Origin of the sequence: Imperialibacter sp., from assembly GCF_048007035.1 — a bacterium.
Classification (GTDB): domain Bacteria; phylum Bacteroidota; class Bacteroidia; order Cytophagales; family Cyclobacteriaceae; genus Imperialibacter.
In genome coordinates this window covers 4229901-4286977 of record NZ_CP180355.1, presented here as the reverse complement: position 1 = coordinate 4286977, position 57077 = coordinate 4229901, and the positions used below count along the sequence as shown (strand labels likewise).

Annotated in this window: 56 protein-coding genes (2 of these 56 cut by a window edge); 23 read left to right on the top strand and 33 right to left on the bottom strand. The window is 45.8% G+C overall.

Features of this window, described 5'->3' with window-relative positions; genetic code table 11:
• The 3 genes in view from ACMVP2_RS18495 to ACMVP2_RS18485 are tightly spaced (at most 42 nt apart) and all read left to right on the top strand, a layout consistent with a single transcriptional unit that may run on beyond the window.
• On the top strand, nucleotides 1–517 hold the 3' portion of the coding sequence (locus tag ACMVP2_RS18495; RefSeq protein ID WP_416864564.1) for a hypothetical protein. It extends 173 nt beyond the left edge of the window; the window shows 517 of its 690 coding nt (coding positions 174–690); its start codon lies beyond the left edge, outside the window; the stop codon is at nucleotides 515–517.
• Nucleotides 468–1070: a response regulator gene (locus ACMVP2_RS18490; protein ID WP_416864563.1), complete on the top strand. Its 603-nt coding sequence runs from the start codon at nucleotides 468–470 to the stop codon at nucleotides 1068–1070. Before ACMVP2_RS18495 ends, ACMVP2_RS18490 begins: the two co-directional genes overlap by 50 nt.
• Nucleotides 1071–1112: 42 nt before the next feature.
• Nucleotides 1113–2021, top strand: coding sequence for a phosphatase (locus ACMVP2_RS18485; protein ID WP_416864562.1), 909 nt, complete (start codon nucleotides 1113–1115; stop codon nucleotides 2019–2021).
• A 10-nt stretch (nucleotides 2022–2031) separates the two neighbouring features.
• Here ACMVP2_RS18485 and ACMVP2_RS18480 read toward each other — a convergent pair whose 3' ends face one another.
• The 5 genes from ACMVP2_RS18480 to ACMVP2_RS18460 form a co-directional block, all read right to left on the bottom strand.
• Nucleotides 2032–2412 carry a transmembrane 220 family protein gene (locus ACMVP2_RS18480; protein ID WP_339792217.1) on the bottom strand — a complete coding sequence of 127 codons (381 nt, stop codon included), beginning with the start codon at nucleotides 2410–2412 and terminating at the stop codon, nucleotides 2032–2034.
• Nucleotides 2413–2414: 2 nt separating this feature from the next.
• Complete coding sequence (locus tag ACMVP2_RS18475; protein WP_416864561.1) at nucleotides 2415–4823, bottom strand: TonB-dependent receptor; 2409 nt, start codon at nucleotides 4821–4823, stop codon at nucleotides 2415–2417.
• A complete protein-coding gene (locus ACMVP2_RS18470; RefSeq protein WP_416864560.1) occupies nucleotides 4820–5719 on the bottom strand; it encodes a sugar phosphate isomerase/epimerase family protein in 900 nt (299 codons plus the stop codon). Before ACMVP2_RS18470 ends, ACMVP2_RS18475 begins: the two co-directional genes overlap by 4 nt.
• Nucleotides 5720–5871: 152 nt before the next feature.
• Nucleotides 5872–6927, bottom strand: a complete 1056-nt coding sequence (locus tag ACMVP2_RS18465; protein ID WP_339792223.1) for a sugar phosphate isomerase/epimerase — start codon at nucleotides 6925–6927, stop codon at nucleotides 5872–5874.
• A gap of 156 nt (nucleotides 6928–7083) precedes the next feature.
• On the bottom strand, nucleotides 7084–8415 hold the full coding sequence (locus ACMVP2_RS18460) for an amidohydrolase family protein (RefSeq protein WP_416864559.1): 1332 nt from the start codon (nucleotides 8413–8415) through the stop codon (nucleotides 7084–7086).
• A 163-nt stretch (nucleotides 8416–8578) separates the two neighbouring features.
• Here ACMVP2_RS18460 and ACMVP2_RS18455 point away from each other — a divergent pair, with 163 nt between their 5' ends.
• The 7 genes from ACMVP2_RS18455 to ACMVP2_RS18425 all read left to right on the top strand — a co-directional run bounded on the left by ACMVP2_RS18455 (nucleotide 8579) and on the right by ACMVP2_RS18425 (nucleotide 14819).
• Nucleotides 8579–8911 carry a PadR family transcriptional regulator gene (locus ACMVP2_RS18455; protein WP_152000450.1) on the top strand — a complete coding sequence of 111 codons (333 nt, stop codon included), beginning with the start codon at nucleotides 8579–8581 and terminating at the stop codon, nucleotides 8909–8911.
• Complete coding sequence (locus tag ACMVP2_RS18450; RefSeq protein ID WP_416864558.1) at nucleotides 8904–11492, top strand: ABC transporter permease; 2589 nt, start codon at nucleotides 8904–8906, stop codon at nucleotides 11490–11492. Before ACMVP2_RS18455 ends, ACMVP2_RS18450 begins: the two co-directional genes overlap by 8 nt.
• A 217-nt stretch (nucleotides 11493–11709) precedes the next feature.
• Nucleotides 11710–12162, top strand: a complete 453-nt coding sequence (locus ACMVP2_RS18445; RefSeq protein ID WP_152000448.1) for a cold-shock protein — start codon at nucleotides 11710–11712, stop codon at nucleotides 12160–12162.
• A 195-nt stretch (nucleotides 12163–12357) separates the two neighbouring features.
• Complete coding sequence (locus ACMVP2_RS18440) at nucleotides 12358–13158, top strand: RNA polymerase sigma factor (protein ID WP_416864557.1); 801 nt, start codon at nucleotides 12358–12360, stop codon at nucleotides 13156–13158.
• A 53-nt stretch (nucleotides 13159–13211) separates the two neighbouring features.
• Entirely contained in the window at nucleotides 13212–13742 is a 531-nt protein-coding gene (locus ACMVP2_RS18435) for an SRPBCC family protein (protein ID WP_416864556.1), read from the top strand.
• 6 nt (nucleotides 13743–13748) lie between these two features.
• Complete coding sequence (locus tag ACMVP2_RS18430; RefSeq protein ID WP_416864555.1) at nucleotides 13749–14156, top strand: DUF6855 family protein; 408 nt, start codon at nucleotides 13749–13751, stop codon at nucleotides 14154–14156.
• Nucleotides 14157–14249: 93 nt separating this feature from the next.
• Nucleotides 14250–14819 (top strand): YdeI/OmpD-associated family protein, encoded by a 570-nt coding sequence (locus ACMVP2_RS18425; protein WP_416864554.1) that lies wholly within the window; start codon nucleotides 14250–14252, stop codon nucleotides 14817–14819.
• 18 nt (nucleotides 14820–14837) lie between these two features.
• Here the strand turns inward: ACMVP2_RS18425 and ACMVP2_RS18420 are convergent, their stop codons facing one another.
• The 21 genes from ACMVP2_RS18420 to ACMVP2_RS18320 form a co-directional block, all read right to left on the bottom strand.
• Entirely contained in the window at nucleotides 14838–15539 is a 702-nt protein-coding gene (locus ACMVP2_RS18420) for a head GIN domain-containing protein (protein WP_416864553.1), read from the bottom strand.
• Between the two features lie 86 nt (nucleotides 15540–15625).
• Nucleotides 15626–16963: an argininosuccinate lyase gene (argH, locus tag ACMVP2_RS18415; RefSeq protein WP_416864552.1), complete on the bottom strand. Its 1338-nt coding sequence runs from the start codon at nucleotides 16961–16963 to the stop codon at nucleotides 15626–15628.
• Between the two features lie 21 nt (nucleotides 16964–16984).
• Nucleotides 16985–18064 carry a M20 family metallo-hydrolase gene (locus ACMVP2_RS18410; RefSeq protein ID WP_416864551.1) on the bottom strand — a complete coding sequence of 360 codons (1080 nt, stop codon included), beginning with the start codon at nucleotides 18062–18064 and terminating at the stop codon, nucleotides 16985–16987.
• 5 nt (nucleotides 18065–18069) lie between these two features.
• On the bottom strand, nucleotides 18070–18852 hold the full coding sequence (gene argB, locus ACMVP2_RS18405; protein WP_416864550.1) for an acetylglutamate kinase: 783 nt from the start codon (nucleotides 18850–18852) through the stop codon (nucleotides 18070–18072).
• 147 nt (nucleotides 18853–18999) lie between these two features.
• Nucleotides 19000–19362 (bottom strand): hypothetical protein, encoded by a 363-nt coding sequence (locus ACMVP2_RS18400; protein ID WP_416864549.1) that lies wholly within the window; start codon nucleotides 19360–19362, stop codon nucleotides 19000–19002.
• 44 nt (nucleotides 19363–19406) lie between these two features.
• The gene (locus tag ACMVP2_RS18395) at nucleotides 19407–20870 is read right to left on the bottom strand and encodes a SusD/RagB family nutrient-binding outer membrane lipoprotein (RefSeq protein WP_416864548.1); all 1464 of its coding nucleotides are present in this window, start codon (nucleotides 20868–20870) and stop codon (nucleotides 19407–19409) included.
• A gap of 11 nt (nucleotides 20871–20881) precedes the next feature.
• The gene (locus tag ACMVP2_RS18390) at nucleotides 20882–24034 is read right to left on the bottom strand and encodes a SusC/RagA family TonB-linked outer membrane protein (RefSeq protein ID WP_416864547.1); all 3153 of its coding nucleotides are present in this window, start codon (nucleotides 24032–24034) and stop codon (nucleotides 20882–20884) included.
• 449 nt (nucleotides 24035–24483) lie between these two features.
• Nucleotides 24484–25434 (bottom strand): N-acetylornithine carbamoyltransferase, encoded by a 951-nt coding sequence (locus ACMVP2_RS18385; protein WP_152000438.1) that lies wholly within the window; start codon nucleotides 25432–25434, stop codon nucleotides 24484–24486.
• 71 nt (nucleotides 25435–25505) lie between these two features.
• Nucleotides 25506–26492: an N-acetyl-gamma-glutamyl-phosphate reductase gene (gene argC, locus ACMVP2_RS18380; RefSeq protein ID WP_416864546.1), complete on the bottom strand. Its 987-nt coding sequence runs from the start codon at nucleotides 26490–26492 to the stop codon at nucleotides 25506–25508.
• Complete coding sequence (argG, locus tag ACMVP2_RS18375) at nucleotides 26479–27672, bottom strand: argininosuccinate synthase (protein ID WP_416864545.1); 1194 nt, start codon at nucleotides 27670–27672, stop codon at nucleotides 26479–26481. Before argG ends, argC begins: the two co-directional genes overlap by 14 nt.
• 35 nt (nucleotides 27673–27707) lie before the next feature.
• On the bottom strand, nucleotides 27708–28373 hold the full coding sequence (locus tag ACMVP2_RS18370; protein WP_416864544.1) for a GNAT family N-acetyltransferase: 666 nt from the start codon (nucleotides 28371–28373) through the stop codon (nucleotides 27708–27710).
• A 223-nt stretch (nucleotides 28374–28596) separates the two neighbouring features.
• On the bottom strand, nucleotides 28597–29181 hold the full coding sequence (locus tag ACMVP2_RS18365; RefSeq protein WP_317490334.1) for a DUF502 domain-containing protein: 585 nt from the start codon (nucleotides 29179–29181) through the stop codon (nucleotides 28597–28599).
• A gap of 76 nt (nucleotides 29182–29257) precedes the next feature.
• Entirely contained in the window at nucleotides 29258–29869 is a 612-nt protein-coding gene (nqrE, locus tag ACMVP2_RS18360; RefSeq protein WP_152000433.1) for an NADH:ubiquinone reductase (Na(+)-transporting) subunit E, read from the bottom strand.
• 4 nt (nucleotides 29870–29873) lie between these two features.
• On the bottom strand, nucleotides 29874–30536 hold the full coding sequence (locus tag ACMVP2_RS18355) for an NADH:ubiquinone reductase (Na(+)-transporting) subunit D (protein WP_339792251.1): 663 nt from the start codon (nucleotides 30534–30536) through the stop codon (nucleotides 29874–29876).
• A gap of 36 nt (nucleotides 30537–30572) precedes the next feature.
• Nucleotides 30573–31334, bottom strand: coding sequence for an NADH:ubiquinone reductase (Na(+)-transporting) subunit C (gene nqrC, locus ACMVP2_RS18350; RefSeq protein ID WP_416864543.1), 762 nt, complete (start codon nucleotides 31332–31334; stop codon nucleotides 30573–30575).
• Nucleotides 31321–32517 carry an NADH:ubiquinone reductase (Na(+)-transporting) subunit B gene (locus tag ACMVP2_RS18345; RefSeq protein WP_152000430.1) on the bottom strand — a complete coding sequence of 399 codons (1197 nt, stop codon included), beginning with the start codon at nucleotides 32515–32517 and terminating at the stop codon, nucleotides 31321–31323. The genes nqrC and ACMVP2_RS18345 overlap by 14 nt, the downstream gene beginning before the upstream one ends.
• An 8-nt stretch (nucleotides 32518–32525) precedes the next feature.
• Entirely contained in the window at nucleotides 32526–33884 is a 1359-nt protein-coding gene (locus ACMVP2_RS18340; protein ID WP_416864542.1) for a Na(+)-translocating NADH-quinone reductase subunit A, read from the bottom strand.
• A 136-nt stretch (nucleotides 33885–34020) separates the two neighbouring features.
• The gene (locus ACMVP2_RS18335) at nucleotides 34021–34920 is read right to left on the bottom strand and encodes a 4-hydroxy-3-methylbut-2-enyl diphosphate reductase (protein WP_416864541.1); all 900 of its coding nucleotides are present in this window, start codon (nucleotides 34918–34920) and stop codon (nucleotides 34021–34023) included.
• A gap of 59 nt (nucleotides 34921–34979) precedes the next feature.
• Nucleotides 34980–35681 carry a (d)CMP kinase gene (gene cmk, locus ACMVP2_RS18330; RefSeq protein ID WP_416864540.1) on the bottom strand — a complete coding sequence of 234 codons (702 nt, stop codon included), beginning with the start codon at nucleotides 35679–35681 and terminating at the stop codon, nucleotides 34980–34982.
• Between the two features lie 276 nt (nucleotides 35682–35957).
• Nucleotides 35958–36446, bottom strand: a complete 489-nt coding sequence (locus ACMVP2_RS18325; RefSeq protein WP_416864539.1) for a hypothetical protein — start codon at nucleotides 36444–36446, stop codon at nucleotides 35958–35960.
• Nucleotides 36447–36549: 103 nt separating this feature from the next.
• On the bottom strand, nucleotides 36550–36879 hold the full coding sequence (locus ACMVP2_RS18320; protein ID WP_416864538.1) for a hypothetical protein: 330 nt from the start codon (nucleotides 36877–36879) through the stop codon (nucleotides 36550–36552).
• Between the two features lie 319 nt (nucleotides 36880–37198).
• On the opposite strand from ACMVP2_RS18320, the gene ACMVP2_RS18315 reads away from it, so the two are divergent.
• Nucleotides 37199–37753, top strand: a complete 555-nt coding sequence (locus ACMVP2_RS18315; protein WP_416864537.1) for a DUF4287 domain-containing protein — start codon at nucleotides 37199–37201, stop codon at nucleotides 37751–37753.
• A 17-nt stretch (nucleotides 37754–37770) separates the two neighbouring features.
• Here ACMVP2_RS18315 and ACMVP2_RS18310 read toward each other — a convergent pair whose 3' ends face one another.
• The 3 genes from ACMVP2_RS18310 to ACMVP2_RS18300 are packed head-to-tail and all read right to left on the bottom strand — an operon-like array spanning nucleotide 37771 to nucleotide 40979.
• On the bottom strand, nucleotides 37771–38997 hold the full coding sequence (locus ACMVP2_RS18310; RefSeq protein WP_416864536.1) for an alanine dehydrogenase: 1227 nt from the start codon (nucleotides 38995–38997) through the stop codon (nucleotides 37771–37773).
• On the bottom strand, nucleotides 38990–39418 hold the full coding sequence (tsaE, locus tag ACMVP2_RS18305) for a tRNA (adenosine(37)-N6)-threonylcarbamoyltransferase complex ATPase subunit type 1 TsaE (RefSeq protein ID WP_416864535.1): 429 nt from the start codon (nucleotides 39416–39418) through the stop codon (nucleotides 38990–38992). The genes ACMVP2_RS18310 and tsaE overlap by 8 nt, the downstream gene beginning before the upstream one ends.
• A 1-nt stretch (nucleotide 39419) precedes the next feature.
• Nucleotides 39420–40979 (bottom strand): bifunctional response regulator/alkaline phosphatase family protein, encoded by a 1560-nt coding sequence (locus tag ACMVP2_RS18300; protein ID WP_151998714.1) that lies wholly within the window; start codon nucleotides 40977–40979, stop codon nucleotides 39420–39422.
• Between the two features lie 60 nt (nucleotides 40980–41039).
• Between ACMVP2_RS18300 and ACMVP2_RS18295 the strand changes: the two genes are divergently transcribed.
• The 6 genes from ACMVP2_RS18295 (at nucleotide 41040) to ACMVP2_RS18270 (ending at nucleotide 46741) form a co-directional block, all read left to right on the top strand.
• On the top strand, nucleotides 41040–42269 hold the full coding sequence (locus ACMVP2_RS18295; protein WP_416864534.1) for an HD domain-containing protein: 1230 nt from the start codon (nucleotides 41040–41042) through the stop codon (nucleotides 42267–42269).
• A gap of 25 nt (nucleotides 42270–42294) precedes the next feature.
• Nucleotides 42295–43353 carry a UDP-3-O-(3-hydroxymyristoyl)glucosamine N-acyltransferase gene (lpxD, locus tag ACMVP2_RS18290; protein WP_416864533.1) on the top strand — a complete coding sequence of 353 codons (1059 nt, stop codon included), beginning with the start codon at nucleotides 42295–42297 and terminating at the stop codon, nucleotides 43351–43353.
• On the top strand, nucleotides 43343–44737 hold the full coding sequence (locus tag ACMVP2_RS18285; protein WP_151998717.1) for a bifunctional UDP-3-O-[3-hydroxymyristoyl] N-acetylglucosamine deacetylase/3-hydroxyacyl-ACP dehydratase: 1395 nt from the start codon (nucleotides 43343–43345) through the stop codon (nucleotides 44735–44737). Before lpxD ends, ACMVP2_RS18285 begins: the two co-directional genes overlap by 11 nt.
• Complete coding sequence (lpxA, locus tag ACMVP2_RS18280) at nucleotides 44734–45513, top strand: acyl-ACP--UDP-N-acetylglucosamine O-acyltransferase (RefSeq protein ID WP_416864532.1); 780 nt, start codon at nucleotides 44734–44736, stop codon at nucleotides 45511–45513. The genes ACMVP2_RS18285 and lpxA overlap by 4 nt, the downstream gene beginning before the upstream one ends.
• Nucleotides 45503–46132 (top strand): ABC transporter ATP-binding protein, encoded by a 630-nt coding sequence (locus ACMVP2_RS18275; RefSeq protein ID WP_416864531.1) that lies wholly within the window; start codon nucleotides 45503–45505, stop codon nucleotides 46130–46132. Before lpxA ends, ACMVP2_RS18275 begins: the two co-directional genes overlap by 11 nt.
• A gap of 105 nt (nucleotides 46133–46237) precedes the next feature.
• Nucleotides 46238–46741 carry a hypothetical protein gene (locus ACMVP2_RS18270; RefSeq protein ID WP_416864530.1) on the top strand — a complete coding sequence of 168 codons (504 nt, stop codon included), beginning with the start codon at nucleotides 46238–46240 and terminating at the stop codon, nucleotides 46739–46741.
• Nucleotides 46742–46789: 48 nt separating this feature from the next.
• Here ACMVP2_RS18270 and ACMVP2_RS18265 read toward each other — a convergent pair whose 3' ends face one another.
• Together ACMVP2_RS18265 and ACMVP2_RS18260 are read right to left on the bottom strand one after the other, a co-directional pair.
• The gene (locus ACMVP2_RS18265) at nucleotides 46790–49186 is read right to left on the bottom strand and encodes an endonuclease MutS2 (RefSeq protein WP_416864529.1); all 2397 of its coding nucleotides are present in this window, start codon (nucleotides 49184–49186) and stop codon (nucleotides 46790–46792) included.
• The gene (locus ACMVP2_RS18260; protein ID WP_416864528.1) at nucleotides 49183–49560 is read right to left on the bottom strand and encodes a DUF4296 domain-containing protein; all 378 of its coding nucleotides are present in this window, start codon (nucleotides 49558–49560) and stop codon (nucleotides 49183–49185) included. The genes ACMVP2_RS18265 and ACMVP2_RS18260 overlap by 4 nt, the downstream gene beginning before the upstream one ends.
• A 51-nt stretch (nucleotides 49561–49611) precedes the next feature.
• On the opposite strand from ACMVP2_RS18260, the gene ACMVP2_RS18255 reads away from it, so the two are divergent.
• Genes ACMVP2_RS18255 through ACMVP2_RS18245 form a run of 3 tightly spaced genes read left to right on the top strand, consistent with a single transcriptional unit; the run spans nucleotide 49612 to nucleotide 52430 of the window.
• Nucleotides 49612–50490 carry a DUF58 domain-containing protein gene (locus ACMVP2_RS18255; RefSeq protein ID WP_339793950.1) on the top strand — a complete coding sequence of 293 codons (879 nt, stop codon included), beginning with the start codon at nucleotides 49612–49614 and terminating at the stop codon, nucleotides 50488–50490.
• A 16-nt stretch (nucleotides 50491–50506) separates the two neighbouring features.
• A complete protein-coding gene (locus ACMVP2_RS18250; RefSeq protein WP_416864527.1) occupies nucleotides 50507–51376 on the top strand; it encodes a hypothetical protein in 870 nt (289 codons plus the stop codon).
• Nucleotides 51369–52430, top strand: a complete 1062-nt coding sequence (locus ACMVP2_RS18245) for a vWA domain-containing protein (protein WP_226940465.1) — start codon at nucleotides 51369–51371, stop codon at nucleotides 52428–52430. The genes ACMVP2_RS18250 and ACMVP2_RS18245 overlap by 8 nt, the downstream gene beginning before the upstream one ends.
• 23 nt (nucleotides 52431–52453) lie before the next feature.
• Here the strand turns inward: ACMVP2_RS18245 and ACMVP2_RS18240 are convergent, their stop codons facing one another.
• Nucleotides 52454–53518 carry an LA_2272 family surface repeat-containing protein gene (locus tag ACMVP2_RS18240; protein ID WP_416864526.1) on the bottom strand — a complete coding sequence of 355 codons (1065 nt, stop codon included), beginning with the start codon at nucleotides 53516–53518 and terminating at the stop codon, nucleotides 52454–52456.
• A 155-nt stretch (nucleotides 53519–53673) separates the two neighbouring features.
• On the opposite strand from ACMVP2_RS18240, the gene ACMVP2_RS18235 reads away from it, so the two are divergent.
• Both ACMVP2_RS18235 and ACMVP2_RS18230 read left to right on the top strand, forming a co-directional pair.
• A complete protein-coding gene (locus ACMVP2_RS18235) occupies nucleotides 53674–54225 on the top strand; it encodes a sigma-70 family RNA polymerase sigma factor (protein ID WP_317490314.1) in 552 nt (183 codons plus the stop codon).
• A 12-nt stretch (nucleotides 54226–54237) separates the two neighbouring features.
• Nucleotides 54238–54615: a hypothetical protein gene (locus ACMVP2_RS18230; RefSeq protein WP_339793958.1), complete on the top strand. Its 378-nt coding sequence runs from the start codon at nucleotides 54238–54240 to the stop codon at nucleotides 54613–54615.
• A gap of 165 nt (nucleotides 54616–54780) precedes the next feature.
• Here the strand turns inward: ACMVP2_RS18230 and ACMVP2_RS18225 are convergent, their stop codons facing one another.
• Nucleotides 54781–56343 (bottom strand): GH3 family domain-containing protein, encoded by a 1563-nt coding sequence (locus ACMVP2_RS18225; protein WP_416864525.1) that lies wholly within the window; start codon nucleotides 56341–56343, stop codon nucleotides 54781–54783.
• Between the two features lie 97 nt (nucleotides 56344–56440).
• Here ACMVP2_RS18225 and ACMVP2_RS18220 point away from each other — a divergent pair, with 97 nt between their 5' ends.
• A protein-coding gene (locus ACMVP2_RS18220) for a YggS family pyridoxal phosphate-dependent enzyme (RefSeq protein WP_416864524.1) crosses the window boundary here: on the top strand, nucleotides 56441–57077 show its 5' portion. It continues 47 nt past the right edge of the window; 637 of the gene's 684 nt are visible here — the first part of the coding sequence; the start codon lies at nucleotides 56441–56443; its stop codon lies off the right edge, out of view.

The following is a 57077-nucleotide window of genomic DNA, read 5'->3' as shown; positions in this document are numbered from 1 at the left end:
TCAATTGACAACTCTTGAAAATAATCCTGAACTCCCCTCTCTTCCAACCCCAGCTATTACCCTTCCTCGTGTTGAAACAACTCTTAGCGAACTTATCACCAACAAATTCATCGACCACCTATCGCTGTATGTGGCTCAGTTCAATCTCAAGAATAATAAAAGTATAGAACTAACGATCATAAAAGGGCAATGCAATTTGTCGTTTAAAGACAGTCTTTTACTTCTAACGAGTATTCATTCGTTGGTGAGTAACAGCAGTCACAACGAGGCCGGGCAAACAAGTCTCTTCGTTCTGGCTACAACTCCCTTTCAACTCTCGATGACTACTTCGGGTAGGAGAGTGAATGAATCTTCCATTTATTCTTTGGTTGTTGAAGAAATACAGCAATCTTCATCACTTGAAATCATATCCCATGAAACAACCTGCTTCGGTGAAAGGTTAGTAATTGGTGTGACTGAGACGAAAGATGACGATAGTAATAGCCGACGACCACGAAATTTTCAGAGAAAGTATTAGCTCGCTTTTAACAGGAAAAGGAGGTTATGAGGTGCTGGCCACCTGCAGAAATGGGCTTGAAGTGTTGAAGGCTGTAGAAGAATTGCAGCCTGGGCTGGTGTTAATGGATGTGAAAATGCCCGCCATTGACGGCATAAAAGCAACTGAATCTATCAAAAAGGACTTCCCCTCAATTAAAGTCCTCGCCTTAAGCATGTCGGACGACCCGGCAGACATAGCTGGAATGATAGAGGCAGGGGCTGATGGCTATATTTTGAAAACTGCCGATGTAAAAGATTTCATGGAGGCTGTGACACTGATTGCCAACGGGAAAAAGTACTTTCCTGCACAAACCGTAAAGGCACCATCTGGTCACAGAGAGGGCATTTTACTAAGCAAACGAGAAATTGAAATCGTGCGCCTTATTGCCATGGAGTATAGTGCGGAAGAAATTGCCGCTCAGCTTTTTATTTCCCATCTAACGGTCGAAAAGCATAAAAACAACATCCGCCGCAAGCTGAACACCACCACCGTTGGGCTGGTGAAATTTGCAATTAGAGAAGGGATAATTTAGCCCGGCAACGCTTCCTAATGGGAAATATTCTAATTTCGCAGCGTGAAACTAGCTGCCGTAGACATTGGCTCCAATGCCATTAGAATGCAGGTCACGAACGTGATCGAATATGACAACGATGTGGTCTTCAAAAAACTTGAGTACATCCGCTTTCCGCTGCGCCTGGGTCACGATGTTTTTTCCCAAGGGCAAATAAGTGAGAAAACCAGCCTCAAGTTCATCAAACTCATGAAAGCTTTTAAGCTTTTTATTGACTTGTACGAGGTGGACGATTACATGGCCTGCGCCACATCGGCCATGAGAGAAGCAAGTAATGGTGAAGAGCTGAAGAAAAAAGTAAAGGAAGAAACAGGACTTGAAATTTCCATCATTGAAGGAGACACTGAGGCAGAGCTGGTCAACCGGGCAGTCAACACTCACATTACCGATGCTCCTTTTTTGCACATCGATGTGGGCGGTGGAAGCACAGAACTGAACGTCTATTTGCAGAGAGAAAAAGTAGCATCAAGGTCGTTCCGCCTGGGTGGGGTCAGGAGGCTCGATAAAAAAGACTCACCAGAAGTCTGGAAGGAAATGAAGGCCTGGATTGAGGAGAAGATTCCGATTCGTTCACAAAAAATCACCGCTCTTGGCACTGGTGGAAACATCTCCAAAATATTTGAACTGTCGGGCATTAAGAAAGGCAAGAAGCTAAGCTATGAAAAAGCTCAGGAAGTCGTTGAAAGACTATCTCAGCTTACACTTGAAGAGCGCATTTTCAAGCTTCAGCTAAATCACGACCGGGCCGATGTGATCATTCCCGCCTCTGAAATCTACCTGGGGGCGATGAAGGCAGCCCACGCCCGATACATCATAGTGCCGGATGTGGGGCTGAAAGACGGCGTTATGCACTACCTTTTTGAAAAGAATAAGCACCGCATAGCTCCCTACATTGTGAAATCAAGCTGGTAAGTTGGTGCAATCAGGCTTGCTCTTCCTTTTTAGGCCTTGAGCTCCACCAAAGATAGAACAAGGCGGCTGAGGCAATTAACAACCCACCCAGCTCCCGGGTTTGCTCTATATAGGGCTTATCGTCCATCATGTGCCCCAGCATTTCCGACTTATCGTCCGAGTCGAACCATTCCAGCATACCGGGGATAAGCGTGAGCGCCCATATCAGGCATAGCCCCATCAGCGCCACGGTCACATACGGCAATGGCTTCCAAAAGCCATGTAGCAGGCTCAATCCGGCTACCATGCCGTACAAGGTTACCCACCTCTCAGGGTCTGGATCGTTGAACTGCACATAGGTGAATAGCACAAACAGCGCTGCGAGAATTCCGTGAATTACTTTCTTTGTCATGATCAAAAATCTATTCGGTAAACTAATACTGGTATCATTCCAAGCTGGGTCTTGAGTACTTCTTTCCCAGCAACGGAATCAAAATAGTAGTAAGAAGGATTCTGCGTATTGAGTACATTTTGGATGTCTATTGCAAACATTCTCGTGTACTTCTCTTTGAATTTTGTCCACTGAATCCTAAGATCTAACCTTAGATAGTCCTTTAGCTTCACATCATACTCGCTCCAAAAGGTGTAAAGCGGCTGCTGACGAAACCCACCCTGATAGAAAATTCTTGAATTGACACCAAAGAGCTTTTCGACCTGCTCAGACTTTTTCTTATGAAATTCTTTCCCCAAAGTTGCATTGAAGTTATACCTACCGTCGAACTTAGAAGGGAGGTAATCTCCGTTTTGATCCTGATACTCCGATCTGTACAGGGTGCCACCAGCCCAGATGTAGAACCCGTTTACAATTGCCTGCTTAGCTTCCGCAGTCACTCCGTAGGTTCGGCCTTTTCCGCCTGAATACAAGACACCCAAATAGTCTTCACCGTCATAGTTCATGTAGTTGAAGTAGTAAGGTGAACCATTGCTTTCGTAGTAAGCATTTGGTATATCGTACAGGTATTGATAGAAACCTTCCAACGACAGTTTTAACGACTTGCCAATAGCCTGCTGCCAACCTATTTCACTCGACCATGATTTCACAAACCTCAACCCTGTATTTGTTAGATCAACTTCGGTAGGTGCCGGTGTATTCGGATTCCAAAACTCACCTGTGGTGTGATATGCGTAGGGCGACAATACCTGGCTATAAAGGCCGCTTCGTAAAGAAAGTAGAGAAGCGGCGCCAAGCTTTAAATCGAGGTTTGCTCTTGGCTCTAACAAAAATTCGTTCGTGTATCCAAACCACGATGAATTAAGGCCAAGGTCAAGTCCAACACGTTGTCCCAGCACAAAGTTACCATTTACAAAGGGCTGCAGTAGCAATCCATCAACATCAAAACTAAAATCCCGAGGCTGTTTGTCACTCCAATCAGGGTCAGTGGAATCAACCCAATCTTTATGCTTAATATTCCAAAAGTACGAAGTTCCTTTTAGTCCTGCAGTAGTGGTAAACGCATCTCCCCACCGGCTCGATACACTTGACGAGAAAGACAGCTTAGATACTGATTCGACATCATTATTAAATATTGTTGTGTTATTTGAATTAAGGATATCAGCGTTTGTTGCCTGATTTCTATCTGCAACAGTCGAAGAATACACCAAGACATTCCTCCAACTGCTTTTGCTTCCAAGTGCGGCCTCCTGCGTAATACCATATGCATAAATAGAGGACATATAATCAATATCGGAAAGATCCTTTTCTTCCTCCCACTCCGTCGGGTCATCAGGCCCCTTGAACTCATTACTGTTCCACCCATTCACTCCAAACAGAGTTACTTTGCCAATAGGTGTTTCCGGCAGCGACACATTGAACGAAAGGTCTTGAAACTTGATTGTTTCTCCTCCGAAGTCGACACCCATTAAAGCAAGGACGCCAGTGAATGAATAACGATAATTGACAAGATAGGACGCTGAGCCACCCTTTTTGAACGGCCCCTCTGCGGCAAAATCGAGCCCGATGAGGCTTGCCTGAGCCGTATACTCCCGCCGTTGGTTATTCCCTCTGCGCAGGTTCATGTCAAAAATGCCACCAATAGCATTGCCGTATCCTGCCGGCATATACCCCATCAGGAAAGAAGATTTGTCGAGCATTTGTGTACTCAGCACGTTCACACCCCCACCATTTTGGGTCGGGCGGTCGCTTATTGTGCCGGCATTGGCCAGGTGGTTGGGGTTGACAATTTCAACGCCCTCTAATCGCCAGGTATTGGCAATGGGTGAATTACCACGCACCGACACTGCATTATTTTGGTCGTTGGTGTTGGCTACTGAGGGGCTACTCATTACCACCCTGGCCGGATCGAGATAGTTAGCAGCAATGCGTTGAAATTGCTCGGCCGTTATGTCAACCTTGCCCATTTGTTCAAACTCCTGTATGTCCGAAGCGGCAGATACCTTCACCTCTTCCAATTCCATTGGGGACTGTTCCAATGCAACATGCACCACATTCTGCTTTCCCGACACCACCAGTAATTCTCTCACAACGTCGGACTTGTACCCTGTGTAGGTAATTTGAATGGACTGCCGACCAACAGGCACGTCTTTTATCTCAAACTCGCCAAACTCGTTTGTTGACGCGCCCACACCACTTGCCAACGGCAGAAGCGCTACCGAAGCACCTACCAGTGGCTCTTTTGTTGTGTCGTCTACAACCGTTCCTCTAACTGTTTGAGTCAGCTGCCTTGCGGAAACGGCCGTGCCGACACTCATTATTAGCAACACAATACCAAGCCAACCCTTCATCGTCTTGTTCAAAGTCTTCAAATCCCCCACTTCATTAAGTTCTTGTAGCTTATTGCTATACTTTCGACAGGTGGCCGCTGACACACATCCTGCTCTACAAAAAAGTACTTCATTCCTGACAACATGGACTTTTCGAAAATAGCTTTAAAGTCTATCACGCCGTTACCCACTTCGGTAAATTCTTTGTCATCAGAGTCAGCCATATCCTTTACGTGCCACAAGGCTGTTCTTTTTGGGTATCTTTTGAAAAAATGCATCGGGCTATGGCCGGCTCTTGTTGCCCAATAAAGATCCAACTCCGCAACCACCAGGTCGTCGTCCGTTCCATCCATAATAACATACATAGGAAGCTGGCCTTCCAGTTCCAGGAATTCAAAATCATGATTATGGTAGCCAAATTGGATGCCTGCATTTTTTGCGACTTTGGCTGAAACGTTCAACAGGTCCGTCAACTTCTTATAGTCATCAATTGACTGTCTTTCTTCGGGAAAAAGAAATGCGTTGACCATGTACTTAAGCCCCATTGTATTGGCGTCTTCCACTGCCTTTTCCCATCCTGCAGATAATGTTCCCTGCCAGGGAGCATTAATATTTCCTGTCAGGTAGTGGCCGCTCACCAGCTTCATCCCAAGGTCTTCCACCATCTTCCTCAACTCCGAAGGTGTTACCCCAAATACTTTGCCATCAGCATAACCAAAAATCTCAAGGTCTTTATAGCCAATTTTTGCCACCGCCTTAAGCGTACCCTCCAAATCTGCCGACAACTGTTCTCTCAGCGTATACAACTGCAGCCCGTATCTTCTACCGGGGCTGGAAGGCGAGCAGCTGGGAAGCAAGGCTAACCCCGCCAGGGCCAAACCTGATGTTTGAATAAATTTCCTTCTTCCACCTGAATGGACTTCTGTAAAATCTCTCATGGTTATTTATTCATCAGCTTAGTCAGATTAGTGTCACAGCCCCCAATAAATCTGTACGCTACTTTGTAAACAAAAAAATGCAAGGAATGTCTTAGCATCCCTTGCAAATGTTTTTAAAAACCGATGGAGGTTCCTCGTAGTAACGTCATGGACTACTTGATACCAAGTATCTTTTTATTAGTCTCGTGATCCATGCCTGATGACGCAAAATCATCAAACGCCTTTTCTGTTACCCGGATGATATGGCTCTGAATGAAAGGCGCCCCCTCTTCGGCTCCCTGCTCAGGGCTTTTGATACAGCACTCCCATTCCATCACAGCCCAACCGTCGAAGCCGTACTGCGAAAGCTTGGTGAAAATAGAGCTGAAGTCTACCTGGCCGTCGCCAAGAGAACGGAACCTACCAGCACGATTGATCCACGACTGGAATCCGCTGTATACCCCCTGCTTTCCTGTTGGGTTAAATTCAGCATCCTTCACATGGAACATCTTGATACGTTCGTGATAAAAATCGATGTATTGGATGTAGTCGAGGTGCTGCAGCACAAAGTGGCTGGGATCGTAAAGCAAATTGGCCCTTGAGTGATTGCCGGTGGCTTCCAGAAACATCTCATACGTTACTCCATCGTGAAGATCCTCTCCGGGGTGAATTTCGTAACAAACGTCTACTCCACACTCGTCAAAGTAGTTCAAAATAGGTTTCCATCTGTTAGCCAGTTCTTTGAAAGCTGCCTCTACCAGGCCAGCAGGACGCTGAGGCCATGGGTATAAATAAGGCCATGCAAGAGCGCCCGAAAATGTAGCGTGAACGTTGATTCCCAGGTTTTGCGATGCCTTGGCTGCCCACTTCACTTGCTGCACTGCCCATTCCTGTCTTGCCTTTGGGTTTCCATGGTATTCAGCCGGAGCAAACCCATCAAACATAATATCATAAGCTGGGTGAACAGCCACAAGCTGGCCCTGCAAATGCGTCGAAAGCTCAGTAATTTCAACTCCACAGGCTTTTACCTTCCCTTTTAACTCGTCGGCGTAAGTTTTGCTCTCTGCACATTTTTTAAGATCTATACAGCGAGGATCCCAGGTAGGAATCTGAACGCCCTTGTAGCCGAGCTTGGCTGCCCATTTGCAAATGCTTTCCAGGTTGTTGAAGGGTGCCGTATCGCCCATGAACTGCGCCAGAAAAATGGCAGGGCCTTTAATGGTATTCATGCTTTTTTTGGTTTTGTAGTTCAAGAAAAAACTTAAGATTCACTCGAATCAATCTGTGAATCGAAATATAGTGAATCTACAGTGCACGAAAAATTAAAAAGGGAAGGAGTGGCCGAGAAATGTCGACAATGAACAAAAGTGATTATATCATTCGTGCTACTTCACCCTTTGCCCTCTCTTCACCACCAAGTCAACGTCCTGTAGCAGGTTGATATACTTTAGCACATCGCCTTTTACAGCAATGATATCGGCGTACTTTCCTTCGCTCACTGTTCCCACCTGCTTGTCTACTCCCATAATGACCGACGGCCAGTAGGTAGCTCCTTTGATGGCCAGCAGTGGATCAACCCCCAACTCCCTCACCCATATATCGAGCTCGTTCCAGGTGCTTTGGCTATGAAATTTCATAGGTATACCACTATCAGTGCCTACCAGCATTACCACACCCGCTTCCTGCAATTGTCTGAACTTTTTCTCCAAAGTTGGCTTCCTAATCGGAGTCAACTGAAAGTAAGGAAGCCGACCGGGGTATTCTATCGATGCCTTGATGTCAGCAATAACCGTATCGGGAAGGCCAAGGTGCCAGGAGTCGTTGTCGAGCTTTTCAGGGTGGTCACGCAAGTACTCATAATTCCAGAGGCCTTCGATGGTCGGCGTCCAAAATAGTGGCCCGGTGCTCATATTGGCGGTTCGTTCCTTAAGCGCTACCATAATGTCGGCCGGATATTCGGGCGCTGAAGAGAGCCCGGTGTGTTCGAAGCAGTCAACGCCAGCTTTCAGGCCTATCCTTATTTCCTCCGGCCGGTGCGAATGCGCTACCACCGTTAAATTATGCTTGTGCGCCTCATCTACAATCGCCTTTACCTCAGCAAAGGTCATTTGATCCTGATCTATGAGTTTGATGCAGTCCACCCCTGCCCTGGCTAGCTTCTGCACCTTCTTCCTCGCATCCTTTTCACCGCTCACCCCCCAACGAAACTGCTCTGTGCCTGGATAAGGCGCATGCTGCAAAAATGGGCCTGACATATACATCGTCGGCCCTGCGATCTTTCCGCTATTGATAGCGTCTCTCACTGCCAAACTTTCCTCCAGTGGGCCTCCCAGATCCCTGGCGCTTGTTACTCCCGCCATTAGCAGTTGATGAGCAGAAGATGGCATGATTACATCTTTGAATAACGGAGGGTAGGTCTTGTCCCAATAGGCGTAATCCGAGTGGCCATTAATCATTAAATGCACATGCATGTCCCAAAGGCCGGGCAGCACACTCATCCCTTCAGTAGAAATGACTTCAGCATCGGATGGTATCTCCAGACTGCCCACCGTTCCAACCGCTTTGATCTTCTCGCCTTCTATGATAATCACACTGTTTTGAATGGGGGTGCCTCCAAAGCCGTCGATGAGTGTGCCGCCGACAAGGGCTTTGAGGGACTGGGCTTTTAATGAGAAAACCGAAATAAGGAGCAACAAACAAACGGAAAGCCTTTTCATAGCAATGAATTTTACACCTAGTATAGCGAAAGTTCTGTTAGGTATGAAAGCTATTTTTTCTAATCTTAAACATGGCAGAACAATGTGTCAATAAACTTTACTTTTATTTCATTGACATTTAAGAATCTAATCATTTTATTTGATTTACATTTACGATTGAAATATGAAAGGAACATACCTGGGTGAGTTTGAGGAACTCGTGCTATTGACGGTGGCCATTTTAAATGGCGATGCTTACGGCATCACTGTGATGGATGAAATTGAAAAGAATATTGATCGCAAGGTGACAGTAAGCACCGTACACACCGCTCTTTACAGGTTGGAAGAAAAAGGCTTTGTCGAGTCGTACTTTGGCGGAGCCACACAAGAGCGTGGTGGGAGAAAAAAAAGACTGTACAAAGTAACCACGGCTGGTCAGCGAAGTTTAGCCGAAGTGAAAGAACAAAGAGAGAAGCTCTGGAGTCTGTTGCCCAACTTAAAACTCAACTATGAATAATACGCCGCCAAGGTGGGCAGTAAAGCTACTGCGCTTGTACTGCTCGGCTCGCTTCATCGACGAGCTGGAAGGGGACTTATGCGAGCTCTACGATAGAAACCTGGCTCAATATGGCAAACGAAAAGCGGCGCAGCTCTTCATTTTTGGTGTACTCGGGTCAGTCAGGCTCTACAGAATAAAGAAACTCAAAGGACTAAATACGAACATTATGCTCATCAATCACTTCAAAGTTGCCTTTCGTCACTCACTCCGGCACAGGGTATTCACTGCGGTAAACCTACTCAGCCTCTTCTTCGGCATCGCTTCCGTTTTCTACATTGGGTTGTACGTTAAGAATGAAACCAGTTACGATCAGTTTCATGAGAAAAAGGACGTAATCTACCGGGTATTAAGAACCGATCCCGTCGACCCTTCCACGGCCGCACTCTCCTCTCAATTTGGCAAGGTGCTTAGCAGTGAGTTTCCGGGAATCAAAATCTGCAGCATGGGAAGTGATCCTGTGAAAATTGGTGATATCGATCCAATACTTGTCGAGGATTTCTACTGGACAGACTCTACTTTCTTTGACCTCTTTTCGTTCAACCTGATCCACGGCGACCCAAAAACTGCTCTATCAGATCCCAGCGGACTTGTGCTTACTCAAAGCCTGAGTCAAAAGCTTTTCGGTGTCGAGAACCCATTGAATAAAGTCGTAACGGTGAAGATCTATGACAGCAATGAAAAGATGAACATGAAGGTGACGGGCGTGGTGGCTGATCCCCCACAGCACTCACACATTCAGTTTTCGGGCCTCGGCTCGATGGCCGTTGCTGATAAAATGTACGCCTCCCTGGCTTCGCATTGGGGGTTTAGCTGGGTGAGAACCTATGCCCTCATTCCTGATTTGGCACATTCGGGCATCAGGGAGCAGAAACCGGCTATCATAGAAAAATACCTTGGGAAAGACATGGTAGAGAGGCTAGGGATGGATTTTCAGCCGATGCAGGACGTCTATCTCTATAGCAAAAATATGGGTGGAAATGAGCTCGCAGGAGACATTGGCAATATCATCATTTTCTCCACCATAGGTTTCTTCATCTTACTGATCGCCGTGCTCAACTACGTGAATCTTTCCACGGCAAGGGCACTCTCCAGAGCCAAAGAGATTGGGTTAAGAAAAACCATCGGCGCCGGGCGTGCGGACTTGATTGCCCAGATCCTCGTTGAATCGGTTTTTTATACATTGGTGGCATCTACATTTGCCATTGCCCTGATCATAATAGCGCTTCCGTTTCTCAACAGCTGGATGAGTCTCCAACTATCCGCCTCTGTTTTTGGGTTCAGGGAAGTGATTTGGTCGGCAATTGGGATAGTAGCCATTGGAGCCCTTTCCGGGTTCTACCCTGCTTTTGTGCTCACAAGGTATTCGCCAGTGGTTGCTCTCAGCGGGCATAGCTCAGGCAAAACAAGCAGCCTGCCAAGAAAGGTCTTGATCACTATTCAATATTGCATCACTATTTTCCTTATAACGGGCAGTGTTGTTGTTTATCTTCAATTTCAATACATGAAGACGTTCGACCTGGGGTTTGATCAAAAGCAATTGATCAACGTGGCGGTGAATGACCGTGGGCTGCAGCAAAGAATCGATGTACTCAAGGAATCGTTCAAAAATATCCCGGGTGTTGACAAGGCGGCAACCTCCGGAGAGCCCCTGCCTGCAAGAATGCAAAACACGTGGGGATTTTACTGGCAGGGAGCCGAGCCTGATACAGAAAGGGGTATCGACATTGTGGGGGTCGATAAAGACTATTTCGACGTCGTAGGCCTTCACCTGACCGAAGGCGCTACCTTTACGTTGCCCTTCGAGGCCGATTCAGGTAGGTCGGTGGTCATCAATGAAAAAGCCAGGGATTTCATGGGTAAAATATCAGCTCTCAATGAAGTGGTTGAGATTGGCGGCAAAAACAGAAAAATAATCGGCGTGGTTGAAGATCATCATTACACATCGCTTCACAGTACCATTGCTCCAGTAGCCTACATGGTCTACGGACCGGGCTACAGGGTGAGCCCCGACAATGTGTTGATGAGAGTAACAACAGGAAATTTACCTGCGCTCTTGGAGCAACTGGAAACCACCTGGAGAGAGTTTTCTACCGATCCCTTCGAGATGGCCTTCGTTGACGATGCCTTCGCCAGAACCTACGCATCTGAGCAGCAATTCTTCCGGGTGGTGAGTGCCTTCACAGCCATTGCTATCATCATTGCCCTCTGTGGAGTATTTGGCCTGATTATCTTCCTGGCTGAAAGCAGGACCAAGGAAATAAGTATTCGAAAAGTGCTTGGTGCGTCTGTTTTTCAGCTAACCTATCTGCTGTCGTCAGACTTTGTCAAATTATTTGCCGTGGCAGTTCTCATCGCAGGACCGGCAGTATATTGGTTTACCGACAACTGGCTTTCTGACTATCCTTTACACATCGATCTGAGTATTGAGGTGGTGGCCATTTCCGCCGCTTGCTGCCTTATCATTTCAATCTTCATTGTGTTAACGCAGGTATTCCGGCTGACTGCCATCAACCCAGCCAGGACGCTCAAATCGGAATAGGCAACCAGCCCCTGCCTCAGCCTATAGATAAACCCTGCCAATTAGGCGGGGTTCATTTCTTTTATCACTACCTTTGCAAAAGCCACACATCTGTGGTTGCTGGATTGCTTTCCCGGGCTCTTCTTCTTTCGCTGCGATCTACATTCGAGTTGCAAAACGCCGAAAATCGCCGCTCGGGTTGTTTCAGGTAATTTCAACTAAAACCAAAATACTTATAATGGGTAAATCGCAAGAAACGTTTAACAAGAAAGAGAAAGAAAAGAAAAAGTTAAAGAAGAGGAAGGAAAAAGAAGAAAAGAAAGAAGAAAGAAAAGCCAACTCATCTAAAGGCCAGAGCCTGGAAGATATGCTAATGTATATCGACGAAGATGGCAATTTTACTTCCACCCCACCCGACCCAAAGAAAAAGAAAGTCACTAAAGCCGGCGATATAGAAATTGGAGTTCCCAAACATTCCAACGAGCCTATAGACCCCACCAGAACAGGCATCGTCACATTCTTCAATGAATCGAAAGGATACGGATTTATCAAAGACCTGGAATCTCAACAAAGTGTTTTTGTCCATGCCAAAGGCTTAATGGAGCCGATTAAAGAAGACAATAAAGTCACTTTTGAAACTGAAATGACTCCAAAAGGAGCGAATGCCATCAACGTTAAGTTGGTGAAATAATCGATAAACCTCTAGCGGTAGCCCATCATCCTCCCCAAAAAGGAGGATGATCCTCTACCATCATTGCGCCCGTCCTCATGGGCAGCATCCAAAGCTCCCCGCCCCGACAAGAAAAGTCCTTTGCTTTCTGTGCCATAAGTTATTGAGGAATCTGAGTTGTTTATAGTTTTATAAAACATCCTCGAGCCATACACCATGTACACGGAGCCGCAGTTAACCAGTGAGTTTGAAAAAGAAAGACCAAAGCTGAAATCGTTTCTTTTGAGAATGACTGCCAGTGTAGAGGACACGGAAGACCTGGTGCAGGAAACCTATATCAAAGCGCATCAGAAGCTGTCCTCTTTCGAAGGGAAATCCAGTATTAAAACGTGGCTTTTCGCTATTGCCAGCAACCTGGCCAAAGACCTGCTGAGGTCTAAAAAACTATGGCCTGAGACAGTAACTGACATTTGCCGGGAGGCTGCGCTGGGAAACAGAGATTTTCTGCAAAACATGATGCAGGTGAGAATGACCTCGCAGCAAGGCAACTTCGAAATCAAAGAGCACATTGCCTTTTGCTTTACATGTATAGGCAAGTCACTCCCTATAGAGCAACAACTTGCCCTACTGCTGAAGGAAGTATACCACTTTAAAGTACAGGAAGTTGCAGAGATCCTCTCATTATCGGAGGCCATGGCCAAATACTACCTGCATGCGGCCCGCAGTAAAATGATTTCGATTTTTGACAAAAAGTGCGCACTCATTAACAAAGAGGGAGCTTGCCACCAGTGCACAGAGTTGAACGGCATTTTTAACCCGAAGCAAAAGGCGCAGGAAGAGGTGATGAAGCTTGACATGGCCCGATTGGCTCAAAGCAAAGACAAAGAAGAGCTTTTCGACATGAGAACGAAAATTCTGCAAAGTCTTGATCCATTTAACTCTGGCGCCTCTGAGTTACAACTCCTTCATTTACAGCATAATAAAAAAGTTATGGATAATTATTTGAAAGAAACCTGACAAGCGGCCTATCGTTTTGAGTTGCTCATTCGTCCAAATGTAAACAAACACGAATGACGCATCTTACCAAAAAAATTCTATTTATGATGGCTACATCGGTACTTCAATCGCATGCACAAAACGGAACTGCAATAGCAACTTCCCGCACCTTTAAACGGACAACTTGTGTGAGTATCAATATCCTGGCTTCTAAAGAAATTATTTGGGCTTTGCTCACCAATGCCGACGACTTCCCCCGATGGAATTCCACCATTGTTTCGATGCACGGCGAAATCAAAGAAGGTGGGAAGGTAGAATTGAAGTCGACGCTTGACCCAAAACGTACTTTTAAACTAAAGGTGAAAGGCTTTGAACCTGAAAGCAAAATGACATGGACCGATGGAATGGCTCCATTCTTCAAAGGCAAACGCACTTATCTCCTGTCCTCTGCCGACGACGGAAGTGTCAACTTCACCATGGAGGAAACCATGAGCGGGCTGATGTTTCCTCTGGCAGCGAAAAGCATTCCGGATTTCCGGGAATCGTTCGAACAATATGCAGCAGATCTAAAAAAAGAAGCGGAAATTATTTCAACCTTAAAATAACCCATTATGACTACTGAGAAAGGAACCAAAGAAAGCCCCTGGAAGTTGAAGACGCCACCATTGACGTCGGACTACGAAATGTACAAGGACGTGAAGGACGGCAAGGAAATTCTCGTGTGCACGGTCGGGAAAACGGTATTGCACTATGATTTCAGGTGCATCAAAGACCTCCATGAAATGCTCAAGAAGCACGGCGGCTGGATGGACTTAGGCTCGGCCGACGAGCAAAAGCCCGCCAAAGACGGCACAGTTGAAGCCTGGGGCAGGTCTTCTGAAAACCCTATCGGCGGATGGTATGGGTTAAAAAAAGGACTAAGAGGCCGATTTGGCATGTACCTTCCTCCTTTGATGGAAGCTCTTGGATTGGCTGAAGTTGAGCACAACCCGAGAAACAACAGAATGAGGGCTGTATAAGAACAACGATCTACGGGATGCCGGGTGCATTCTCCCATGACTTTATTTGATTGATCAGTATCGCTAAATTGCATCACAAAATAAAGTATGTAAATGTCACCCACCTTTTTCCCAACCCCATCGGATTTTCGAAAATGGCTCGAAAAAAACCACCAACAGGAAACTGAACTTCTGGTGGGTTTTTACAAGAAAGCAGCAGGCAAGCCGAGCATTACCTGGCCGGAGTCGGTTGATCAGGCGCTTTGCTTTGGCTGGATAGATGGCATAAGGAGGTCGATAGACGAAGAGAGCTACTCTATTCGTTTCACACCCCGCAGGCCAAAAAGTATCTGGAGTCCGGTGAATATCAAGAAGGTTGGTGAGCTCACAAAACTGGGACTCATGCTTCCCGCAGGCCTTGAAATATTTAGGATGAGGGAAGATAAAATGTCAGATCTTTATTCCTTTAGGGAAAAGAAGGTTACCCTTGGTAAAGACTATGAACGCATATTCAGAGCTAATAAAACAGCGTGGCGCAATTTCAGCAAAATGATCCCTTCTTATAAAAAACCTGCTATTTGGTGGGTGATTAGTGCCAAACAGGAAGTCACACGACTGAAAAGACTGACGACGTTGATTGAGGATTCAGCCGCCAACATAAAGATCAAGCAACTAAGAAGATAAGGTAAAAGGTAAAAAGTCTCAATTCCTTCTCTTCACATCCCCGCCGCCCTTCTGCACCACATACACTTTGTCAGGTGTCCCTCTGTAAGAAATGTCAGCACCGCCGTGAACTTCTGCTGATAATTCTTCTACGAAAGATATGTGAATATCGGCTCCGCCTCCGGCTTGGAGCTCCGCCCTTTTCACCTTCAAATCATGAGCGTTGATGTCGCTGCCACCAGATGCATCAGCCTTGAAGAAATCGGTTTCTCCACTGAGAATAATGTCGGCTCCACCTGAAGCGTTGGCAACAAGCTTCTTTGTTGCTACTGCCATTCGAATGTCACTTCCTCCAGTGGCTATGAGTTCTATGGCATCCAATCTAAAAACGCCTTCTCCATACACATCAGAACCTCCTCTGCTCTTTATTCCGGCTATCGTTGGAATAGTTATATACACCCGACCCTTGCGGTTTCGCCCATCTTTCAGCCCTTTGTCTGAATAGTAGATATACAAAACATCCTCAACCACTTCTGTCATAAGATATTTCATCTCTTGCAAGGTGCCCTCAACAAGTGTAGTGGTAGAGTCATTCTGCTTGATATAGACATCAATGCCTCCCTTGGCATAAATGGCACTAAACGGTCTCAAATCCCGGTGCTCACTTACCATGGCATTTTGAGCCCAGACAGCGGAAACCAGAGAAAGAGAAAGAAGAAGAAATAAACCTATCGATTTCATTGTACTTGCTTTCTATTAAAGTACCATGAACTATTGAAAGGTTTCCGCTAAGCTCATAATGCGTCGGCGAACATATGTGCCAGAGACTACTGCCCATTCTTAAGAAACTCCAATGCCGAATTCACTTTACCAAAGTTGAAGGCAGCTACCCGCTCCTCCATCATGGCCTTTATTCTTTCGTTCCCTAAACTGCCGACTGAACCCAGGTGAGTGTGCTTAATGTTCCGGTTGGGCTTGTAAGTGCCGGCGCCTATTTCTTTGGCCACCTCACGATAGGCCTCCCGAAACGGCACGCCAGCTTGCACCAATTCATTTACCTTTTCCACAGTGAACAGGTAATCGTACTCCGGCTTGGCTACCAGATCCGTTTTGACCTTCACATTCGACACCATCAGGTGCGTCATCGCCAGGCAGTCTTTCACTTTTTGAATAGACGGCATCAGGTACTCTTTCAGCACCTGAAAGTCACGGTGGTAACCAGAGGGCAGGTTGCCCGTTACCTGCTGAACCACGGTTGGAGTGGCAGATACTTCGTTGCATTTGGCTCTGATCAACTCCCACACGTCAGGATTCTTCTTGTGTGGCATAATGCTGGAGCCCGTTGTTAGCTCATCAGGGTATGACAGAAAGCCATAGTTTTGGCTCATGTACAGGCAGTTGTCATAGGCCAATTTAGCGAGCGACTGCGCCACACCAGCCAATGCGTAAAGTGTAGAGCGTTCCAGCTTACCACGGGTCATTTGTGCATAAACTACGTTCACATTAGGCACATCGAAACCCAACAGATCGGTCGTTAGGTCTCTATCCAAAGGAAAGGAAGAGCCATAGCCCGCACCAGAACCGAGCGGGTTTTTGTTAGCCTGCTTGTAGGCTCCCAAAAGCAACTCAAGATCGTCGGTAAGAGACTCAGCATAAGCCCCGAGCCACAAACCGACTGAAGATGGCATCGCTACCTGAAAATGGGTATAGCCTGGTAGGAGCACATCTTTGTAAGCCTCGCTAGTTTCACTAAGAAGCTTAACTAGCTGCTCAATAAGCCGGACAATCTCCTCAATTTCAGCTCTCACATACATTTTCAAGTCCACCAACACCTGGTCGTTTCTGGAGCGACCAGTGTGGATCTTCTTTCCAAGATCGCCGAGCATTTCGGTGAGCCGAAATTCGACTTCAGAATGGATGTCTTCAGTGTCTGGCGCAATGGAGAAAGTGCCCGCTTCCACTTCAGCCAACAATTTCAGCAGCCCTTTGTGCAGCTCTTTTGACTCGCCTTTCGTAAGAATGCCAATAGATTGCAACATCCTGCTGTGGGCCATGTTGCCATAAATATCGAAAGCTGCCAGCTGCATGTCTAGCACCTGATCGTTGCCGACAGTGAACTGATGCACTGCCTGATTGGTGGTTATATTCTTATCCCAAAGTTTCATTTCGTACGATAAAACACCTGGTCAAGCAGGCGTTGGTTTGGTTAACACTTCTTCCAGAAGACGAATGTATATTTTTATCCCCTCTTCTATTTCTGAAAGGTAGATAAACTCGTCGGCAGTATGGGAACGCTCCGACAGTCCAGGCCCCATTTTTACGGTACTAAATGGCATGAGCGCCTGATCTGACGTGGTATCAGAGCCAAATAAATGGATGTTTTGGTTTTTAGCGGCCAAAACAAGTGGGTGCTCAACGGGAATAGTCGATGGGTTCATCCTCATTGATCTGGGAACCACTTCCGAACTAACGCCCTTCTTTATAAAGTCGACTATTTCAGGTAAAGTATAGCAATCGTTGACCCTCACGTCCACCACAAACTTGCAGGAATCGGGGATCACGTTATGCTGCGACCCGGCATTGATTACGGTCACCGACATCTTCACGGGCCCCAGCCATTGCGAAGTCTTGGATAGCTTCTGAGCTCTGATCCAGTCAATATCTTTTATCGCCTTGTAAATAGCATTTTCTCCAATGTCTCTGGCCGCATGACCGGCCACACCTTTGGCTTCACAGTCTAACACCATCAGTCCCTTTTCGGCCACTGCCATGTTCATACCTGTGGGCTCGCCCACTACACCTACTTCCACATTTTCCAGCACCGGCAAGGCGATCTCTATCCCTTCCTTGCCCGAAACCTCCTCCTCTGCCGACGCTACCAGATAAATATTGTAAGCCAGATCGGTTTTGTAATAAAAATGCAAAAAAGTGGCCATAAGCGAGACCAAGGGGCCACCAGCATCGTTGCTACCCAGTCCGAAAAGTTTTCCTTCTTCCACATGAGCTAAAAATGGATCCCTGGTATAACCCTTGTTGGGTTTGACGGTATCATGGTGGGAGTTGAGCAAGATCGCAGGTTTGCCAGGCTCAAAATGCTTGTTCTTTACAATGATATTATTCTGTACCCTTTGTACAGGCACGCCGTGCTCCTCAAAAAAATTCTGAATAGCATCACCAGTCCGGTCTTCCTCTCTGCTAAAAGACTGAATAGCAATGAGGTCTTTCAATAGCTGGACTGAACCTTCGGTCAACTCTTTTACTGTCATTTATTCTATTTTTCTAGCTGGAGCGTGGTGCCTGCTTTTTCATTTGAAATATTAGCGAAGCCCACAATTCGTATCTTCCTTATTCCTTCATTCAGGGCCTCGAAAGCGCTTTCGAGCTTGGGTATCATGCCTGAATGTATTTGTCCGGAGGCTTTCATTTCAGCAAAGCCCGCTTCGTCTATCTTTTCAACCACAGAATTGTCATCATCCACATCGGTGAGCACTCCGGCCTTATCAAAGGCAAAGATGAGGGTAACGTCATATTGTTGTGCCAAAGCCACTGACACCACCGTTGCCATGGTATCGGCGTTGGTGTTAAGCAATGTCCCCTTCCCGTCGTGAGTGAGTGGCGCAATCACCGGCACCGTACCTTGCTCGATAAGGTCATTCAGGGTATCGGCATTTACTTCGACAGGATCGCCCACATAGCCCCAGTCAACTCCATTATCAGAAGGACGCTTTACGCTCACAATCAGGTTGCCATCGGCACCCGTCAATCCAATGGCGTTCACATTGCGGCTTTGGAGGTTTGCGACTAACTGTTTGTTCACCAGGCCACCATACACCATAGTCACCACTTCGAGCGTGTCTTTATCAGTTACACGCCTGCCATTCACCATGTTTGGCTGAAGGCCAAGCTTGAGAAGGTACTGGTCGGCCAGCCTTCCTCCACCATGTACTAATAGTTTATTGCCCTCCAGTGCTGCAAATGCTTTAAGAAACTGACTGGAAGATTCCTCATTTTCCAGCACCCCGCCACCAACTTTCACTACCGTTAAATTCTTCATTACTCTTTAAGCCTCTACAAAATCATCTTTCGAATGCAGCTTCAAAAATATACTTCTATATGCAGTAAAAGGAATAAAACAGAAAAAAACCCATGAGCTTTCACTCATGGGTTCCCGGATGCTAAAGTTTACAAGTTCCCTTTTTCGCTATTTGAAGATTCTAAAGGCGATTCCTTTATATTCTCCAGCATATTCATTTGGCTTAGTATCTGTAAAGTCAATTGAAATGGCTCCGTCAGTTCCCGTTTCAAAGTTCCCCAAAGCTACTCCGGCGGCGAAAACTTCGATAGACAACCCGGCAACCGGAATTGTGTCAATCCCAACTGACTGATTCAAAATACCGGACTTGTCAAGCTCATAAAAATACGCCATCACGTTGTCCGTTCCGTCCTCGGTCACCAACAGCACTGGCGACGCTACCCTTGGCAAAATAAGTTCATCCTCCTTTTCACAGGCTGAGAAAACAAGTGCCACTACAAAGATTTGAGCAACTATATATATCTTTTTCATCTTTTCTACGCTTGATTTAGTTATCATCATTTTTTCACGTCAGATTATTCCACCCACCAGAGAGTTGTCTTCATGTCGTCGGGGCCACCATTGAGTGCAGCACCGGCTTCAACATTTGCCCCATTTAGTGAATACTCAGTGGAGGGATACACTAACCTTGTAGGAAGCACACCGTCGTTCTGAAACAAAGCCCTTGGATCGGCCGCTGGAAGCACTGGAAAACCTGTACGTCTCAACTCAGTCCATGCCTCTATACCCTGACCAAATAGTGCCACCCACTTTTGAGTGATAATATTTTCCTTTGAAACAGGGCCTAAAGACGCAACAAATCCCGTCGGCATGGTTGTATCATATTGGTCAAATGAAGCTTGAACCGCCTGGTCAAAATACATCTGAGGGTCTCCCGTGATGTCCCCCTCCAAAGCGGCTTCTGCTTTCAAAAACAGCAGTTCGGTATAGCTCATCAGGATAACCGATGACGTTTCCTGAGCAAAATTATCTGGATTAATGATGGCACTATAGCCCAGGTAATTTGAGCCAACAGAACCCGGCAGCCCATTGGGTGTCCCCAAAATCTCACCCTCAGCAAACTCTCCCGGCGTGGCAAAAACCGACAGCCTTGTGTCTCCCATTTCGCTCATTTTGTCAACAAGTGTGCTGCTCATATTCCAGTCGGTTCTGCCCTGAAGGATGAGGATATCATGCCACGGATTGTTCGTCGGACGTGATCCATAAGTCAAGGCTGCCATTTCATCGTTACTCTCCATCATCGGATAAGTAGCCGGATCATCAAGCATTGCTTGCATTATTGCCCCCGAACCGGCCACAATATGCGCTTGCCTGTTTAACAGTCGAAAGCGAAGCGAATTGAAAAACTTCTTCCACATCACTACATTTCCATTGAAAAGAATGTCGCCGGAAACGCTTGGCCCTGAAGCGTCAAGAAGGCTATTGGCTTCCTCAAGGTCGGCAATAATGCCGGCGTACACGGTTTCCTGCGAGTCATAGGCCGGAGAGAAAATCGCCTCTGCATCTGTACCTCTTGTTGCCTCGGAATAGGGAATGGCGCCCCATACATCCGTCAACATAGAAAATATCCATGCCTTCATACCAATCCCAATCCCCATGTAATTGGGATTGTACTTATCGCCATCGGGCCCTGCTATTTCAACAATCTTCTGAAAATTGATAAGCCCGTCTGTATAGAAAACCTCCCAGTTGGATATGTTTACCGAGGGCTGCACATTGTAATTGTCTCCCTCATTTTCATAAATATTGCGGGAAATATACCCCACCCACGACATCGCATGATCAAAGTTGAGCCTTTGGTTTCTGGTCTTATTTCCCCAGTAGTTATCGATGGTAGTTTGCAATGCCTGCGGCAACAAAAACTGCGCACCAACGCTTACAGGCCGGTTGGGATTTGTGTTTAGCTCTTCAAAATCTCCAGTGCATGAAGCCAGTATCAGCACCACAACACTCAGTGTAATTGATATATATTTCTTCATTGTATGGCTATTTAGAATTTAACATTTACGCTGAAACCCATGCTTCTTGTGCTGGGCAGCTGACCGTAGCTATAGCCCAGGCTTGCACTGCTAATTTCGGGATCAGCATGAACCGTGTTTTTGAAAAGAACAGCAAGATTGCGGCCTACCACCGACACTGAAACTGACTGAAGGAAGTTATTGCTCAGACATTTTGCAGGCAGGGTATAGGACAAAGATGCCTCTCTAAGCTTCACATAAGTGCCATCAAAAACTGCAGCCTCATGATACTGGCGACCGCTGTAGTACCCGTAGAAGTTACGGGCAGGAACCACCACGTCGTTGGTGACATACTGTGGACTCTCCTCAGTCCCCATGTTTTTGACACCAGCACCAATCACACCTTCCTCACGACCAACGCCGGTTTCTTCCAGCACACCAGTCACCCTTTGCAAGCTTACTCCCATGTCGTAAAGTGCCCCACCTTTCTTCATGTCGAAAAGCACGCTGAGGGCAACACCTTTATAGCTGAATGTATTAGACACTCCAGCCAGCCAATCAGGCGTAATATTGCCTATCACATGCTGTCCGGCGAGGTTATAAGGGTAGCCATTTTTGTAAAGCAACTGCCCGTCATCAGTCCTGGCAAACTTGTTGCCATAAAGGTTGCCATAAGGCTCCCCGACACGTGCCTCCAGTGAAGCGCCTCTGTCAGACCATAAAGTGAGAGAGGTAAGCCCCTCAGCCAAAGCCACTACTTCGTTTCTGTTTTTTGAAAAGTTAACCCCTATATCCCATCTCAGGCTGTTGGCAATTTGCACCAGTGTTCCGTTGAGTTGAATCTCCACTCCTTTGTTTTGAATCTCTCCTGCATTCAAAACTCTGCGGGTGTATCCGGAAGCTCTTGAGATATCTACACCAAGAATCTGATCCCGGGTGGTTTGATTATAATAGGTCAGATCCAGACCAATCCTGCCGGAAAGAAAGCGTAAGTCGGCACCCAGCTCAATTCCCGTGGTAATTTCTGGCTTGAGGCTAGAGTTGGCAATCTCCTTGCTTTCGGCAAATTTCGGGATAGCTCCATCCCACAGGCCTGTAGGACTAAATACCTGCTGTAGTAAATAGGGATCAGCATCGTTACCCACCTGCGCCCAGCTGGCTCTTAACTTTCCAAATGAAAGCACCGGGCTCTTTATTCCCAACATCTCAGTAACAACCCCACTCAATGACACAGAAGGGTAAAAGAAGGAATTGTTAGAAGCTGGCAAGGTGCTTGACCAATCATTTCTCCCTGTTACATCAAGAAACAGGTAGTTGTTGTATCCCACCTGAAACGATCCGAATAAACTATTTACCTGGGATTCTTCTACAGCACTGGCGTCGATATTGGGAGAGGCATTATTTCCAAGGTTGTACACCTTGTCAATGGTGAGCTGCTGAACCTCTGAATAGTTGCGCTTATAATAATTAACCCTTGAAACGCCTCCGGCTTGTGCCGTCAGCTTCAGGTCGGGGGTCAAATCTTTGTTCAGTGTGAAAATGAAGTCAGAGTTAGTTTCCTGCCTTCTTAACACCTCTTCGCTGTAAGAGCCTCTACCAAAAGAGTTTCTCGTTCTTTCGTAGGCTATGATATTCAATCTTGTATCAGTCCAAATATCCGTGCCCGACCGCACCATCAGACTGAGCCACTCGTTGAACTCATAGTTCAATGCGATATTGCCAAGAAACCTATCCTTTTCATTGGGCCGCACAAGCACCTCTTCGATGAAGTAAGGATTGGTGAAATAGGTGTGCTGCCAGTTAGGCGGCTCGGTATTGCCCGCTCTCTGGATATGTACATCTTCATAGTCCTTATAATTGCGAAGCTTATCATAGTCAACATCCCGGTGGTGCCAGATGAAAGTAGAGTTACTTAGAAAGTTTCTGTTGTCGGATCCTGATTTAATGTACTCTCCAATAGTGGTGATAGAAAGCTTGTCAGTGAACTTATAGGTTGAATTCAACCTGAAGTTATTTCTCCAAAAATTATTATTGTGGACAATACCATCCTGATCGGTTCTGCCAATGGCCAGACGAAAGTTTCCGTTATCGTTACCTCCCGAGATGGCCACCGTGCTAACCGTCGTCCTTCCTGTTTCCCACCACTGTTCCCAGTTGTCTGGCTGCGGCACAAGTGGCGCTGTCTCCGTGCCGGTCCACCACTGCCGAACAAGTCTGCCGTCCATAGGTGCACCCCAGCTTTCATCTGTACCACGGGTGCCCTTGAAGCCATCCACAGTACCACTCCAGCCGTCCGCATACCATGAATTATATCCGTAGCCACCTCCATAGGTGTTCTGGAATTTTGGCTTTACCAAAGGGTTTTCGAAAGTGGTGCTGAAGTTGGCATCAACCCCGATACCTTTATTGTTCTTCCCGCTCTTGGTCGTAACAAGAATAACACCATTAGCAGCTCTTGACCCATAAAGCGCCGCTGCATTTGGCCCTTTCAATAAGCTGATCTCGGCAATGTTGTTCGGGTCAATTTCCGAAAGACCACCTCCAAATCTTTGGTTATTTGTTCTTTCTGTCGATGTACTATTCGACGTTTGTTGAATGGGCACGCCATCGATGACAACTAACGGTTGGTTGTTGCCGCTTACCGAGGAGAAGCCACGAATGATAAACTCCGGACTGCCTCCAGGCACGCTATTCCCCGATACTTGCAAGCCAGCCACCCTTCCCGAAAGGTTATTCACAATATTTTGGTTGGGTACTTTGCTAACAATATCCCCTCCAACACTTTGTATGGAATAGCCCAGCGCTGCTTTGTTACGCTCCATACCAAAGGCAGTTACAACTACCTCCGTAAGCTGTTTTACATCTGAGCTCATCGCTAAGTCGATAACCGATTGTGAGCCGATAGCCACTTCCTGGGTTTCAAGGCCGATAAAAGAAAAAACCAGGGTTTCAGCGTTCGCTGGCACTCCAAGCGAGTAATTTCCGTCACCGTCGGAAATGGTGCCAGTTGTGGCTCCTTTGACCACAATATTTACTCCTGGAATACCGCTCTTGTCTTCTTCTGAAGTCACTTTGCCTCTGATAATGCGTTCCTGAGCACTTGCAGGAAAAACAGAGATGCACTTAATGAATAACATTAGCAGAAAACTTCTTGCCAACATCAACGTCGTAGAATTGTTTTTCATAGATTACAGTTTTCGTTACAGATAGATCAATAGAATTCAAGCACGAACCGCAAATGCGGCGTGAGGTCGAGGGGTGCTGCTAAAATGTCTGCGTATTAAAGCTCGGGTGTTGAGCCTGATCCAGGAGCTACTGAAAAGCGTGCACTGCTTGAGCTCACTAAATCACCAATCTGATAAGAGGATTATACTGTACTATATACTACCTAACTACTTTTTCGATCGTGGGTGTTGATCTTCAATAGAGCATTGTTGTATATCAAAAATATCGCCGGATCGGTATAAAATGAAATTTTCAACCTACTAAATGCAAAAATGCCAAATATAAATCCAACGAGTCTAGACTTTTGCAAATTGGCTAGACCTAAAACATCTGATATTGATAAATTATCACCTAAAAGGTGAAAAAATTGCCATTTTCATTAAAATAAAAATGATTCATTGAACAAAAATCAATGCTTTAACTCTTTCAATAATTCCTTTAAAACTCGTTGCGTAGCAAATTCCCGGTTGGCTGCCTGTTTCACCACGATACTATGTGGCCCATCCAACACATCATCGGCCACCTCCACATTCCGTCGAACCGGCAGACAATGCATAAACCTGGCTTGATTTGTCCACGCCATCTTCTCAGCATCGATGATCCATTCCGGAGCGTCCATAAATTTGCCGTAGTCGTTATATGATGACCAATTCTTAGCATAAATAAAATCTGCCCCTTCAAACGCCTTCTTTTGGTCATGCTCTATTACCGCACCTTTGGTATATTTCGTTCCAAGCTCAAGCCCTTTTGGGTGGGTAATCACAAACTCCACATCTGCTTTATTCATCCATTGAGAAAACGAATTGGAAACACAATGGGGGAGTGGTTTGATGTGTGGTGCCCACGAAAGCACGACCTTTGGCCTCGGCTTTGGTTGGTGCTCCAGTATCGTTATCAAGTCAGCCAGTGATTGCAGCGGATGCAGCGTAGCCGACTCCATATTAACTACCGGCTTCCCCGACTTAGTGGCGAAGGCGGTTAAAATTTTTTCCTCAGAATCAATATCTCTGTTCTCCAGCCCCGGAAAGCACCGAACGGCAAGTATATCACAATAGTTAGCCATTACCGGCACAGCTTCCTTGATATGCTCAGCAGCCTTTCCATTCATTACGGCTCCATCCTGGGTTTCAAGCGTCCACAAGTCGCCCCCCACGTTGAGCACCATGGTTTGAATGCCAAGATTAAAGGCGGCCTTTTGCACACTCATTCTTGTCCTTAAACTCGAGTTAAAAAAAACCATTCCCAGCATTTTTCCTCTTCCAAGGTGCATGTCTGCCAATGGATTCTTCTTCAATTCAATAGCTTCTCTCGCAAAAGCCATCGGGTCACTTACGTCATCTAAGGATAAGAAATTGTTCATTGCTTAGGTAGGTTTACTATGAGTCACGAAAGTTTGCAAACTTTTGGGAAGTTGCAAGGCTTTTTATTTTGCTAGAAAGCCACTCCCTTCAACTGGAGGCCCGTCCTCTCCTCCCAACCCATAGCAAGATTCATGTTTTGAACCGCCTGACCCGACGCACCTTTCAAGAGGTTATCGATAATAGAAATAACCACCGCTTTGTTGCCCACCTTCTTTGGATATACCACACACTTGTTGGTGTTTACTACCATCTTCAAATCGGGATTCACCGAGGAGACATGTGTGAAGGGCGTTTTCTTGTAAAAATCAGTGTACTGCTTTACAAGTTTTGCCTCGTCACCAGCATAGTCGAAATAAGCCGTGGTAATGATCCCTCTGGTGTAGTTGCCACGGTAAGGAATAAAATTGATGGGTGGAACCTCCGCCAGCGAGGCAAAAGAAAGTGTTTCAGCCACCTCAGCCAGGTGCTGGTGCTCCATCACTTTGTAGGCAGACATGTTACCTTCTCTCCATGTGAAATGGCTGGTCGGGCTAAGCGACTGGCCTGCTCCTGTAGACCCTGTGATGCCGGAAATATGTACTTCGCTTTTCAGCAGACCAGCCGAAGCAGCAGGCAGCAGAGCCAATTCCATTGCTGTAGCAAAACAACCCGGATTGGCAATCAGTCTCGCTTTCTTCACTTTATCGGCATTGAGCTCGGGAAGTCCATATACAAAACCCAAAGGGTTGGACGATAACCGAAAGTCATGACTGAGGTCGATCACCTTGGTTGACTCGGGGATGGACTGCTCTTTTAGAAAACCGACCGAGGCGCCATGGCCCTTACACAAGAAAATGACATCAGGCCAGCTGTCAAACTTCTCAGCGAACACCAGGTCGGTCTCTCCAAACAAATCGGTATGGATACTGGAAATAGGTGACCCAGCCTGGCTTTCACTCACCAAATGGCTGAGCGATACTTTGGGATGATTAAGGAGTATCCGAACAAGTTCCCCGGCAGTGTAGCCAGCCGCACCCCATATACCTGCTGTTGTTTTCGATTCTTTACTCTCCGGCATGCTCCCCTACTTTTTGAATGATCATTTGTTGCACGCCAAATATCTTGGCGAAGCCCTTCGCATCGTCCGCCGACCAAAGGCTGTTCATTTCTCCATATTTACCAAACAGGTTATTCATTAAGTCAAACTTCGACTCGATACCATGCACCTGAAAACGATAGGGAGCCAGCACGACGAAAACTTTACCCGTTACCCTTGCCTGCGAGCTTTCGAGAAAGGCCTCCAGATTGCGGCAAGCCGGATCCAGCCAAAGGCCTTCATGCATCAGTTGTCCGTACCACAGCGACTGCTGTTCTTTGATCTGAAGCTGAAATTTACTCAGCACATGCTTCTCAAGTCCCTGATGGGCTTTGATGAGAATGGCCGGTGCCGGTGCTTCAAAACCAACCCTACCTTTTATGCCTAGTATTGTATCGCCCACGTGGATATCTCTTCCTATGCCATAGCTGCCTCCCAGCGCATTGAGCGCTTTAATAACTTCCACGGGCTTCATTTTCTTTCCATCTAATCCAACTGGCTGCCCTTTCTCAAATTCGATGACAATGGACTTTGACACCGACTCAGTAACCTTGCTCGGGAAAGCTTCCTCGGGTAAAAAGCCGTTAGAGCCAAGTGTTTCCTTTCCTCCTACTGACGTACCCCAAAGCCCCTGGTTTACTGAGTAAAGAGCCTTATCGAAGTTCATATCTACCTTGTGCTCTTTCAGGAATTGGATTTCCTCCTCCCGGCTAAGTTTTTTCTCCCTTATCGGTGCTATGATCTCCTTGCCCGGGCAAAGCGCCTGAAAAACAAGGTCGAAGCGAACCTGGTCGTTGCCAGCGCCGGTAGAACCATGGGCAATCGCATCCACATTCAGCTGATTAGCCAGCCTGGCAATGGCCCTGGCCTGAAAAACCCGTTCAGCACTCACAGATAGCGGGTAAGCCTGGTTTTTCAGCACGTTGCCATACAGCAAAAACCTGATGCCTTCCTGATAATACTCTTCTACAATATTGAGCACCTGATGGCTGGCCGCTCCAAGTTTGTTGGCCTTTGTTGCCAACACATCCAGCTCCTCTTTGGTAAAACCTCCCGTGTCGGCCAAGGCCGTATGCACCTCGTAACCCAACGACTGCAAATAGATCAAACAATAGGAGGTATCAAGCCCTCCACTATAGGCCAATAAGACTTTCTTCTTCATTAGTAATATTTTGAACGATGCTACCCGATGATTTTCTAAGCTCTCTGCAAGCTTACCTGCTCAGCAGCTTTCTTGGCCGTGAATTTAAGAAAAGCTGCCCGCTTGAGCCTCACAAGACGCTCATAAACCTTTGATTTCTTAATGAAATTCCACCTTTTCTCCGACTGTTCTTTTGGGTCGAAAAGCATAGCGGTGCAAATACAGTTGGTTCTGTTCTTACTCATCAGAATGCTGTAATTCACGCAACTTGCGCAGCCCTTCCAAAAGTCCTCGTCTTCAGTAAGCTCTGAATAAACTACGGGTTCGTAGCCAAGATCGGAGTTGATTTTCATCACCGGCAAGCTGGTGGTTAAGCCAAAAAGCTTCGCATTCGGGAACATTTTACGTGAATGATCGAACGCCTTTTCTTTGATTCTCTTGGCGAGGCCCTCCTTGCGGAAATCCGGGTGAACGATCAGGCCGGAGTTGGCAGCAAACTTGCCATGGCTCCAGGTTTCGATGTAGCAAAAGCCGGCCCAGTCTCCACCTTTAGTAAAGGCCACAATTGCTTTATTTTCCAGCATCTTTTTAGCGATATACTCGGGAGAACGTTTGGCGATGCCGGTACCTCTCTTTAGAGCGCTTTCCTCTATCTGCTGGCAGATTGTTTCAACAAACGGAACGTCGGCAGCTGTCGCTACCCTGACAGAAAATTGTGTCATTGTACAAAAACCCTACGGTTAATAGTTTTGAGAAAAAAGAAAAAACAGACTGGGGAGAAAAGGATACCACGTAGGTACCACTGGGGTATAGCAAGGCCTATGGCCTCGGAGTACTTGGCCTAAAATTGTTTACTGAGGGACAATATGTAAGTATTGTAAACAACTGTTTGGTAATTATGGGCACAAATGTATGTCGCTCAACGAATCAATACAAGCAATTGTTTCATTTTTTGGTGGTATCCCGAAATTTCTTCTTGTATTTCCCGAAAGAGTCAGTCATTCCTCCTGAAACCAGGAAAGTCATGATCTCCATCGCAGGAATATCTAACGGTGTGATATTCGCCCTGTCCACAATATACAAGTCGCCAGCAATGCTGTAAGATATGGGAAAATAAACAGCCACCTTCCCTGGTAAGTTGATTGCTTTGAGATCCTCATTAGTTATAAAACCAATTCTTTGAAGTATGCCGTGCGCATCCATATTGACCACTACAGCTTTATCAAACTTCCTCTTATCGCCTACAAAAGCCGTCATCAGGTCATTAAACGACGAATAAATCATATTGACCAGCGGCAGCCTTTTCAGAATCTTTTCAAAATACTCAAAAAAGGGTTTGGTGATAAAATAGGTAGCCAGGTAACCGATCATGAGCGTGCCTGCCAGTATCGCCAGGATACCGAGGCCTGGAATGTCGATTGGAATCAACCCATCAAGCCATCGCACCACCCCCACACTCACATAAACAGTAAGAGCCAGTGGCACCACAAACACCAATCCCTTTAAGAAATAACTTACTACTCTACTCATATACAATAAAAAAGGCTTTGCAATTTAGTGCAAAGCCTTCTTTGATATCGAAGTTTTGTTATTGTTTTTGCGGCAATCAAATAGCGATTCCAATAAAGGACTTAAATGCAATCCCCATCAATCCGGTAATCAACATCGTAAGACCAAGACCTTTGAGGCCATCTGGCACATGAGAGTACTTGAGCTTTTCTCTTACTGCGGCCAGTGCCACAATGGCAAGCATCCACCCTACTCCGGATCCCAAACCGTAGGCTGTTGCTTCCACAATCGTATAGTCTCTCTGGATCATGAAAAGAGAAGCTCCAAGAATGGCGCAGTTTACAGCGATCAGGGGAAGAAATATACCCAGGGAGCCATAAAGCGCAGGAGAAGCTTTTTCAATGATCATTTCCACCAGCTGCACAATGGCTGCAATGATGGCAATAAACATGATAAAGGTAAGGAAGCTTAGGTCTATCGTTTCAAAACTAGCCCCAAGCCAGCTAAGTGCCCCTTCGTTCAGTATGAAAGTCTGCATTACCCAGTTGATCGGCACGGTAATACCCAAAACGAAAATTACTGCAGCACCCAAACCAATTGCCGTGCTCACTTTTTTGGAAACGGCCAGGAATGAACACATGCCAAGAAAATAGGCAAATATCATGTTGTCGATAAATGCACTCTTAATGAATATGTTTAATGCTTCCATGTTCTTAGTGTTCTACGTAACCGTTTTTAGTTCTTTGTACCCAAATGATCAAGCCAAGTATCATGAATGCTCCGATTGGGTCAACCATCAATCCGTTGGTTGGAAAGTCCAGTCCCATGGCGGCAAATACTTTGAAGTCAAATATAGAAGCCGATCCAAAAAGCTCTCTGAAGAAAGCTACCGCCAGGATGATCCACGAGTAACCAAGACCACTACCCAAACCGTCAAGTATTGAATCATAGGGTTTATTAGCCAGCGCAAAGGCCTCAAGGCGCCCCATCACAATGCAGTTGGTGATGATCAAACCTACGTAAGCTCCCAACACCTTATACATATCGAAAGCATAGGCTTTTAGCACCTCACTTACCAATGTCACAAGCGTTGCCACTACTGCTAGTTGCACAATGATACGCACCCTGTTGGGGATAAGGGTACGCATAAGCGAAATAAGAAGATTAGAAAAAACAATTACCAGTGTAACGGCAATCGCCATCACAAGGGTAGGCTGCATTTTCACCGTTACTGCCAATGCCGAGCAAATACCCAACACCTGAACAGTAACCGGGTTATCGTCGTTCAGCGGGTCGGTAACAAACTTCTTCCGCCTTTTCGAGAATAAAGGTTCCGCTTCTTTAACTACTGGTTTTTCTAGCGTTTCAGTGCTCATCGCAAACTGATTTTAGTGTTTATTAATCTCTTCTAATCAAAAAGCCATTGCAGATTGCCCGCTAGCTGACTTTTGCTTTTTAATAAATGCAGTGTAAGACGAAAGGTAATTTTCGAGCATTGCATTCACTCCTTTTCCTGTGAGTGTTGCACCCGACATTCCATCTACATGGTGGGCATCCTGTGGCTTGCCACTTTCTCCCTTCACCATAGTAACAGATACCAAATCACCATTTTCAAAAATTTCCTTTCCAACGTAGCGTCCCTGAATCTCCGGCGTAGTAATTCTGGCGCCAAGGCCTGGTGTTTCCGACTTATGGTCAAATGCTACTCCTTTGATTGTATTCAGATCGCCATCCAGAGCCATATAACCCGAAATCCAGTCCCAAAGACCGCTGCCAAACATAGGGAAAACGTAAGCAGCCACTTTTGATGGATCGTTTTCATCAAGAAACATGAAGACAGGGTAGTTTCTCACTTCCTTGTCCACTTTGTGGTTCTTCTGAATATCGATCTTTTCAGCGATCAAAGGATTGCCTTTAGCGTCCTTCTCAACCGGATTACCGTTGATATCTACAACCACAGACCTAAATCGCTTGTCATATAGTGCCAATACTTCCTCTCCTGTCTTGAGGTTAGAAATATCCATCACCGCACCCAGGATTTTCTTCTTGGTATCAAGCTCAATCTGCTTGGTTTGGGCTGGCTTAAGGCCAACCGAGGCAAGTGACAAAGCTCCACCAAGTATGATGGTCATCACTCCCGAAAATAAAAGAACATAAGCGTTAGACTGTCGCACGTTGTAGCCTCCGTTTTTTGTTTGCTTGTACTACGTAATAATCGATAAGTGGCGCAAATACATTCATAAGAAGTATCGCCAACATGATTCCCTCCGGATATGCCGGGTTAAACACACGGATCAACACTGTTAATAATCCTATCAGGAATCCATAAATCCATTTGCCAGTTTCAGTTTGAGAAGCTGTAACAGGATCGGTAGCCATGAATACGGCACCAAAAGCCAGGCCTCCAATTACCCAGTGGTACTGTGCCGGCATCAACATAAACTCATTGAGACCAACGAGATTGAAGATAAGGCCCATTGAGTAAGCACCAGCAAAAACCGCCACAATTATCTTCCAACTACCTACTCCGGTTAAAACCAAGATGGCTGCACCGATCAGGCACATCAAAGTAGACGTTTCACCTATTGAGCCTGGCATTATACCCAGGAACATATTCCAGAAATCATAAATACCTGCTGACCATGAATCGTTGAGTAAATCCACAACCGGGGTAGCCCCAGGGTTGCCCACAGTGCTGGCAGCAATTGCCAAAGGTGTGGCACCCGAGTAGGCTGCTACTGGCGCAGCATCACCAAGATATGTCCAAACCTCGCCGCTAATAGCAGTTGGATAGGCGAAGTAAAGGAACGCCCTGGCCACAAGCGCCACGTTAAGTATGTTCATCCCTGTGCCTCCAAAGGCTTCTTTTCCTATAACTACCGCAAACACAGTAGCCAATGCTACCTGCCAAAGAGGAATGGTGGCTGGCATCACAAGCGGTATCAGCAAGCCCGTCACAAGGAACCCTTCACTTACGGGGTGCTGCCTGATCACGCAGAAAACAAATTCAACACCGAGGCCTACTGCGTAAGAAACAATGATGATAGGAACCACTTTCAATGCTCCAATCAATATTTTATCTATTAGTTCAGCCTCAACCCCTGTTGCCAGAAAATGCTGATGACCAACATTCCACATGCCAAACAGCAAACACGGAATCATAGCGATGATAACAGTAAACATCATTCGCTTCAGGTCTACAGCATCTTTTACCTGGGAACCTTTCTTTCCGGTGGTAAGGTCTGGGGCAAACACAATAGTTCTGTGGCCTTCATAAAGCGTATGATACTTTTCATACTTCCCACCCTTCTCTACAAAAGGTTTTAGTTTATCGAAGAAATCTTGTAAGAACTTCATAAATACGATTAGCTATATTGAATTAAGTCAAGTCCTTGTCTTAGTATTTTCTGGATATCGTTTTTCGAAACATCGACGAATTCGCAAAGTGCCAAGTCTTCTTCGATAACCTCGTAAATACCCAAAGCTTCCATGTCATCATAGTCCTCAGCCAAAATAGCTTTCATGAGGTAAGTGACATAAATATCCATTGGGAGCACCTTTTCGAGGTTGCCAGACTGAACGAATGAGCGTTGCTCACCGTGGGTATTTGTGTCGAGCACAAACTCTCTTTTGGTATTGGCAAAAAGCCCAAATGCTCTTTGAAAGCTCAGCTTATTGAAAGTTGGTAGTATCCAACCCAAAAACTCTTCCTTATCTCCTTCCGGGATAACAGTTACCTGGTTGGCAAAGAATCCTAAGAAGCCGTCTTTTCCAACTGCTTCGCCTGAAAGCACATTCCCTGAAATCACCCTAACGTGATCCGATTTAAGATTGCCTTCTAAGAACCTGCCCACATTGGCTCCGGAGTATGTGCTGTAGTACTGCGGATTGCTCACCTCAGAACCACAAACTGCTATCACTTTAGAGGCATCATATATTCCCTCAAGAAATAGCTTCCCTATCTGAATCACCCCATAAGGCGAAACAGTCCAAACAAGATCTCCTTTATTAATTGGATCAAGGTGGTGGATTTGAACACCTACATTGCCAGCAGGGTTCGGCCCGGAAAACTTATTGACTTCGGCACCTTTCACATGCGCAAACATGGGAAGCACTTCAGCGTCAGCATTGGTGTTAACATGTACAACGCCTGGTGTGAATTTCTTAAGAACATCTATACCAGCCTGAAAGAATTGGTCCTGCCCCTTAAATAAGATACCATAGTTAGGAGAAAGGGGGTTGGTATCAAATGCTGAAATAAATATCGCCTTCGGTGTGGCAGTTGGGTCGGCTATACTTCCGAAGGGGCGCTGAATAATATTTGGCCATACACCACTCTTAGTCAGGAGCTCTGTAGCTGTTTCCTTTGTAAGAGAGCTCATTTCGGACACCGTGAACTTGGTAAACTGCTCGTGTGTTATTTTCTTGTCCGCAAGGATCTTGATCTCAAGAAGCTTTCTTTTCTCACCCCGCTTAATTTCAACTACCTCCCCGCTAACAGGCGAAGTGTACATTATGTTTTCCTGAAGCCTGTCGAAAAACAGGGGTGTACCAGCCTTCACACTGGCTCCTTCTTCGACCAGTAGTTTGGGGCGAGTAATTCTCTGAAAGTCGGTTGGTTTGACTGCGAAAGTCTCAGGTTGTTGAATTTCACCAATTTTTTCCTCGGCCTTGCCTGCGAGATTGATATTAAACCCTTTTTTGAGCTTTACGAATTTAGACATTTTCAATAGGTAAAATAGACCGAAATCCTTTAAAACGTGGCAAAATTAATAAAATTTAACTCAACTAAAAGGTAAGTGAAATTATTCGTTCGAAGGTTTTTTACCACCCTCATTTTCACTTACATAAACAGCACATTTAAGCAATTGTTGGTTCACTAGGACTTTTTTCCCTAATGAATTCTGCTACCCTCTCCATTAACCACATGGGAGTGGACGTAGCCCCACAAATACCTATATTTTCAGCGTCGGCAAGCCAGTTCAAGTCCAGCTCCTCTTCGCTCTCAATGAAATAACTTCTTGGATTGATGGAAAGGCATACTTCGTACAAGGCCCGTCCATTTGAACTCTTTTTCCCGGCAACAAACAACACCACATCCTGGTCTTCCGAAAACCTCCTCATTTGAGGCTCTCTGTTCGACACCTGACGACAAATGCTGTCGTTGGCATCGAAATCCTGAATTCGCAATTCACCTTTATTCTCACGAATTCGCTCTTCAATGAGGGCTTTGATATGATAAAAACCCTTTGTTGACTTTGTAGTTTGGCTAAAGAGCGTAATTGGCCTAGAGTAGTCGAGCTTATCCAAATCCTGGTCAGTCATAACAATAACAGCCTCTTCTCTGGTTTGCCCGGCAAGCCCAATTACCTCGGCATGTCCCTCCTTGCCATAAATAACTATTTGACCCTCCACTTTTTTCATGTTGTCGTAGGCGTGCTTCACTCTATTCTGGAGTTTTAGCACTACGGGGCAAGAAGCGTCTATTAGTTCAATATTGTTTTCAAGAGCCAATTGATACGTTTCCGGCGGCTCGCCGTGTGCTCTAATCAGCACCCTTGTATTGTGGAGGTTTTTCAGGTCGTCCCGGCTGATAATCCGGAGACCTTTCTCGTAAAGGCGCCTGACTTCCATGTCGTTGTGAACGATGTCGCCCAGGCAATATAACTGGCCATTGTCTTCCATTTCATCCTCTGCCATTTTGATGGCAAATTCAACTCCGAAACAATACCCAGAATTTTTGTCGATAGTAATGTTCATAACGCTTTTTCCTGCCCTACTTGCTTCGTTGATCGATTTCAAAATTTTGAAACAAGCTTTTAGTTCTTGTTTCGATCAACTTCGGAAATTAATTTGCTCGTGGCCAGGTTGGTAATGAGCTCTATTTGTTCCTCAAAGGTAATATGTGTGGTGTCAATTTCAATAGCATTTGCTGCCTTCTTTAAGGGACTCTCTTTTCTGGAGGTGTCTATTTCGTCTCGGGAGCGCAGGTTTTCAATCACTTCTTCCAACTCAACGAGCTGGCCTTTGCCCAATAACTCCTTCTGACGCCTCTCAGCACGCACATACAGGTCCGCTGTCATAAATATTTTAAGGTCGGCATCAGGAAATACCACAGTACCAATATCTCTTCCATCCATCACCACCCCTTTGCTCTTACCCATTTTTCTTTGCTGAGCTACCAAAGCATGCCTTACCTCCTTGATGGCACTTACATCGCTTACCTTTTGTGATACGTCCATCCCCCGGATTTCCTTTTCCACGTTCAACCCATTCAAATACACTTCATTTACCTTCTTGGCAGCATTGTAATGAAATGTTATATCAATTTGTTCAAGCGCCTTGGAAACCGCCCTGGGGTCAGTAAGCGAAACATGGTTGTCAATAAAATACAAGGTAACCGATCTGTACATGGCACCCGTGTCTATGTAGATGTAACCCAAAAGGCCGGCTACAGCCCGTGCTGTGGTGCTTTTTCCACAACCCGAGTAACCATCGATAGCTATAACTATTTTTCGCATCAAATATCAGTTATTGAATATTAGCAGTCCTTGAGCGGGCAAGGTATAGGTTTTCCTTTTTTAATTGTGCGGGCTTTCTGCGTTTTAAACTGGGAAGCCCTGCAACCTTCAAAAAGAACTGCTGATGCAAAAATCAATAATATAGCCGCAAGTCCTGGTATTGAGCGGGGGAAATTTTTCATAATTTAAAGGTAATCATAGACGAGCTAACGATGAAAACCTAACTGGAAATACACCCTTTCGAAAAGTCCGAAAGGGTGTACGTTAACCTATCACTCAATTGACTTGCACTTGCTTGTCGAGACCTTGCTCCACTCTTTTGGCCCACCCTTTGGCTACTTCATAGTAGTGAAAGGCCTCGTCCATTCCGTCCTTATGGCTGTCATACAGTGGGATGTGAATATCCTCTTCACCTTTGTGGAACTTATGCTTGAACACCAGGCCGATCTTTTCTATGTGGGCATGACCGGACGTAATTATCACTTCCTTTTCCATCCGGCAGCTAAGAATCCGGTTGAGGTCAATCACCAGCGACTGCACTTTGGAGCTGGCATACCTGCTAAAAAGGAGTTTTTTGTGGGGAGTATCCATCACCAGAAACTTTCCAGGCAGGTCCTCGAAATCTGTGATATCCAGCTCGTTTTCCTGACTAATCTTTTTTAAATAATCAGGCGGGGTTCTTTTTGAACTAAGCTTTTTCTTTATGTAGAAAAGTACGATTGGGAGCAAAATGGCCAAAGCGACCAATATTTCTATTGTCTTCATTGCAATAACTTTTTGAGAATGATCAGATGTAAAAAAAAACTACCTCCTGGCACCAATAGTGCAGGGCGGGATCAAACCGGGGAGCCGGTATCAAAAAGCTACTTTAAAAAAACTGATGGTAGAGTGAAAATACCTTTAAGGCATTTGTAGGAGGGATATTTCCTTGATCTTCGAGCGACTCTGATTCGCCAACTCTTACAAAGCTTCCAACGAGACCAACTGCGTGAGAGAGGTGATTTTTGGATCTGATATCATCTTCAACTTCTTCTCCAGCGAGTACATTTTGCAGATCGAAAGAGTGGAGAATTTGGCTTTTAAGATGGGCAGTATCGTCAGCTTTGGAACCTCCGTGCTGGGGCAACGAAAAACCACTGATGGACAACAGCCCCCAGAAGCAAAGTGTAACAACAAATAGTGTCCTTGTCAACTTCATTGTCGAATTGTATACTCTAACGAAGATCAACGGCATTCTGTTGTAAATACCAAAGAATATTTCGTCAAGCCCCAAGATACCTAATTTAATACAGCACAAATAGAGCGACCTCGGAAAATTATAAGAATCACCTAAAAGATTGACAAACGGCTATCTTCTATGGCTTAAGGTCAGCCCGGTTACCTGCTATTATTGACTTTGGATACACCAGGCTACCAAATATTAGGTTTGAGGCGGCATTTTTGCGGCTTCGGTTGTTGGGTTTACCATCTTTTATTCAGCCTTCTTATATTCGAAGTGTATCAAACCGGAAAGATCAATGGATCAGGCAGCGCAAACTATGATCGACAACCTGGAGAAAAACTCCGGAAAGTCGCTGGATGAATGGATAGCAATTGTGAAAAGCACGAGCCTTTCGAAGCACGGCGAAATAATCAAGCTCTTGAAGGAAACGCACGGCCTCACACACGGCTATGCCAATTTGGTGGCTCACAAGGCGAAAGGATCCGATGCAGGTTCAGCAGCCAACCTTGCCGACCTGGTTACAGAACAATATAAAAGCAAAGAGGCTTTAAAGCCCATTTACGATCAGCTGCTGGCTGAAATAAAGAAATTTGGCACCGACGTGGAAGTAGCGCCGAAAAAGGCCTATGTGAGCCTGCGACGCAAAAAGCAGTTTGCTATGCTCACACCCGCTACCAAAACCCGCTTCGAAATTGGGGTCAACTTAAAAGGAGACGAATCAAGTGGTGCCTTGGAAAAAATCACAGCGGCCAATTCGATGTGTTCGCACAAAATCAAACTTGAGTCTGCCGGAGAAATCTCCCCTGAAACTATAGGATGGTTGAAAGAAGCATATGAGCAGGCAGGGTGAGTTCTGGTAGCAAACTGTCAGAACCTCGCCGCCATTAACAAATTCAAATCTTTGTATTTAAGATTGAACTTGCGGGCAAGATGAGGGTTCGTGAGGCTTCCTTTGAAAGTGTATACGCCTTTCATGAACCACTTGTGAGTAAATATCATATCGCCAACGCCCCCCACTTCGGCTATTTGCATCAGCACCGGAGTGAATATGTTGCTGAGCGCTGTTGAAGCTGTTCTGGCTACTCTGGAAGCGATATTCGGCACGCAATAGTGAATAACACCGTGCTTTCTGAAAACCGGATCGTTGTGAGTTGTCAATTCGGCTGTTTCTATGCAGCCACCCTGATCAATAGTGACATCAATGATGATGGAATCTTGTTTCATTTCCATCACCATTTCTTCTGTCACCACGCATTTGTTTCTCCCCTTTTCTACCCTCATAGCCCCAATGACCACATCGGCATTTTTCAGGGCTGTCAGCAAAGTGGCATGATCGAGGGTGGACGTGTACACCTGCTGGCCAAGGGCGTGCTTTACACGGCGTAATTTGTAAATATGGTTGTCGAAAATTTGAATATCCGCTCCAAGACCGAGTGCAGCTCTTGCAGCATGCTCTGCTACTGTTCCCGACCCCAGTATGACTACCTGCGTAGGTGGCACGCCAGTAATACCGCCAACAACTACACCCTGGCCCCCATTCACATTACTAAGGTACTCCGCTGCTATGAGCATAACTGTGCTGCCTGCAATTTCACTCATAGCTCTTACCAGTGGCAGCCCACCTACCTTGTCTTCAATTAGCTCGTAGGCAAGTGCAGTTACCTTCTTTTCATTGAGTGCATTGATGAAGTGAGCCGATTGACGCCCCGTTTGAATAGCAGAAAACAGTGTTTGGCCACTTTTCATGTAGCTAATCTCCTCCGACATGGGTGGCTCTACTTTGAGTATGATATCTGCAGAATAGACTTCTTTGGCAGAATAGACAATCTTTGCGCCAGCCTCGCTGTAGTCTTTATCAAGGAATTTGGCCGCTTTTCCTGCGCCAGTCTCTACCCAAACCTCATGACCTCCGGCCACTAAAACAGCTACTGAAGAGGGCTTCAGCGCCACTCTATTCTCCTGAAGTGACCTCTCACGGGGAATGCCAATAAAAAGAGACTTATCACCCTCTCTTACCTTCAGAAGTGATTCCTGCGGATACAGGGATTGTTCTTTCGCTAGTTCCTCCACTTCCTTTCGGTACTTGTCAGCCATATCTCTCGAGCAAAATCTTCCGTTGGTTTCCTGACACTAAGATAAGGGTAATTTTGAGGTATTCTTCGGGCAGCAACGAGGGAATTTTAGAAGGCCACTCGATGAAACAATAATTTCCTGAGTAAAAATACTCATCTACACCGATATCAACCGCCTCCACCTCAGACTTGATCCGGTAAAAGTCAAAATGATAAATAGTCTCCCCTTCAGTAGTTTCGTACTCATTTACAATCGAAAACGTGGGGCTACTCACATTGTCAACCACTTCCAGTTGCTCGCAAAGCTCCTTAATCAGCGTGGTTTTGCCAGCACCCAGCTCACCCTCAAAAACCCACACCTTGCTTTCGCCTGCCAGTCCAATGATTTGACTCGCAATTTCCGGAAGCCGGCCAATATCCTCACAAAACAATTCTGTAGTCAACTCAGCCTCCCTTGGGTGTCAGGTAGATAATAGGAATGATCATTTCTTCGAGGGAAACACCGCCATGCTGGAAGGTGTCCTTATAAAAATTGACATAATAATTGTAGTTGTTGGGATAGGCGAAGAAATAATCCTCCACAGCAAAAACGTAGGACGTAGAAACATTCACCTTTGGCAGGAACATCTCTTCAGGCTTTTTGGCGACAAACACATCCTGCCCGTCATACCCAAGATTCTTGCCTTGTTTGTAGCGCAAATTGGTATTGGTGTTTTTATCGCCAACAATCTTGAAAGGCCTTTTCACCCTGACCGTGCCGTGGTCGGTTGTAATAATTGTCCTGCACTTCTTTTCAGATATCTTTTTCAGCGCATCCAAAAGTGGCGAGTGTTCGAACCACGATTTGGTAATAGAGCGATAGGCTGCCTCATCAGGAGCCAGTTCCCGGATCATTTCCAGATCAGTGCGGGCGTGCGATAGCATGTCCACAAAATTATAGACGATCACATTAAGGTCGTTATTCATCAGGTTGTTGAAATTATCCAACAAATGCTTGCCCTGATTTACATGGATGATCTTGTGATATGATGACTTGATATTCAACCTGTTGCGCTGAATTTGCCGCTTCAGAAAATCTTCTTCATGGTTGTTTTTGCCGTCGTCGGTATCCTCTCCCACCCAAAGATCGGGATGATGTTTTTCCATTTCACTCGGCAGCATACCAGAAAATATCGCATTGCGGGCATAGGCTGTCGTTGTGGGAAGGATAGAAAAATAGGTTTCCTTCTCCTTAATATTAAAGTATTGAGAAATGACAGGCTCTAATATTTCCCATTGGTCATACCTAAGGTTGTCTATCACTATAAAAAACAACGGGTCATTTTCTTTCAGCTGAGGAAATACCTTTTTCTTCATTAGCTGATGTGAAAGCATTGGTTTTTTGGACTCTGGATCGTTAAGCCAGTCCTTATAATAGTCGGCTATGAACTTAGTGAAGTTTTTGCTCGCTTCTGCTTTTTGCATTTCGAGCACCTCAGCCATGCTTTTATCTTCTGTATTTTCTATTTCCAGCTCCCAATACACCAGCTTCTTATACACCTCCACCCACTCTTCATAATCCATGTGCTCACTGAAAGCCATACTTATGTTCCGAAAGTCCTGCTGATAACTTTGGTTAGTATGCTCGCTCACCAGCCTGCGGTTGTCGAGGATTTTCTTGACAGACAGAAGGATCTGATTCGGATTAAGTGGTTTGATAAGATAGTCAGCGATTTTTGCCCCTATCGCTCCCTCCATGATCTCCTCCTCTTCACTCTTGGTAATCATCACCACAGGAAGACTTGGATGGGTCGATTTAATATAGCTCAACGTTTCCAGCCCCGTCATTCCAGGCATGTTTTCATCGAGGAAGACAATATCAAAATCATTATGATCGCATTGATCCAACGCATCTGCACCACTAATCACCGGTGTGACTTTGTATCCCTTGCTTTCAAGAAATAAGATGTGAGGTTTAAGCAGGTCTATTTCGTCATCGGCCCAAAGAATGGAATATTTTTGCATAGTGGCTTTACTTTAAGAAGCTGAGTGATCAATTTACACCCAAAATTCAGTACAACTAGTTTGAACAAAAAGAAAATAATAAACGATCCGGTATACGGTTTTATCACCCTACAAAGCGATCTGATTTTTGATATTATCCAACACCCTTACTTTCAGCGGTTAAGAAGAATCAAACAGCTCGGGTTGAGCGACTTTGTTTACCCGGGAGCACTCCACACCAGGTTTCATCATGCGCTGGGGGCCATGCATTTAATGACAATTACCCTCGACAACCTGAGGAGCAAAGGTCACGAAATTTCTCCGGAAGAATACGAAGCGGCGCTGATTGCCATTTTACTTCATGATATTGGCCACGGTCCATTTTCACATACGTTGGAATTCAGCTTAATGAATGGCATTGGTCATGAGCATATATCTGTTCTCCTTATCAGTAAGCTTAACGAGTATTTCGAGGGAAAGCTTACTCTTGCCTTCGAAATTTTCAAAAATAAATATCATCGTACCTTTTTTAACCAACTGGTTTCAAGCCAACTTGACATAGATCGGCTCGACTACCTGAAAAGAGACAGCTTTTTCACAGGCGTTTCCGAAGGCACTATTGGTGCGGACCGCATCATCAAGATGCTTGACATCCGGGACGGACAGTTGGTAGTGGAAGAAAAAGGAATTTACAGTATCGAAAATTTTCTGAGTGCCCGGCGGCTCATGTACTGGCAGGTGTACCTTCATAAAACCTCTGTGGCTTCGGAGAAAATGATGATTCAGCTCATTAAACGAGCTAAGTGGCTGGTGCAAAACGGCACATCTATCAAAGCCACACCAGCCTTCAGCATTTTTCTTGAAAGAAATATTTCACTAAAGGATCTTCAGGATGACCCCGAGCTACTTGATGTTTTTGCATCGCTCGACGACTACGACATTTGGGGCTCCGTGAAATTCTGGACCAGTTACGACGACAAGGTGCTTAGCATGCTTTCCACTATGCTGCTGCAACGCAAGCTATTCCAGATTGTGATGTCAAATGATAAAATTGAGGAGTCGGTAGCGGAAGGGCTGAAGACGAAAATTCAATCTCAACTGGGTGTAAGCGAGGACGAAGCCAACTATTTTATCGGCAAGGGAAGCATCAGCAACAAAGCGTATATTGCCGAAGGGCAGACCATCAATATTTTAACCAAAGCAGGGCAAATTGTCGATGTTGCCACTGCGTCAGACCTCCCAAACATCAAGGCCATGAGCAAAATCGTAACTAAACACTATCTATGCTGGCCCAAAATTGTATCTTTGTAACACAGAAATTTGAGGCCCATTTCGCATGGAATTTACCCTGGCACAAATCGCTCACATTCTTAATGGCGAGCTAAAAGGCAACGGTCAAGTAAAAGTAAACAGAGTAGGCAAAATTGAAGAGGGTGGCGAAGGGGCAATTACCTTTTTGTCTAATCCTAAATATGAGCCTTTTATCTACAAGACCACAGCATCGGCTGTGATCGTGAGCAAAGGCTTTCAACCAAAAGGCGAAATTTCGGCCGGTCTAATCCTTGTCGACGATCCATATTTAAGTTTTACAGCACTACTGGAAGAGTACCATAAATTGGTCAGCTTTCAAAAATCGGGGGTTGAGCAACCGTGCTTTTTCGCTGATACAGCCACCGAGGGAAAAAACACCTACAGAGGGGCCTTCTCTTATGTCGGAAAAAACGTCAGGCTTGGTGATAATGTAAAAGTCTATCCAAATACCTACATAGGTGACGATGTAACCATTGGCAACAACACCATACTATACGCAGGCGTAAAAATCTACTCCAGAACGAAAATTGGGAATTACTGTACCGTCCATTCTGGTGCTGTCATTGGTAGCGATGGGTTTGGATTTGCTCCTCAAGCCGATGGTAGCTACAAAACAATTCCACAAGTGGGGAATGTGGTGCTGGAAGACCACGTAAGCATTGGTGCCAACACCACCATTGACTGCGCCACTTTTGATTCAACGATCATCAGGGAGGGTGTGAAGCTCGATAACCTTGTTCAAATCGGGCATAATGTGGAAATAGGGAAACACACCGTCATTGCCTCTCAAACTGGCATTTCCGGGTCTTCGAAAGTTGGCGAATACAGCATGATTGGCGGGCAGGTAGGGCTTGCAGGCCATATTCAACTTGGGGCCAGGACTAAAATCGCCGCACAATCGGGCATCAACAAGTCTATCAAGGAAGAAGGAAAAATCCTTTTTGGGAGCCCGGCATTTGATCATTTGCAGTACATGAAGTCCGCTATGCTTTTCAAAAGACTTCCTGAACTAAACCAGAAGATCAGAGAACTTGAAGAAAAAATTATAAATTTGACGTCGCTAAAGACAGACGATGAACATTAGGCAGCAAACCGTAAAAGAGAAAGTAACCGTTTCAGGCGTAGGCTTACACACAGGCGTCCATACCACAATGACGTTCGTGCCAGCTCCACCCAACCACGGCATAAAGTTTCAAAGGGTAGACCTTGAAGATCAACCAACTATCGATGCCGATGCTGACTTAGTTGTCGATGTTTCCCGTGGCACTACCCTGGAACAAAACGGCGCCAGGGTGAGCACAACCGAGCATGCTTTAGCTGCTTTGGTGGGCCTGGAGATAGACAACGTGTTGATTCAGCTTGACGGCCCCGAAGTGCCGATTATGGACGGAAGTGCGTTGCTGTTTGTAGAAGCGATTCAAAGAGTTGGAGTTGAAGAACAAAATGCTCAACGAAACTTTTTCGAGGTGCCGGAAAGCATCTTCTACAGAGACAAAACCAATGAAATAGAGATTGCTGCCCTCCCGCTCGACGATTACAGGGTGACTGTGATGGTCGACTACAACTCGCCTGTTCTGGGAAGCCAGCATGCTACATTGACGAATGTTGGCGAATTTGCCACTGAGATTGCTTCATGCCGCACGTTCTGCTTTTTGCATGAACTTGAAACGCTGCATAAAAACAACCTCATCAAAGGTGGCGACCTTAGCAATGCGATTGTGGTAGTAGACAGGGTAGTTGAAGAACACGAACTCGATAGCCTTGCAAAGCTTCTTGGCAAGCCCAAGGTACAGGTGAAAAAAGAAGGCATTCTCAACAACGTTGACCTGAGATATAAAAACGAGCCCGCCAGACACAAACTGCTGGATGTAATGGGAGACCTTGCTCTTGTCGGCCGTCCCATTAAGGCCCAGATTTTGGCTGCCAGACCAGGTCACGCTGCCAATGTAGCTTTTGCAAAGAAGCTCAAGAAAGTAATGCAGAGCTCTACCAACGACGGCGTGCCTTACTACGACCCAAAAATACCTCCTGTATTAGACATCAATAAGATTACTAACATACTTCCGCATCGGTATCCCTTCCTTTTGATCGACAAAATATTTCATTTGGATGAGAAGTGGGTAGCAGGCGTGAAAAATGTAACCTACAACGAGCCCTTCTTCCAGGGTCATTTTCCTGGCAATCCGGTAATGCCCGGGGTGCTTCAGGTAGAGGCAATGGCACAAATAGGTGGTATATTGGTACTGAACACCGTGCCAGACCCCGAAAACTACTGGACTTACTTCCTGGGAATTGAGGGATTCAGGTTCAGAAAAATGGTGCTCCCCGGTGACACGCTGGTAATTCGTTGCGAACTTTTGGCACCTATCAAAAGAGGAATTGCCAAAATGAGAGGCGAAGCCTATGTTGGCTCCAACCTGGTTTGTGAAGGTGCAATGACCGCCAGCATAGTTAGAAAAGACGTATGATCCACCCGCTAGCATATGTTCATCCTGAAGCCAAAGTGGGGCCCAATGTAACCATTGAGCCCTTCGCTGTGATCCATCACAATGTGGAGATTGGCGAAGGTACCTGGATTGGCTCGCATGCGGTAATTTACGAGGGTGCCCGCATCGGCAAAAACGTAAAAATATTCAACGGCGCCTCTATTTCTACAGTTCCGCAAGATCTTAAATTCAAAGGAGAGTCAACGGAGACTTTTATAGGTGACGGCACGTCCATACGTGAATTTGTCACCATTAGCCGTGGCACGAGCGACAGACTAAAGACTGTGGTGGGCAGCGACTGCCTGATCATGGCCTATGCCCACGTGGCCCACGATTGCACTATCGGCAATAACTGTATTCTTGGCAACTCAGTGCAAATAGCCGGACATGTGGTGATTGATGACTGGGCCATTATTAGTGGAACCACAGCCGTTCACCAGTTTTCCAGAATCGGCTCCCACGTAATGGTTTCGGGTGGTTCACTTGTAAGAAAGGACATCCCTCCATTTACCACTGCAGGCAGAGAGCCTTTAAGCTTTTGCGGCATTAACTCCGTGGGTCTTCGCAGAAGAGGGTTCAGTAACGAAAAAATCAACGAAATACAGGACATCTATCGCTACATTTATTTCAGAGGTCTCAATCACTCCAAAGCCATTGAACTGATTCTTGCCGAAACTCCTCATTCCAATGAAAGGGATCAGATTGTTGATTTTATCAGGTCGTCAGAAAGAGGGATAATGAAGGGTTTTGCCGTTTGACATGGAGATTGTGCTCGAAAATGCCGGCAAACGCTATTTGCGTGAGTGGATTTTCAAGAATTTGAACTATGCTTTTAAAAAAGGCTCCTCCTACGCCATTACAGGAAGAAATGGAAGTGGAAAGTCCACACTTGCAGCCGTTCTGAGCGGACAGTTAATCCCTTCTGAAGGAACGATAAAACACTATATTGACGGTAAAGTACTCGATGAGCACCTGGTTTACAGGCATATGTCGCTGGCTGCACCCTATCTGGAGCTCATTGAGGAGTTCACGCTAACCGAAATGGTCAACTTCCATTTCAGCCTTAAAAGATTGGAAATTGGCAAGTCGAAAGAGGACGTCCTACCCTTTGCATGGCTGGAAGACTCGGCGCAAAAACAAGTGAAGCATCTTTCGTCAGGCATGAAACAGCGGTTCAAGCTAGCTCTCAGTTTTTTGAGTGCCACACCGCTTCTTATCCTCGATGAGCCCACAAGTAATTTGGACACCAATGGAATAAATTGGTATTTGGAACGTTTGAATTCTGTGCTACAGGATCGGTTGGTGGTGATTTGTTCCAACCAGTCCTATGAATATGAAATGTGTAGAAACACCATTTCAATTGAAGAATTCAAGTGAAACATTGGATTATTCCTATTTTAATTTTTTAAACCGTAATTAGGTATAATTTTCAATTTCTGCTATTTTTGAAAAAGGTTAATTTTTAGTTATAACTAAATCCACATGAACAAACTATCTAATCTATTCACAGCAACAACAATTTTCGCATTGATTATTTTTATCAGTTGCGGAGGCAAGGACGACCCGGGAACAACAGAGCCGGATCCCGTAGCCGAGCGTCTCGCATTGCTCCTCAACGGAGGAACAGAATGGGCAGTAGCGGCCGGAGCGGTCAAGCAGGATGGTATAGCAGCCACCGAGTGGGACAACTTCGGATTGAAATTTACCGGTTCTGGCAGTAGTGGAAGCTACACAGCTACTGGTAGACCAGCAGCCTCAGAAGTACCCAATGTTGACGTAGTTTGGCCAGCAAGCGGTACCTGGTCATTTGGTGACGGCGCAACGGCCGGAGAGAAAGACATTAGCAAAATCGTGAGAAGCGATGGTGTTACTATGGCTGCTTCGGTAACATCTACCAAGCTTAGTCTGACATTCACTATCGAAGATACTGGTGCAGGCCGTATGCAAGGTGTAGCCGGTACCTGGGTGTTTGAATTCCCTAACTAATATCGATCTCAGATACAACTAATTCAAAGGCCCTGAACGGGCCTTTTTTTATTGTCTGAAGCTGATAACTGTCACTCCACTGCCACCCCTCTCCACATGTTCATCGGCCATCCGCTCAATGAACTTATTACCGCTCAGGTAGCGCCTGATCACCTCTCTGAGAATACCGTCGCCTTTGCCATGCACGATCCTCACCTCGTGCATGCTGAAAAGCACTGAGCTATCTATAAAATCATCCACCAATTGAATGGCTTCGTCGGCTCTCTTTCCTCTGAGGTCAAGATTGGGAGAAAAGTCAGCCCTTCTTTGGTTCATATCGATCCCCTTAAAGACGCCACCTACGCTCTCCCGCTTCAAGCTCTTTTTCCCCTGGGATGATTTTACTTTTTCGAGACGGTTGAGCGCAATGTGAGATTTTAGTTCTCCCATGAGCACTTCAGCCTTCTTTCCCCGAATGGAAACCACTTCACCAGCCGACTCCTGCCCGGCCATCCTGACCTTGTCTCCTACTTTTATCTCGCCGGTCACAGTTGTCCATACAGGCTTTTTCTCCTCCACTTCCTCAGTGAGCGAAACCTGTATATCTGTGAGCTTTTGGCGCACTTCTTTTGTCTTTTCCTTTTCGGCCTTGTTTTCTTTTATCTCCCTGATAGTATTTTCTACCGCTTTATTGGCGTCAAGCACAATGCGCTTTGCTTCCTGCTTGGCCTCCTTAATGATTTTGCTCTTTTCTGCATCCAAATGAGCTTTCAAGTCCTGGTAGTCCTTGAGTATTTTTTCAAGCTCAGTGTTCTTTCGATTAACACTTTCATACCTGGTTTGAAAGTCGTTCTTGGCGGCTTCCAGCTCGTTGATGAGTGTTTCAAATTTAACCTGCGAATGCCCAACAAGACTTTTTGCCCTTTCAATCACCGCATTTGATAGCCCAATATTTGCAGCCATTTCCAATGCGAAAGAGCTGCCGGGTCGCCCTACTTCCAGCTCATACAAAGGCTTCAACTGATTGACATCGTATCTCATGGCTCCGTTGATGATGCCGGCATTCTTTTCAGCCATACTCTTCAGGTTGCCATAATGCGTGGTAATCACCCCAAAGGATTGCTTCTTGTACAATTGCTCCAGTACACCCTCCGCAATAGCTCCACCAAACTGCGGCTCGGTGCCAGCGCCAAACTCATCAATAAGAAACAAAGTTTTCCCGCCTGCATTTTCCAGAAAGAACCGCATGGATGTAAGGTGAGAGCTGTAGGTACTTAGGTCGTTTTCCAGCGACTGTTCATCGCCCATATCGATGAATATCTTGTTGAAGACACCCATGACAGAGTCGTCTCTAACTGGCACCAAGAGGCCGCACTGCAGCATGTATTGCAGTAAGACGACGGTTTTCAGACACACCGACTTACCGCCGGCATTTGGCCCCGAAATAATCAGGATGCGCTTTTCTGCATCAAGCTCAATATCCAGAGGAACTATTGGCTTTTGGGCCTTTTTGTGCAAAAGATAAAGAAGAGGATGCACCGCCTTGTGCCAAACAATGACTGGCTTTTCGTCTATGACAGGCAGCAAGCCATTGATTTCGATAGCTAACAAAGCCTTCGCTCGTATGAAGTCTATCGCCCCAAGAAAATGGTAAGCTTTTTCCAGCGCAGGAATATGAGGCCTTAATTGATCAGTGAAGTTTCTAAGAATTCGGATGATTTCCCTTCTTTCCTCCAGCTCCAGCTCCCTGATACGGTTGTTGATTTCCAGGGCTTCGGCAGGCTCCATAAATACAGTTTGCCCTGTTGCCGACTCATCATGAATAAATCCTTTCAGTTTGCGCTTGTGCTCTGCCAGCACCGGAATAACCAAACGTCCGCCCCTTACAGCAATGGAACCGTCGTCAGGTGACCACCCCTGTTTTTGTGCGTCTTTGCTTATGTGATCCATCACCCGCCTCAGCGATGAATGCTCGCTGACCATAGAAGCCCTTATTTGCATGAGTTCTTTGGAGGCGTTGGCTCTAAGCTTTCCTGTGTCATCAATAATAGCCTCAAACCATTTGATAATGTCGGCAGGAAGATCTACCATGTCTGATAACCCATGCAGTGTCGGGCACTCTTCGGCATGTTTTGACAACACGGACTGAAGTTGAATAATGGTGCTGAGCGACCGTTTGAGGTCGTAGGCTTCTTCTTCCTCCAGGTAAGTACCGCTAACCTTCATTTTAGCCAGCTGTTCCGCCGGATCAATGTAGTTAGCGTCGGGCAGTCTGTTACCTGCCGCAAATAACCGTCTAAGCTCCTCAGTTTGAATCAGAAGCCTTTTCAGGTACTTCAAGTCGTCTGAAGGCTTCATCTTCTCCACATGCCTTGTGCCGAGGCCGCTAAGGCATTTGGCGGCCACCATTTCACGGATTTTGTCGAAGCCCGTTTTGGCCTCGAAAGTATCAGGAAAAACCCTCATAGCGACTCTCCTGACTCTTCAGGTTCCTTTCGAGTACCCATGTTTCTCCTTAGCGAAAGACTATCCACCACAGCTGCATAAATTTTATCCAGCATTTCAACGTGTTCAAGGTAGTATTCAAAGCTATGTGTATAAACCGAATCTGACACGTTGTGCTTATCAAACAAAAGTTGCTGCTGCTGCTTGTAAAGAGCCGTAGAGGAGTCGTAGGTTAGCTTTAGCGAGGCTACCTCCGTTTCCAGCTGATGTATATCGGTAAGAATGCTGATCATTCGCTGAGGCTCAACGATACCAGCAGGAATTTCTTCTTTGTTGCTACATCCAAAGAGAGATATCAAGAAAAGGCCACCAAGGCTCCAAAAAACATTTTTCACCGACAAAATTTAGCTAAATAAATTCTAACTTTAAACCCCAAACCAAGAGTGATGAAGGATTTCCTCAAGAAGCTGCGAAGATATGAGATTGAGATCAGGAAGGCAATCACCTCACAAATGCAGGGAGATTTTCATTCGATCTTTAAAGGCTCCGGTCTGGAGTTTGACGATGTGCGTCAATACCAGTACGGTGACGATATCAGAACCATAGACTGGAATGTGACCGCCAAAGGGCACGGTACCTTTGTGAAAACGTTCAAGGAGGAAAAGGAGCAGACGGTCTTCTTCATTCTCGACGTAAGTGCCTCGCAGGAAATTGGCGCCGACGGGCAGCAGAAAATAGATATTGGAAAAGAGCTCTGTGGGCTTTTGGCTCTTTCAGCCATTAAGGAGGGTAGCCAGGTTGGTGTACTATGTTATTCTGACCAAAAGGAAAAATATATCAAGCCAGCTAAGGGGCTGAGGCATGCCTATCAAATTATAGATAGCCTGTTTAATCTGAAGCCATCATCAACAGGTACCAATCTAAACCTGGGCATAAGAAGCGCCATGAACATGATTCACCGCAAAAGCGTGATCATTATGATCTCCGATTTTGTGGACGATGACTATCAACAGGGCATTAAGGCTTTAGCAAAAAAACACGACCTTGTGGTGATCCACCTGAGCGACAGGAGAGAAACACATTTCCCAAGATTGGGTATAGTGCCATTGTATGACAAGGAAAGCAAAAAAACGATTTGGGTGAACACTTCCGCCCCTGCCTTTCGTAAAAAAGTGGAAACCATCTATCAGGGAAATCAGTATGAACTTGAGAAGTTGTGCAAGAAGAATCAGGCCAACTACCTTTCTATAAGTACCGAAGAAGAATACGTGCCAAAATTGATCCGTTTGTTTAGAGTGAGAAATAAAGTCAGGAAAAGTGGGTAAAACAACGGTTTGTTTCATGGCTGCATGGCTGCTCAGTTGGGGCGCATTGCATAGCCAGTCGGTGAATGTTAAGGGATATTTTCTGGAAGACAGCGTGAAGCTGGGTAGCCCTGCCAGCTATGTGCTTGTAGCGGAGTATCCCGGCAGTATCAAAGTGCTATTTCCCGACTCTACGCATCGTTTCACCCCGTTCGAATTCAACAAACAAACGTTTTTTCCTTCCAAACTGAGAGATGGCTCAGTGGTGGATAGCGTCATTTATGAGCTTTCCACTTTTGAGCTGGAGCCCTACCAAAGCCTTCAGCTACCGGTGTTTCGCTTAAGAGAAAAAGACAGCTTGAAGGTGATGTCTAACATCGATTCACTGTTTATTGATGGTTTGCTGGACGAAATTCCACAGGATGCCAAATTAAAAGAAACTGTGGGCTACAGTCCGCTGGATTTCGCTTTCAACTATCCCTACCTCGTTATTGGTGGGATTCTCTTTCTCATCATTGCTATCACTCTTTTCCTTGTTTTTGGAAAAACGGTGAGGAAAAAGATCACCCTGTACCGGATGCGCAAGAAATATGAGAAGTTTTCTAATAGCTATACTGAGCAGTTGAGAGCCATTCGCAGCGAAAGCGATATCAGGGATGCCGAAATAACCCTTATACTGTGGAAGACGTATCTGGAATCGCTTGAAAAGATTCCCTACACCAAACTCACCACAAAAGAGATACTGAAAGGCGAAGAGAATGCACAACTTCAGACAGCATTGAAAAGTATCGACAGAAGCATTTACGGCCGAATAAACGACAAAGAATTGTTCAAGCAATTCGAGGTATTAGAAGACATTTGTCTGGATAAATACAAAAAGAAGGTAGAGGAGGTGAAACATGGATGAGGCAGCTATAAAAATGGCAGAGGAAACTCCGTGGTTCTTTCTAAAATGGTTTGCGCCCTCAACATTTGAAAATTTTGACTGGGCTTTTCCGGTAGTGCTTTATCTGCTACCTGCCGTGCCCCTACTTTTCCTTTTGAAATGGCTGTTAACGTTCAAAAGGCAACAGAAGCTGGACATTGCCCTTACCAAAACCGACCTAAGGTCTGATCCGCTTAGTGTGCTGAGGTTCTTACCCGGTTTGGTACTGTTTTTTACGTTTTTGCTGCTCATCATCGCTCTGGCGAGGCCGCAGAAGACGAACGAAAAAGTGGAGCAGTGGACGGAAGGCATCGATATCATGCTGGTGATTGACATTTCTGAGTCTATGCAAATTCAGGATTTTGAGCCCAACAGGCTGGAAGCGGCCAAGCAGGTGGCACGGGATTTCATTACAGGCCGGTTTCAGGACAGAATCGGTCTTGTGGTATTTTCCGGTGATGCATTTTCTATGTCGCCGCTCACCACCGATTACGACCTGCTTAACGCAAACATCAACACTGTAACGTTTGACTTAATTGAAAGCCGGGGAACGGCCATTGGCAGTGCTTTGGCAGTGGGCACCAACCGCATGCGTGAGTCAGATTCCAAATCGAAGGTGCTTATCCTGTTGAGCGACGGTGATAATACCGCTGGCAATATTGACCCCATCACTGCCGCAGAGCTTGCCAGGGCCTATGACATTAAGATTTACACCATTGCCATTGGAAAGGAAGGTCGTGTGCCTTTCGGTACCGACTTCTTTGGAAGAACCCGCTTTGTGGAGAATACACTCGACGAAACTACGCTGCGGGAAATTGCCCGAATTGGTGAAGGCAAGTTCTACAGAGCGATCGACAACGATGCACTGGAAAGAGTATTCCAGGAGATTAATGAGTTTGAAAAGGCTGAAATAAAAACGACCCAATTCAAGGACACGACCGATTTTTACACGGTCTACCTGAAATGGGCCATTGCGTTCTTATTGCTTTGGTTGCTGCTAAAAAGCAGCTTTATGAGCAATATACTGAGGGATTAAGGCCTCCAGCTTCGGCATGAGTGCTATTTGTCCTGATCAATTCTATCGCCTTTCCCCCCTCCAAAATGGGCGTTAATAATTGGTAACACTCTTAGCCCTTTCGGATTGTCTTTTACAATATTGATGAGACCTATTTGCATGCCACGAAGGCGATGAGTGGTGTTGACTATACCAATACTCAAGCCATTTTGAGTGCCCTGCACAGCATTAACGGCACTGATGGAAATCCCGTTCAATGAACTATCCGTTCCGCTCTCAACTTTCAGAAAAATCGGGGCAACTGTGATGCCTGACACCTGCTGACCGCCGATGGCCAGTGCTACATTGATGCCTCTGATTTTCTTCGAGCCCATGCCTACACCAGCAAAGTTAATACCGGTAAGTGACTCTCCGGCGCCAATTCCTACTAGCGCCAAGTTGACTCCTGTCATTTTCTGGCCGGCTCCCATACCAATTCCTGCTACATTAAGGCCAATGGCATTTTCAGAAGCACCCAGTCCTACCAGGGCAAGGTTAATTCCCTTCAGGCTTTCGCCAGCGCCTACGCCGATACCACCGAAGTTAAAGCCGACAGCGTTGCCAGAAGCTCCCATACCAACGCCTCCAATATTGATGCCTTTGATATCACCACCGGCGCCGACACCAACCAGACCCAGGTTAAACCCGGTAACATCGCCACCAGCGCCTACGCCCACACCGCCGATGTTTATCCCGGACAGTTTATTGCCCGCACCCACGCCAATGCCACCGATGTTAATGCCCGACACATTTCTCCTGGCGCCAACACCAAATATCCCGAGGCTTATCCCGCTCCTGTTTTCAGAGCCAAGCGCCATTGGAATCCCCACTGAGATGCCATTGACGTCACCAGTATGAAGTTCTTCGTCTTTGGGTGCCCAGGCGGTAATATTGATCCCATTCACCTTCTCCAGGTTGCTGTCTTTAAAATTGAAACGTATTCCGGTGAAACTTGGGAGGTTGCCAAATCCGATGCCGCCGTTCTTTGAGGGGATGCCAAAGCCCTGAGAAAAGGCGCATTGTGCCGAAAGAAGCAGCACAACCAGTGAAGAAATCGTAGTCTTTTTCATAGTCCGTTTTTGAGTTTTTATTGCCTGTTAGATGACCACCCATCCCGTTAGGTTGCACGGGCACGATAGATTTCTCAAGTTTTTTTAGAACCTTTAAAGTAAAATCAAACCTGCGTTCGTCTGCTTATTTGATGAACGAACCTGTTTCACTCACAATGACCGAAAGAAGATCTCAAAACATTGCTGAAGCATTAAAGCAATACGGGAAACGTCTGTTTGGTTTCATCAGATCGAGGGTGCGAACGCTGGAAGAGGCTGAAGATATCACACAGGAGGTGTGGTATCAATTCAGTAACCTGGTTGATGTGGAGTCGATAGAGCAGGTAAATGCCTGGCTATTCCGGGTAGCCAGAAACAAGATTACCGACAACTACCGAAAGAAGAAGGTTGATCTTCTGGACGATCAGGCTTTCGAAGATGATGGCGACGGCGATTACATGCTGAGAGACCTTTTGCCATCGGAGGAAGATGTGCCTGAGCTTGAAAACCTGAAGGAAATTTTCAGAAAAGAGCTTTTCGCAGCGCTTGAGGAGCTCCCTGTCAACCAGCAGCAAGTCTTTATCTGGAACGAAATCGAGGATATGACTTTCCAGGAAATGTCAGACCTAACAGGAGAGAACATCAAAACTTTGATATCAAGGAAACGATACGCAGTGCAGCACCTTAGAAAAAAGCTGCTGCCGCTTTACAATGAATTAATGAATTAAAATAACATAGTTATGTATACTGAAAATAAGTTCAACCGTGGTAAACACTGGGCGAAGAAGATCGGGCTGATCATCGTGCTTGTGCCGCTTTTCGTGTTCGTGTTTGGCTTTGTTGTCATGACGCTTTGGAACTATACCCTTCCGGCTCTGTTTGGCATTAGCACTATCACATTCTGGCAGGCGATTGCCATTACCATCCTTTCGAAAATCCTCTTTGGCGGATTTCATGGCGGTAAGGGGCACAAACAAAGCCATAACAGGAGCGACTACTGGAAACACCGCTGGAAAAATATGTCGGAAGAAGAGAGAGAAAAGTACAAGAACCGCTGGAAGAACTGGTGTGATACAAGGTGGGATGATGAGCGGAAGGATACTGAAGAGCAAAGCTGAGGTGAGAGTTCCCATGATTACCTTAGCGGAATAATCATCCCAATTCCTTCGGGCCCGAGGTTTACATTTTGTAAAATTCGGGCCCAATCTTTTTAATGTTATTCTGAATCAGGTGCCGCACTGAGAAAACCCTGGCCAAAGATGCGGTTATCACGTAGCTCCTTTTCAGCCACCCTTTAATTCCACATTCTCCTCCACCAAAAAGGCCTTCCAGCTTTCCAACTTTTCCTTTTTCAATACACGTGGAAATTTGTTTTGACCGCCCTCTTTGCCCTGCGCTTTCATCCATTTGTAGAAGAGTTGCGATGGAATCAGCTCCACAAAAATCTCTTTCAGGGCAGCAGTGCGCTCCACTTTGTAGTCATCGTTGATCTCCTTCAACCTGGCATCCAGCCTTTCTTTGAACAGCTTTGGGTCGGTTTCGTCTTCAATGCCTATGTACCACCGATGAGCAAAAAGCGACCCGTACTTTTCACCTGTGACAGTAAACTCCTTCACCCGGATATTCAGCTCATCCGACACCAGCTCCACAGCTTTGTTCATATTGTCCATCGACAAATGCTCCCCGCAGAGGCTGAGGAAATGCTTGGTTCGGCCAGTGATCATGATCTCACAGTCGTCTTTTGACACAAACTTGATCGTGTCGCCAATCAGGTATCGCCAGGAGCCCGAATTGGTAGAAATGAGCAATGCATACTCTTTCCCTTCCTCTACTTCGTCGATTTTATAGGTTTGCGGGTTATCGACCATTTCTCCCTCGGCTGTAAAGTTGGTTTCGTTGAAAGGAATGAATTCATAGAAGATGCCATTGTTCAGCACCAATCGCATCGATTTTGAGAATGGGATATACTGGAAGCCAAAGAAACCTTCGGAAGCCAGGTAGGTTTCCATGTAAATGAGGGGCTTGGCCAGCAATTTTTCAAAGCTCTTTCGGTAAGGATCCATCGAAACGCCACCATGAACGAAAATGGTCAGGTTCGGCCAGATATCGTGGATGGTTTTGACTTTGTAATGGTCAATGATCCTTTCCATAAGGATTTGAAGCCACGCCGGCACTCCTGAAATGATGCCTATGTCCCAATCCTTCGCCTTTAAAGTAATCTCTTCGATTTTTTCGTTCCAATCCCTGGTTTTAGCAATTCGCTTGCCTGGCTTATAAAAATGCTGAAACCAGAAAGGAATCTGCCCGGCAGTGATACCGCTCAAGTCGCCCTCGAAATAAGATCCATTTCGCTGAAGTTGTGTGCTACCACCCAGCATCAATATGCCGGCAGAAAACACCTCGTCGGATACGTTGTATTTGGAGAGGGTAAGGATTTGTCTGATGCTGGTTCTCTGGATGGACTTGATCATGTCCTTAGTGACAGGAATGTGCTTTGACGCCGACTCTGAAGTACCTGAGCTAAGCGCAAAGTACTTTACCTTTCCCGGCCAGCACACATCCGGCTTTCCCTGCATCAGCTTGTGCCACCAGTTGGCATACATGCTGCTATAATTATGAACAGGAATGTTTCTTTTAAACTCGTCGTAAAAGTGATTGCTGTGTTTGTGCTTGAAGCTGGTCAAAAGCTCATTGAAATGATAGGCCTGGCCAAATTCCGTGCCTCGGGCCTGTATCAATAATTTCCTGAGCTCCATCTTCTGAAGGTCGGCCGGAAACGAGTAATCCTGCTCCAAACTTTCCCTCAGTCTAATTCCCTTCTTTAATAGCTTTCCTATTATCTCCATAAACCGGCAGCAATTGAATTTAATTAGAAAGTTACACAACAAAACATGGAATCAGTAACTCCCTTGATTAATTTTGGATTACGAAAATCGCTAGAAAATGGATATTGATATTGGCAGAAATCTTCAAACTTTTTTAAGCACCATCGATCAAAATAAAGCTAAGTTGATTGCGGTAAGCAAAACAAAGCCCGTAAGCCTCATTATGAAGGCATACGAAGCAGGCCAAAGGGAATTTGGTGAAAATAAGGTGCAGGAGATGGTGGAAAAGCATGAAGAGATGCCAAAAGACATACACTGGCATTTGATTGGGCACTTGCAAACCAATAAGGTGAAATACATAGCCTCTTTTGTTCACCTGATCCATAGTGTAGACAGCGAAAAACTACTAAGAACCATTGACAAGGAAGCAAAAAAAGCCAATCGGGTGATCGACTGTTTGTTACAGGTGCACATTGCGGAGGAAGAAACTAAGTTTGGGCTGTCGGATGAAGAAGTGAAGCTGCTGGTAAGCCCAGAGGTATTGGACGGCCTGCCTAACGTTCGTATTGTGGGCCTGATGGGCATGGCTACCAACACGGAAAGTGAGGAGCAGGTTAAAAAAGAGTTTCGTCATTTGAAGGCGCTTTTCGAAGAATTGAAATCTACAACCAACCACCCCAGAGTCACCATGGCTGAATTATCTATGGGCATGAGTGGCGACTACCAGCTTGCTATTGAAGAGGGCAGCACGATGG

Excerpts from the sequence above, each read along its gene's own strand:
- ACMVP2_RS18480 (WP_339792217.1), bottom strand. The coding sequence starts at position 2,412 with ATGACAAAGAAAGTAATTCACGGAATTCTCGCAGCGCTGTTTGTGCTA.
- lpxD (WP_416864533.1), top strand. The coding sequence starts at position 42,295 with ATGGAATTTACCCTGGCACAAATCGCTCACATTCTTAATGGCGAGCTA.
- ACMVP2_RS18265 (WP_416864529.1), bottom strand. The coding sequence starts at position 49,186 with ATGAGGGTTTTTCCTGATACTTTCGAGGCCAAAACGGGCTTCGACAAA.
- ACMVP2_RS18365 (WP_317490334.1), bottom strand. The coding sequence starts at position 29,181 with ATGAGTAGAGTAGTAAGTTATTTCTTAAAGGGATTGGTGTTTGTGGTG.
- ACMVP2_RS18445 (WP_152000448.1), top strand. The coding sequence starts at position 11,710 with ATGGGTAAATCGCAAGAAACGTTTAACAAGAAAGAGAAAGAAAAGAAA.
- argG (WP_416864545.1), bottom strand. The coding sequence starts at position 27,672 with ATGAAGAAGAAAGTCTTATTGGCCTATAGTGGAGGGCTTGATACCTCC.
- ACMVP2_RS18230 (WP_339793958.1), top strand. The coding sequence starts at position 54,238 with ATGTATACTGAAAATAAGTTCAACCGTGGTAAACACTGGGCGAAGAAG.
- ACMVP2_RS18385 (WP_152000438.1), bottom strand. The coding sequence starts at position 25,434 with ATGAACAATTTCTTATCCTTAGATGACGTAAGTGACCCGATGGCTTTT.
- ACMVP2_RS18395 (WP_416864548.1), bottom strand. The coding sequence starts at position 20,870 with ATGAAGAAATATATATCAATTACACTGAGTGTTGTGGTGCTGATACTG.
- ACMVP2_RS18335 (WP_416864541.1), bottom strand. The coding sequence starts at position 34,920 with ATGAACATTACTATCGACAAAAATTCTGGGTATTGTTTCGGAGTTGAA.
- ACMVP2_RS18440 (WP_416864557.1), top strand. The coding sequence starts at position 12,358 with ATGTACACGGAGCCGCAGTTAACCAGTGAGTTTGAAAAAGAAAGACCA.
- ACMVP2_RS18435 (WP_416864556.1), top strand. The coding sequence starts at position 13,212 with ATGACGCATCTTACCAAAAAAATTCTATTTATGATGGCTACATCGGTA.
- argC (WP_416864546.1), bottom strand. The coding sequence starts at position 26,492 with ATGCCGGAGAGTAAAGAATCGAAAACAACAGCAGGTATATGGGGTGCG.
- ACMVP2_RS18450 (WP_416864558.1), top strand. The coding sequence starts at position 8,904 with ATGAATAATACGCCGCCAAGGTGGGCAGTAAAGCTACTGCGCTTGTAC.
- ACMVP2_RS18250 (WP_416864527.1), top strand. The coding sequence starts at position 50,507 with ATGGCTGCATGGCTGCTCAGTTGGGGCGCATTGCATAGCCAGTCGGTG.
- ACMVP2_RS18235 (WP_317490314.1), top strand. The coding sequence starts at position 53,674 with ATGACCGAAAGAAGATCTCAAAACATTGCTGAAGCATTAAAGCAATAC.
- ACMVP2_RS18320 (WP_416864538.1), bottom strand. The coding sequence starts at position 36,879 with ATGAAGTTGACAAGGACACTATTTGTTGTTACACTTTGCTTCTGGGGG.
- ACMVP2_RS18390 (WP_416864547.1), bottom strand. The coding sequence starts at position 24,034 with ATGAAAAACAATTCTACGACGTTGATGTTGGCAAGAAGTTTTCTGCTA.
- ACMVP2_RS18465 (WP_339792223.1), bottom strand. The coding sequence starts at position 6,927 with ATGAATACCATTAAAGGCCCTGCCATTTTTCTGGCGCAGTTCATGGGC.
- ACMVP2_RS18300 (WP_151998714.1), bottom strand. The coding sequence starts at position 40,979 with ATGCAAAAATATTCCATTCTTTGGGCCGATGACGAAATAGACCTGCTT.
- ACMVP2_RS18425 (WP_416864554.1), top strand. The coding sequence starts at position 14,250 with ATGTCACCCACCTTTTTCCCAACCCCATCGGATTTTCGAAAATGGCTC.
- ACMVP2_RS18370 (WP_416864544.1), bottom strand. The coding sequence starts at position 28,373 with ATGACACAATTTTCTGTCAGGGTAGCGACAGCTGCCGACGTTCCGTTT.
- ACMVP2_RS18355 (WP_339792251.1), bottom strand. The coding sequence starts at position 30,536 with ATGAGCACTGAAACGCTAGAAAAACCAGTAGTTAAAGAAGCGGAACCT.
- ACMVP2_RS18455 (WP_152000450.1), top strand. The coding sequence starts at position 8,579 with ATGAAAGGAACATACCTGGGTGAGTTTGAGGAACTCGTGCTATTGACG.
- ACMVP2_RS18315 (WP_416864537.1), top strand. The coding sequence starts at position 37,199 with ATGGATCAGGCAGCGCAAACTATGATCGACAACCTGGAGAAAAACTCC.
- ACMVP2_RS18270 (WP_416864530.1), top strand. The coding sequence starts at position 46,238 with ATGAACAAACTATCTAATCTATTCACAGCAACAACAATTTTCGCATTG.
- ACMVP2_RS18325 (WP_416864539.1), bottom strand. The coding sequence starts at position 36,446 with ATGAAGACAATAGAAATATTGGTCGCTTTGGCCATTTTGCTCCCAATC.
- ACMVP2_RS18225 (WP_416864525.1), bottom strand. The coding sequence starts at position 56,343 with ATGGAGATAATAGGAAAGCTATTAAAGAAGGGAATTAGACTGAGGGAA.
- ACMVP2_RS18430 (WP_416864555.1), top strand. The coding sequence starts at position 13,749 with ATGACTACTGAGAAAGGAACCAAAGAAAGCCCCTGGAAGTTGAAGACG.
- ACMVP2_RS18245 (WP_226940465.1), top strand. The coding sequence starts at position 51,369 with ATGGATGAGGCAGCTATAAAAATGGCAGAGGAAACTCCGTGGTTCTTT.
- cmk (WP_416864540.1), bottom strand. The coding sequence starts at position 35,681 with ATGCGAAAAATAGTTATAGCTATCGATGGTTACTCGGGTTGTGGAAAA.
- ACMVP2_RS18255 (WP_339793950.1), top strand. The coding sequence starts at position 49,612 with ATGAAGGATTTCCTCAAGAAGCTGCGAAGATATGAGATTGAGATCAGG.
- lpxA (WP_416864532.1), top strand. The coding sequence starts at position 44,734 with ATGATCCACCCGCTAGCATATGTTCATCCTGAAGCCAAAGTGGGGCCC.
- ACMVP2_RS18410 (WP_416864551.1), bottom strand. The coding sequence starts at position 18,064 with ATGACAGTAAAAGAGTTGACCGAAGGTTCAGTCCAGCTATTGAAAGAC.
- ACMVP2_RS18490 (WP_416864563.1), top strand. The coding sequence starts at position 468 with ATGACGATAGTAATAGCCGACGACCACGAAATTTTCAGAGAAAGTATT.
- ACMVP2_RS18460 (WP_416864559.1), bottom strand. The coding sequence starts at position 8,415 with ATGAAAAGGCTTTCCGTTTGTTTGTTGCTCCTTATTTCGGTTTTCTCA.
- argH (WP_416864552.1), bottom strand. The coding sequence starts at position 16,963 with ATGAAACTTTGGGATAAGAATATAACCACCAATCAGGCAGTGCATCAG.
- ACMVP2_RS18240 (WP_416864526.1), bottom strand. The coding sequence starts at position 53,518 with ATGAAAAAGACTACGATTTCTTCACTGGTTGTGCTGCTTCTTTCGGCA.
- ACMVP2_RS18340 (WP_416864542.1), bottom strand. The coding sequence starts at position 33,884 with ATGTCTAAATTCGTAAAGCTCAAAAAAGGGTTTAATATCAATCTCGCA.
- argB (WP_416864550.1), bottom strand. The coding sequence starts at position 18,852 with ATGAAGAATTTAACGGTAGTGAAAGTTGGTGGCGGGGTGCTGGAAAAT.
- nqrE (WP_152000433.1), bottom strand. The coding sequence starts at position 29,869 with ATGGAAGCATTAAACATATTCATTAAGAGTGCATTTATCGACAACATG.
- ACMVP2_RS18285 (WP_151998717.1), top strand. The coding sequence starts at position 43,343 with ATGAACATTAGGCAGCAAACCGTAAAAGAGAAAGTAACCGTTTCAGGC.
- ACMVP2_RS18470 (WP_416864560.1), bottom strand. The coding sequence starts at position 5,719 with ATGAGAGATTTTACAGAAGTCCATTCAGGTGGAAGAAGGAAATTTATT.
- ACMVP2_RS18420 (WP_416864553.1), bottom strand. The coding sequence starts at position 15,539 with ATGAAATCGATAGGTTTATTTCTTCTTCTTTCTCTTTCTCTGGTTTCC.
- ACMVP2_RS18345 (WP_152000430.1), bottom strand. The coding sequence starts at position 32,517 with ATGAAGTTCTTACAAGATTTCTTCGATAAACTAAAACCTTTTGTAGAG.
- ACMVP2_RS18400 (WP_416864549.1), bottom strand. The coding sequence starts at position 19,362 with ATGAAAAAGATATATATAGTTGCTCAAATCTTTGTAGTGGCACTTGTT.
- ACMVP2_RS18310 (WP_416864536.1), bottom strand. The coding sequence starts at position 38,997 with ATGGCTGACAAGTACCGAAAGGAAGTGGAGGAACTAGCGAAAGAACAA.